Raw genomic sequence first — 50,890 nt, 5'->3', positions numbered from 1 at the left:
TGGGCGGATGCACCGATCCATCGGTCGATGGTTCGTGTGACGAGATCGACACCTGCGAGACCGAGGGTGGCGCGGGAGACGGAGACGGGGATGGAGACGGCGACGGGGATGGCGACGGCGACGGCGAAGATCCCGGTCCCATCGAACCCAAGGAGGTCTTCAATGAACGCCGCGCTTGGGTCTTGGAGACGCTCGCCAATCCCGAGGGCTGGGCCACGCTCCTGGGCGCGCTATACGTCGATCCCGACGACCCGGTCGCGCTCGAGCAGGCGGTCGATACGGTGTGTCTGGGCAACGATCAATCGGTGCCGTCGGGGACCTACGCCCTGGGCCTGTACTGGGAGCACTTCTCCGAGGCCCAGCGACAGGAGATGAAAGACTGCATGAAGTCGTGGCACGAGATCAACGGCCACGGCACCGAGAACCACGCGTTGATGAAGAATTTCGCGGGCTTCTTGTTCACCCAGTGGTTCCCCGAGGAGGACGATTGGTTGACCAACCAGGGGCCGCTGGTATCGGGGGACGAGCTGCACGAGTCGATCAAGGCCAACTTGCTGCAGGTGATGTCGAGCCTCTACGACAAGGGCTACACCGAGAATCTCTCGACGACCTACGACATGCTGCACCTGTTCCCGTTGCTGGGGCTGTATGCCTTCGCCGACGACGACGAGATCGTGCGGGCGGCCGAGGCGGCGCTGCTCTTTCACTATGCCAACCTCGCCATGAACACCTTTCATGGCATCACCCTGCCGCCCTACAATCGATCAAATTACCAGCAGGTCAACGCCAACTATCACGGGGTGCAGCCCAACGTTCAATTCATGAACTGGATGTACTGGCCCGAGGGCACCAACATCACCGACGATGTCGAGACCTGGCGCTCGCACAGCCACAACTCGACCGTGGTCTACAACGCCTCGATCGAGTGGTGTCCGCCCGATGTGATCCGCAAGGTCGCAACAGGCAACACCACCAGCTACACCGGGCACGGCTCGTTCGCGCGCTTCGGTGCGTGGGGTGACGGGCCGTCCCACGACAACATGCGTACGGTCTATCGGACCGGGGACTACGCCGTGGGCACGGGCTTTCTCCGCTACCAGCCCGGCGGTTTCTACGTCAACTTCAAGAACTTCATGCTCGCCTACGCGAGCAGCGATACCTACAATTATATCGAGAGTTCACACAATTACTGGGGCAGCGCGCTGAGCGAGGCCGCGGCCTGGCGCGGTGCCTCGAACTCGCCGTTTCACGAGATCGCCCACCATGAAAACACGGTGATCAGCCTGTTCAACATCCCCGAGCTCGACCCGTGGGAGGGCCTGGGCTCCTGGGCGGACCAGCGACTCCAGGCGCCGATCCAGCGGGCCGACACCCGCTATCCCAAATCGGTGGACGAGGTCGTCGAGAGCGAGGGATGGATCTTCATGCGTGAGGGCGAGGTCTACGTCGGGATTCGTCCGCTGCGTGACTATGTCATCGACACGGAGACGACCGACGAGCTGGCCGAGTTCAACATGATCCGCTCGGAGGGGGCGACCAACGCGATCGTCTACGAGCTGGGCACGGTGGCGCAGCACGGCAGCTTCGAGGGCTTTCAGGCCCAGTTGCAGTCGAACCCGCTCGAGATCGACTGGGAGGCTCTGAGCGTGAGCTACACCGATTCGGACGGCGACGTGCTGCGGGCGACGTGGGTCGCGCCGGACTACGTCTATGACTCAGACGTGGTCGCCGTGGTCCGACCCGAGATCGAGATCAACGACGTGATCCAACCCGAGTTCGATCCCGAGCTGTGGCCAGTGCTCGAGGGCCCCTACGTGAGCCTGGTGGATCGGGTGCTCACGGTCCACCAGGGCGGACGCACCCTGACCGTCGACTGGTCGGGCGAGATGCCCGTGGTCACCGAAGAAGACTGAGCGGACCGTTCGAAATCGCGTTGGTGGGGGGCGCGGGTCCAGGCTCCTTCATGGCGTGCCGCGGGCATCTTCTACTGCACGGTGGATGTCGAGTGCCCGGTCGGGAGCGTGTACCTCGATGGGTGTCGGCGCCCGCGCGAGCCGATCGACCCCGCGTCCTCATCGGGACCTTCGATCGGGGTCGCCGACGAGGCCGGCGGTCACCTGCTCACCCTGACGCCGCAGCTCGAGCTCGAGCGCACTGCAAAGCTCTGCTCGCTTGCGGATCGTCCCCAGAACCAACGGGGTCAGACGCCGAACCAGGCCGAGGCCGCGCGATCGAGGGTCCAGTACACGCCCAGGCCGCCGAGCGCGACGCATACCGGCACCCTCCAGCCTGGCCACCGCACGGCCAGGCGCCGCACGGCCACCCAAGCGAGGCCGAGCACGGCGACCACCGCCAGCTGGCCGAGCTCGACGCCGATATTGAACGAGGCCAGGGCCAGGGCTCGAGCTGTGTCGGGGATCCCGATCTCGAGCAGCGCCCCCGCGAAGCCGAACCCATGCAGCAACCCGAACCCGAACGCGATCGCCCACGGCCAGCGCCGCGACCATGACGGCGGCGCGTCGCTCCGTGCGTCGATAGCCTCGCGGGCGACGAGCACGATCGAGAGCGCGATGACGATCTCCACCGCGCGGCTCGGCAGCCGCACGAGCTCGAGGACGCTCGCCGCGAGCGTGAGCGAGTGGGCAACGGTGAACGCGGTGATCGTCCAGATCAGCCGCCGCTCGAAGCCAACGAGGAGCAGCAGCCCCACCACGAAGGCGAGGTGATCCCAGCCGCCGACGATGTGCTCGACACCGAGGACCACGTACGCTCGCGCGACTCGCCACGGCCCGCCGACCACCCCCGGATCGAGGATCATCGCCGGACGCTGCCGGGACAGCACCGCCGTCTGGGTCCGCGTCGGCGACCAGCGGATCTCCACGACCACGTCCGCGTCCGCGCGCGCGAGCCCGGCGATCGTGAGCTCCCCCGTCAGGCCTGGGTCGTCGCATGCGAGCCGCTGGCCCGTGAGCTCGCAGTGCTCGGGAAACACCGGGCGAACGCCATCGTCAAACTGGCCGCCGACCGGTGCTCGCCAGCGGACCTCGTAGCTGCCGCTCGCCGTCTGCTCGATCACCAGCAGGGCAGGGTGCGGCTCGTGGGCCCAAGCCCGGTGCGGCCACACGAGCAGCAAGCACGCCAGCGCGCAGCCCAGCGCCAGCCAGACCCGAGCGGAGCGGCCGTTCATCGCTCGATCACCAGCTCCCAGCCGTCGACGAGCGCGTCGACGCGCGCGCGGACGTGCTCGCGTCGCCGCGAGCGGTGCCAGTCCTCGAGCACGCGCTCGCGGATGCCAGCGAGCCTCGGCTCCCGTCCGGGTCGCAGGGCCAGGGTCTTGACCACGTGGGTGCCGTGATCGGAGCGCCGCACGATCCACCGACCGGTGCTCGGCGTCGAGAACAGCTCGGCGGCGAAGCCCTCGCCGAAGCTCTGGGCCACGCGAGCACGCGGGCGCCGGCGAAACCGACTCCCGTCCGGGAACGGCCGCCCGAGCGCCGCTGGATCTTCGCCAGCCTCGAGCCGCGCGAGAATCTCGTCGGCGGACTCGGCCTCGCTGAGCCACACGTGCACGAAGTCCGCGGCCCCCGGCTCGGCGAAGCGAGCTCGGTTGGCCGCGAAGTAGTCCTCGAGCTGGCCAGGCCGAGGCTCGCTCGGCCTGAAGTCGTCGAGCGCCAGCTGCATCTTGTCGACGATCCGCTGGCGAACGATCGGATCGTCGCGCTCGAGTCCCAGGGCCAGCCCCTCGCGAACCAGCACCTCGGTGCTCACCCAGCGCTGCTCGGCCGCGGCGATCTCCGTTGGCGTTGGCGCGCGCCCCAGCGCCGCATGCAGCTCGTCGAGCAGCCGCGAGTGAGTCTCACGATCGAGCCGCACCTGTCGCGCGGCCGGCTCGTCGCGGGGCAGCGCGCGATCGATGCCAAACACCACCGCCCCGAGCACCACGAACGCGAGCAAGGGTTCGCGCCAGAGCGGCCGACGCTGGACCGGCCCGGTCAACAGTCGGGCAGCTCGAAGGAGTCGAGGATCTCGCCGTCGAGGGTCACGACCTCGCCGTAGGCGGTGCAGCCCTCGATTCGAAGCGACAGGTAGCCATGCTGCTCGTCGTTGACCTCGGCCGTCCACCAGTCGCCGTCGGCCGGGCGCAGACCGGCGCCGCCGTTGCCGACCACGAAGTAGTAGATGCCGCCCTCTTCCTTGGTCGACGGCCCATTCCCCTCGAGCGGAACGGTCCGCTCGTAGTGGTGGTCATGCCCGGCGAGCACGATGTCGACGCCCCACTCCTCGAGGATCGGAACCAGCCCGTCGCGGACCAGAAAGTTGGGATCGCGCTCGGACGAGGTGTAGGGCGGGTGATGAAAGAACGCGACGGTCCAGGGCTTGTCGTTCTGGGCAAGATCCTCGCGCAGCCAGTCCAGCATCGTGATGTCGCTGGTTTGATCGAGGGCGACGGCGGTGATCAGCGGCAGGTCGTTGGTCTCGAGCGAGATGAAGTGGACCTCGCCGTAGTCGAAGCTGTAGTAGCGCTCGGCGTGGGCGGGATCGAGGGTGACCTCGGGCATGTAGTAGAGGTCGAGGTAGGGCTGCCCGTTGTCGGTCTTGTACTCGTGGTTGCCCATCGTCGGCCAGGTCGGCGTCTTGTGCAGGAGCTCGGTGTAGACGTCGAACACTCGCTCCTTGAACTCCGGGAAGGTCCCGTCGCCGTAGGCCATGTCGCCGAGGTGCAAGAACACGTCGAAGTCGCGCTCGAGCATGCGATCGCGGACCGCGAGCTGCTCGGCGCTGGCGTTGCCCGAGTCGCCGAGCGCCACGATCCGGACCGCGCGGTCATCGGTCCATGCGGTCTCGAACCAGAGCCCGGTCGCGACCGGGTCGCCGTCCTCGTGGATCTCGTAGCAATACTGAGTCCCCGGCTGCAGGCCGTCGGCGGTCGCGTCGTACGCGGTGTAGTCGACCTCCTCGCCCGTGTAGTCGACCTCGAACACGCGTGGGGTCGCGGCGAACTCCATCCACGGGCCGTCCTTGCTCTCGGCCACGTGCAGCGTGGCCACGCCCCCGGTCTCGCTCGCCCAGGCCACTCGGGTGCTGCTTGGGGCGACCGATTGCAGGTAGGGCGCGCGGCGCAGGCCGGCGTAGCTCGGTGTTCCACAGTCGATCCGCTCTGGGATCCCGTCGCCGTCGCCGTCGCCGTCACCGTCGCCGTCACCGTCGCCGTCACCGTCGCCGGTCGTGCTCGTATCGCTTGGGGAGGTCGTGCTGTCGGTCGAGCTCGAGCCCGAGCCCGAGTCCGAGTCCGACCCGCTGGCCTCGTCGGCCGCGTTGTCGGAGCATGAGATCAGCGTGGCTGCGCAGATCACAACAACCATTGAATAGCTCGACGCCGAGTGCATGCCGGCGGTAGCTATCACGACCGCTTCGGGCGTGGGTGACGAGGGCGTTACACCACGGACAAGTGCTCGCCGCTCATCGGATCATTGTCGTGAGGGGTGCTTGGTCGTCTAGACCGTGGGATCGATGGCGATCCCCAGCCCATCCGCGATGCGGTTGTAGTAGTTGAACAGCGCGACGACCTGCGCGACATCATGGATCGCCGTGTCGCTGAGCCCGGCCGCGCGCAGGGCCAGCACGTCGGCCTCCCGCATGGCGCCGGGGTCTTTCGTCAGCTTGGTCGCGTACTCGAGGATCGCACCCTCGACGTCACGCAGCTCGGCGGTGCGCCAGTCGGTCTTGATCGCGGCCACCCACTCGTCGGGGTCCTGGCCAGCGCAGATCTCGGAGTCCATCTCGACCTCAGCACGGAGGTCGTCGCCGTGGCTCCACGTTCAGTACTCGCACGCGTTCTGGCGCGACACGGCGGTAGCAAGCATCTCGCGTTGGGCACGGGTGAGCGGGCTGCGCTCGCCGAACATGACCTCGCGGTACAGCTGCGTCGAGATCCGCAGGACCTCCGGCCGCAGCGACTGGATCCGGATCACGTTGTAGACCTTACCCGCGCGATCGAGGGCGGCCTTGTACAGCTTGGCGAGCAAGCCGGTGGCCTGCTCGGGGGCGATGGTCTCGATCCAACCATGACGGGTGCGCGGGGGCATGCGCCATCCCAGCCCGTGGCCGCGCACATGTCAACTGAGCGACGCGGGCCGCAGCCGCGTCACCCGCCGAAGTTTTCTTTGATCGGCGGGGGCAACTCTTCGTCGGCGGGGGCGGGCAGCGGCGCGGCTTGGTTGTCCCCGCCCGGAGCCGCGCTGGTCTCGGGAGTCGACGGCGCGCCGTCCTTGCTGGCCTCGCTCGGGTCAGCGGGTGCAGGCTCGGCCTTCTTGCTGTCGTCCTCCTTGTCGTCGGCGGTCTTGGCCGGGGGGTCGTCTGTCTTGCTCTCGGGCTTGTCCTGGTTGCAGGCGGCGGTGGCGAGGGCAGCGGTGAGCAACAAGAAGCGCGAGCGATCGATCGGCATTGGCACAGCCTAGCAGGCCTGCCCGCGGTCGTCAGTGTTGGATGAGTTCGGGCCGCAACTTCGCTACGCTGAGACCCGGCGAGCGCGCCACGGATCGGAGTCGCTACCCAACATGTTCGAGCTGCGTTCACTCAGCGAAGCCGATCTCGAGGGCATCCACGCGGCGACGCTCGATGCCTTCGCCGTGTATCCGATCCCGATGCAACCCTCGCTCGCGGCGCTGCAGCTGATGCTGCATCGGCGGGGCGTGGTCTGGCCGCTGTCGCTCGGGGCGTTCAAAGGCGCCGAGCTGGTCGGCTACACGCTGAGCGCTCGCTCGGGGAGGTCGGCCTACGACCTGATGACCGGGGTCCGGCGCGCGGCCCAGGGCGGCGGGCTCGTCGGCGCGCTGTTCGGGGCTCTGTGGCCGCGGCTACGCGCCGAGGGGATCGAGCGAATGACGCTCGAGGTGATCGACACCAACGACAGGGCGGTTCGGGCCTACGCGCGGCTCGGGTTCGTCCGGGCTCGCCGGCTGATCTGCCTGAAGTGGCCGGAGCCGAAGGTCACGGTGACCCGGGCGGTGCCCGCGGGTCTGGAGCTCGTCGAGACCGCGACGCTCGACTGGCCGACGTGGTCCGCTTGGTGGGACTTCCAGCCGGCCTGGCCGGGCGGGATCGAGACGGTCGAGCGCAGCGAGCCGCGCGTGGTCCTCGAGGCTCGGATCGGCGACCAGGTCCGCGGCGTGGCGATCGCGTGCGGGAGCGATGTCTTGCAGATCGCAATCGCGCCGGACCAGCGCCGCCGCGGGATCGCCAGCGCGCTCCTCCACGAGCTCCAGCGGCGCAGCGCCGATCCGCTGCGGGTGCTCAACGTCGATGCGCGAGCCATCGCGGCGCTCGCCTGTCTGCGTCACTGCGGCGCGCGACCGTTGATCGATCAGTGGGAGATGATCCGCGAGCTCACCTGACAGGTCGCGGACGGCGGTCGCGCGGGCCGTGCACGGGGACCTCGATACCGGTCGGCTGGGCGGGCGCGAGCGCCATGTGCAGGTTCATCGTGGGCGCCAGCACGCTGTCGCGGCCGAGCGCGTAGCTCTGCTCGCGGACAACTAGCCGATACGCTGCGTCGAGGGCCAGCGCGCGCTCGGGCGAGGGGAGCAGCAGCGGTGAGACGTCCTCGGCGAGCGCGTTGATCGCCTGCATTCGCGGCTCGCCGTGCTCATCGAAGAACCGAGCGAGGAGCTCCTGGTTGGCGCGAAAGTCATCGCCCGCCTCGTTCTCGATCAGGTAGGTCGCGTACTCGCCGAGGTCGTCGGCGCGGGTGTGGTCGCCGACGCGGTGGCCATTGTCGGTCGCGGTGTGGGTCCAGCCGCGCGCGGGCGCGTCGGGGCCGAGCTTGCGACCAAACGAGTAGATGCCGTCGTCCGTGGCGCCGACGCCCGAGTGGCAGCCCACGCAGAACATGGTCTCTTCGACGGTCTGGGGGCGAAGCTCGCCGCCCGCGTCCTCGATGAAGCCCTGCATCACCCAACCGATCCCAGTGCTGGCGCCACGCTCGAGGTCGGCGAACACGTCGCGGACGCGGGCGGGAAAGTCGATCCGCTGCTTCGCGTCTTCGGCTGCGGCCGCGTCGAGCTCGGAGTAGCTCAGCCACCGGCGCTTGCGGGCGTAGCGGAGCTCCTTCATGCGCGGCGCCATCACGACGCGGCGCTCGGGCCCGGCGACGTCGAGGTAGCGGACGCTGTGCAGAAATTCGGTGCCGACCGGGAACAGACCCGCGGCGAGCTCGAGCTCGCCCCGCTCCTGGGCGAGACCAGCCTCGCCGACCCAGCGCATGGTCTGGCCGCGTAGCGGCGCCCACTGGAAGTGAACAATTGTTGCGATGCCGAGGCTGCCGTCTCCGTCTAGATCGACACCGAGGTCTCGCTCGATGCTCGGCTCGATCGCCACGTCCGCCCGGGTGATCAGGGCCTCGAGGATCGCGAGGTTGAGCTCGTAGACGGCGAGGCTGTCCACGCCCGCGGCGTCACGGCGAAACGCTTTCGGCAGGCGGATCAGCGCGTCACCGATCGAGCCCCCGTTGGTCGGGAAGAACGCGCCCGGCAGCGGCCGAAACGCGTACGCGCGCCAGCCAGTGAGCGCCCCGTCGGGCCCATGATCGAACCCGCGCGCGTCGAACTCGAACCACGCGTCGGGCACGTACCCACTCCAGCTGCCGTCGTCGTCTTGATCCCAGCCGGGCGGCAGCTCGCTCAACCGCGCGGCGAGCAGCAGCTGATCGCCCTCTCGGTAATTCGATCGCCGGACATACGCCAGCAGCTCGGGCTCGTCGATCGCAGCCAGCTCCGCGCGGCGGTCGACTCGCAGGTTGGTCCAGGGATTGTTCAGCGCGGGATCGGGCAGATCATAGGCCGTTTGCACCGATCCGTCGCCGATGAAATTGGGCCGCCAGCCGTCGTGGTGACACACAAAACAAGGGTTGTGCACGCCGCCGCGCTCGTCGATCGTGTTCGCGTAGCACTGCGGCGGAATGTAGGCGCTGACGTTGACAGGCTGGAGATTGCTTAGCTCCGGTGCGGGCCTCTGCGCCGGCTGATCGGGAACGCTCGCCTTGGCGGGACCGGGGTCGGATGAGGCGACCTGACAGCCCATGAGCAGCAACCCCAGCAGGGACACAGCGGGTAGACTCGCGAGACGGAACATAGCGTGGGCGAACCTCTATAGTAACTGTTGATCAAAAAAACGCGGGCGACCTGGTCGACGAGGTCGCCCGCGCGGAGCCGTTAAGTCAGTCCATGGCGGGGAATGGGCCGAGGTAGCCGTCGTACGCGGCCGCGTCGGCGGGATCCATCAATTTATCCTGATCGGACTCACCATAGGGATGCTGGATGACGCTCTTGAGGTACGCGAAGCCGTTGATGTTCGGGTACCAATAGGGCGACGTGGTCTCGGCTCCGTAGGGCGTCGTCTGGACCCGGGTCAGCTTGCCGGTCTTCATCTCGTACGCCCAGATCATGTCATTTTGGTGACTGCTCGTGTCCTCGCCGATGATCAACGTGTCGTAGCCGCGAACATAGGTGACGTTGTCGGGGCTGGCGATGCTGTTGACGCTGCAGGTGTTGCCCGCGAACGGGCTGCCGTTCGGGTAGCTGATCTCTTGTCCGACCACGAGCGGGCGCCAGTTCGAGGCGACCCACTGGGAGTCGTAGAGCATCGAGGGCGCGAGATCCAGCGCATAGACAGCGCCGCAGCGGTTGCTCTGGACCCGGATGTCGTTGGGGCCACCGACATCGTAGCGGGTGTTGGGGGCGCCGTTCTTGGCGTTGTCCTCCATGCCGTTCTCGATCGCGGACATCGCAATGAACATCGTGTGATTGTCGGGGTCGACCGCGATGCCCTCTTCTTTGCGCAGCTCCACGGTCGCGCCCAGCATCGCGGCATAGCGACGGCTCTCGAGCCGGGAGGCGGCGAGCTCCATGCCGGGCTGCAGGGCCAGGCACTCGATCCCGGGGTCGCCCGCGTTGATCGAGGTGAAGCCGTCGGGGCACTCACCTGTCGGCTGATCGTTGATGTCGAGCACCGGATCGGCGCTGGCGAACACGTCGCTGAATTCCGTGCCCGCGTCGATCAGAGCGCTGACCTCGGCGTTGGAGGCGTGACCCAGTGGGATCCACTCGATGTCCGCCGACCCAGCCCCACTCGCGCTGGTCTGGTACCACTTCATCGCGTAGAGGTTGCCGGCGCTCAGATCCCCCGCGTTGTCGGCGACGAACATGTACAGCCCGACGTTGGTCCCGTCGTCGGTGATGTAGACGGTGCGCTCATCGGGCATCACGTAGGCCAGCTCGATCGCGGATCGGCCCATGCTGTAGTGCTTGGTGACCGCGTATGAGGCGTCCTCGTTGACGACGACCTCGATCGGATAGCCGTGGTGATACGGGTGGAAGCCGGCAGCCCTCACCTCGTCGAGGGTCAGGTCGATCAGGTCGTCGTTGTTGGCGTCGCTGTAGATGTCCAGCTTCCAGTAGCGGAGCATCGGGATCGCGTAGCCGCCCAGTTCCTCGACGAGCTGGGCCGCCTCGAACTCGCGGGCGTCGGGCGGGTATTCTTCGCCGCCCAGGTGAGTGTTCCACGGTGTCACGCTGCCGGCGCAGGGCACCCACAAGCCGTGGACGTCAGAGAAGTCGATCGCGGCGGTCGAGACGGGGGTGAGCGCTCCGGTGCTCTGATCTTGCGAGAGCTCCGACAGGTACATGCCGCCAGGTCGGGACTCGAATTGCATGACGGAGTAGATCTTGTCGCCGATCGGGAGCAGCGAGCTGAAGTCCGCGTCCGACGAGACAAACTCCGAGGCGTCCTCATTGAGGACCGGATCGCCGTCCTTGTCGACGATCAAGCCAAACGTCCCACCGCCGCCTGGCTGCTCGCCGCTGCGCAGCACGGTGTGAAAGCCGATCTCGTGAATCGTGTGGTCGATCTCGGCGCGGGGCGAGGCCAGCACCGCTCGCTTGGCCTCGTCGGTGGCGGGGAACTCCACGGGCGTGAAGATCAAGCTGCGGGCGTTCTGGCCAGGGTCGCCGGGATCGCCTGGATCACCGGGATCACCAGGGTCGCCTGGATCGCCGGGGTCGCCGGGGTCGCCGGGGTCGCCGGGATCGCCAGGGTCGCCGGGCTGACCGGGGCCACCCGTCTCGCTGGTGTCCCCAGTATCTGCGGTTGTGGTGTCGTCGCCGCAACCAGCTGCGCTGGAGAGGACGAGCACGAGACCGAGCAGGCTGGGGTGGGAGAGCGTCGTGAGTTCGAACGGTTTGCGCATGGATGGAAGGTGGCCACGAGGGCTCCTCCAGCATGGCGACCCAGGGTTTCAGTCGGGTCACATCTGTCGTGTTGGCGCGCTACGAGTCCCGAACATTGGCGAGACGGCGATGCGACAGGGACGTGACCTGCCCGTGAGCGGAGCGTCGCAGAGCTCACGGGTCTTGCTGCGAGGCGGCGGCGATCGACCGCTGAACCGCTCAGATCGGCTTGTCGCCCGCGATCGTGATCCGCTGCATGATCCGGACGGCCGGCCAGAAGTCGTTGACGGGCCGGTGCATGGTCGCGCGATTGTCCCAGAACGCGATGGTCCCCGGGCGCCAGCGGACCCGGCAGGTGTGCTCGGGGATCTCGAGGTGGTCGTACAGATACGCCAGCACGGCGGCGCTCTCCCGCTCGCCGACGCCGACCAGGTGGGTCGTGAACAGGCGATTCACAAACAGCTGCTTAGCGCCGCTGACCGGGTGTGTGCGGATCACGGGATGGCGGCGCGGGGGATTGTCGCGGACGGCGTGGGCGAGCCGCTCGGGCCCGCCCGGCTCGGCCAAGCTCTGGCGAAATCCATGCGCGAACGAGTGGTAGGCCTCGAGCCCCTCGAGGTAGCGCTGCATGCGATCGGACAAGCTTTGGTAGGCGGCACCCAGGCTCGCGAACAGCGTGTCGCCGCCAGCCGGTGGGATCGTGATCGCCCGCAGGATCGAACCGAGCGGCGGCCGCTCCATGAAGGTCATGTCGGTGTGCCAGGTGTCGATCTTCGGCGGCTTGGCCTCGTTGTTCTCGAGGATGTTCACGACCGGGAACCCGGGCACGGTCGGGTATGCCGGGTGAGCGACCGGATCGCCAAACCGCAGCGCGAGCGCGAGGTGATGGGCCGGGTCGATGTGCTGGTCGCGGAAGATCAGGACCTGATGCTCGGCCAGCGCGGCGTGCAGCGCGTCCGACAGCGCGTCGGTGATCGGTTGGGTGAGGTCGACGCCGAGGACCTCGGCGCCGATCGTGGCGGTGACGGGCTGCAGCTGCAACATCGGGTACCGGAGGGTGGCGGAGTCTACGACGATCTGCGCCCGCGCCGATCGGTCTGATCGCTGGAGCCGCTCGCAACATCATGGAACACGCCTGAAACGCTGGCCGCCAGATCCCGATCAGAACCAGGTTTGCGGGCGAACCTGGCCCTGGCACGCCGATTGCTCCGCACCGGTCGTTGGACGGGACACGAACACCCTCACGCGTCAGGCCGGAGCTGTCGTGAACTACGGCTTCGTCATTGACAACACTCGCTGTATCGGCTGCCACGCGTGCAGCACCGCGTGCAAGAGTGAGAACGAGGTCCCGCTCGGGGTCGATCGCACGTGGGTCAAGTACGTCGAGCATGGGGCGTATCCCGACGTCACGCGGACCTTTCAGGTGACCCGCTGTAACCATTGCGAGAACCCGCCGTGCGTGCGCATCTGCCCGGTCACGGCCATGTACCAGCGCGACGACGGGATCGTGGAGTTCGACAAGGACGTGTGCATCGGCTGCAAGGCGTGCATGCAGGCGTGTCCGTACGACGCGATCCACATCGACCCCGACACCCACACCGCGGCCAAGTGTCACTTCTGCGCGCACCGGATCGACGTCGGGCTCGAGCCGGCGTGCGCGGTGGTGTGTCCGACCGAGGCGATCGTCGCCGGGGATCTCGATGATCCCATGAGCAAGATCGCCAAGCTGGTCGCCACCAGCCGGGTCAGCGTGCGCAAGCCGGAGCAGGGGACGGCCCCGAAGGTGCTGTACATCGATGGCGACGCGGTCGCCCTGCACCCCACGGTGTTCGCTGCCAAGCCCCAGCAGCTGATGTTCGCTGACGTGGTCACCGAGCAGGGCACAGCGGCCAATGCAGCCCCGCCGAAGCGGGCGATCAGCGTCGCGGCCTCGGGCGCGACGATCCGGGTCCCGGCCGCGCAGGGCGTTCCAGGTGGCTCCCCGGTTGGCGGCACCCGGGCCGAGCAGATGATCCAGCTGGCCTACAACGCGCAGCACGAGGTCCCCTGGCACTGGCCGGTCCCCGCGTACCTGGTCACCAAGGGGATCGGCGCGGGCATCTTCGGGTTCTTGGCGCTCGGCTGGGGGCTCGGCTGGTTTGGCTTCGACCAGGCGGCGATCGTGTGGGGCGGGCTGCTGGCGATCCTGGCCACGCTCGCGACCACGGGTCTGCTGGTCATGGATCTCGAGCGGCCCGAGCGGTTCTTGTCGATCTTGCTGCGCCCGCAGTGGCGCAGCTGGCTGACCCGCGGGGCCTTCTTGCTGGTCGGTTTCTCCATGATCTCGGGGCTGTGGTGGGCTGGCGAGGCGGCGGCGTCGCTCACCGATGGTGCGTTCGTGCTGCCCTCGCCCGCGCGGGCCGTGCTGGGTTGGCTGACGCTGCCGCTGGCGATCGGCGCGGCGATCTATACGGCGTTCTTGTTCGCCCAGGCCGAGGGCCGCGATCTGTGGCAGAGCCCGCTGTTGCCCACGCACCTGCTCGTGCAAGCGGCGATGATGGGCACGGGCGCGCTGCTCGGGCTGTCGGCGGTGGTCGAGCTCCAGCCTGATCTGGTCGCGGCCGCGCGGCTCGGGTTTGGGGTCAGCCTCGTGGTCGATCTGTTCGTGATCTCCTTCGGTGAGCTGGGGGTCCCGCACGCGAGCGAGCTCGCCGCCCGAGCCGCCCACGAGATCCGCCACGGTCGTCACGCACGCCGGTTTTGGTGGGGCGCGATCGTGCTCGGGCACGTGGTCCCGCTCGCGCTGTTGTTGGTCCCCGCTGGCGCGGTCGGACCCGCGCTCGCGCCGATCCTCGGGTTGCTGGCGGCTGTCAGCGCGACTGCCGGCCTCTACGCGTACGAGTACGTGTTTGTGATGGCGCCCCAGGAGCTGCCCAACTCATGAGCACCCTCGCGGCCAAGATCGCCAAGCTGGTCACGGCGGTGCTGCGGCCAGACTACGCCAAGCACGACGAGCCCGTGATCGGCGAGGGCCAGACCAACGCGGCCGGGCAAGCGCTGCCCAGCTACGGCGCGGCCGAGCGCGAGCCGATTCGCCTGGACAACATGATCGATGTGGAGCACGGCGACGGTCGCATGAGCCGCTACCCGCCGCCCGAGCACTGGGAAGACTGGGTCGAGTGGGACGCCAAGGCCTGGCCGCGCAAGCTCCCGCGCCGCTACGCGCTGATCCCCACGATCTGCTTCAACTGCGAGAGCGCCTGCGGGCTGCTGGCCTACGTCGACAAGACGACCTTCGAGATCCGCAAGTTCGAGGGCAACCCCGTCCACCCCGGCAGCCGCGGTCGCAACTGCGCCAAGGGCCCCGCGACCCACAATCAGATCTACGACCCCGAGCGGATCTTGTACCCGCTAAAGCGCGTCGGCGAGCGCGGTCAGGGCAAGTGGAAGCGGGTCAGCTGGGACGAGGCGCTGGCCGACATCGCCGCGCGCATGCGGGCCAGTCGGACCAAGCGGCGCGACGGGATCATGTATCACGTGGGCCGCCCTGGCGAAGATCACTACGCCAATCGCTGCATCTCGGCGTGGGGGGTGGATGGGCACAATAGCCACACCAACATCTGCTCGTCGGGCGCGCGGGCGGGCTACACCTTCTGGACCGGATCCGATCGACCGAGCCCCGACCACGCCAACGCGCGGGTGATCTTGCTGATCTCGAGCCACCTCGAGACCGGGCATTACTTCAACCCCCACGCCCAGCGCATCATCGAGGCCAAGCAAAACGGCGCGAAGATCATCACCTTCGATCCGCGGCTGTCGAACACGGCCGCGCGCAGCGACGTGTGGGTGCCGTGCTGGCCGGGGTCCGAGGCCACGATCCTGCTGGCGATCGCCAACCACCTGATCCGTCGGCGCAGCTACAACCGTGAGTTCGTGCGTCGGTGGGTCAACTGGGAGGAGTTCCTGGCCTCGGCGCCGGGTCTGCCCAACATGCCCGAGCTGCCGGTTGGGGCGGGCAGCTTCGAGGACTTCGAGCGCTGCCTCGACACGCTGTACGCCGAGTTCACGTTCGAGCGGGCGGCGGCCGAGTCACAGGTGCCGATCGATCGGCTGCGGGAGACCGCGCGCCTGGTCGAGGCCGCGGGCGATCGGCTGGCAGCCCACACCTGGCGCTCGGCGTCGATCGGCAACCTCGGCGGCTGGCAGGTCGCGCGGACCCTGATGTTCCTCAATGTGCTGACCGGCAGCGTGGGGACCCGCGGCGGCACGAGCATGAACTCGTGGAACAAGTTCGTGCCCAAGCCCTTCACGCAGCCGCCCGCGTTCGAGGCCTGGAACGAGCTGCACCTGCCCCACGAGTGGCCGCTGGCCTTCTACGAGATGAGCTTCTTGTTGCCGCACTTCTTGGCCGAGGGCCGCGGCGACATCGACGTGTATTTCACGCGGGTCTACAACCCGATGTGGATCAACCCCGACGGCTTCATGTGGCTCGAGGCCCTGCGCGACGTCGACAAGCTGAAGTTCCATGTCGCGCTCACGCCGACCTGGAACGAGTCGGCGTGGTTCGCCGACTACGTGCTGCCCATGGGCCACGCCAGCGAGCGCCACGACCTGATGAGCCAGGAGACCCACGCGGGCCAGTGGATCGGGTTTCGCCAGCCGGTTCGGCGGGTGGCGCTCGAGCGCGCCGGTCGGGAGATCGAGCACACCCACGAGGCCAACCCGGGCGAGGTCTGGGAAGAGGCGGAGTTTTGGGTCGAGCTGTCGTGGCAGATGGATCCCGACGGGTCACTGGGGATCCGGAAGTGGTTCGAGAGCCCCGTCGACCCCAGCCGGCCCGTGTCGCAGGCGGAGTACTGGGGCTTCGTGTTCGAGCACAGCGTGCCCGGGTTGCCCGCGGCCGCGCAGGCGGAGCAGCTCACGCCGCTCGAGTACATGCGCAAGTACGGCTGCTTCGAGGTCATGCGCGAGAACTATGTGCCCTACGAGGCCGAGCTCTCACCCGCGGCGCTCGCTGGCAGCGGGGTCGGGGCGGGTGGCCTGATCTCGCGCGATGGCGCGGCGATCGGCGTCCAGATCGACGGCGTCGCGCGGGTCGGCTTCACGACCCCCAGCCGCAAGCTCGAGTTCTTCAGCGCGACGCTGCGCGACTGGGGCTGGCCCGAGCGCGAGCACGTGTTGCCGTGGCCGCTCGAGAGCCACGTCTCGCCGGGCAACATCGATCGCAGCAAGGGCGAGATGCTGCTGCTACCCAACTTTCGGCTGCCCACGCTGATTCACACCCGCTCGGCCAACGCCAAGTGGCTCTACGAGATTAGCCACGCCAACCCGGTGTGGATGCACCCGAGCGACGCGGCGCGGATCGGCGTGGCGACCGGCGACCTGATCCGGGTCGAGACGGAGATCGGGTACTTCGTCGACAAGATCTACATGACCGAGGGGATCAAGCCGGGGATCATTGCGATGAGTCACCACCTGGGCCGCTGGCGACTGGCCGACGACGCGGGCGGCAACCCGGGCATGACCGCGCTCGCGCAGCTCGACGAGGACGGGCAGGGCGGACACACCCTCAACATTCTCGAGCACGGCAAGGCCTGGCACAGCTTTGATCCCGACACCAGCCGGATCTGGTGGAAGGACGTGGGCGTGCACCAGAACCTGACCCACGCGGTTCATCCCGATCCGATCAGCGGCGCGCACTGCTGGCTGCAAAAGGCGATCGGCGTCGGCAAGGCCCGGCCCGGCGACAAGCACGGGGACGTCTGCGTCGACACGCGAAAGTCGATGGAGATCTATCGCAAGTGGCATTCGCTGACTCGCTCGGCCGTCGATCACAGCCCCGATGGGAGCCGCCGACCGAGCTGGCTCAAGCGCCCGCTGCGGCCGGTCGACGCCTCGTACGCGCTGCCCAAGGAGCCGTTTGGGCGCTGAGCTCGAGCTGGGCGTCGAGCAGCTGGCGCGGGGGCGCAGCCGGCTCTACGCGCTGCTGGCTGGGTTGTTCGTGCGGGGCGTCGATGCGCGGTCGCTCGCGCAGCTCGAGTCCGTCGGCTGGATCGGGAGCGAGCCTGACACGCTCGACGAGCTCGCGGCGGCGCACCACGCTTGCTTCGGCCTCGGGGTGTTTCCCTACGCGGGGGTGTTCCTGGATCCGGCCGCGCAGGCGGGCGCGTGCGCGGACACGGTCCGCGGCTACTACGAGCAGGCCGGCTTCACGCCGCGGCTCGACGAGCTGAGCGCGGATCACCTGGGCATCGAGCTGGCGTTCTTGTCGTTCGTGACCGGCGCCCAGGCCGAGGCCCACGCCGACGGCCGACCCGAGCTGATCGCCCGCTGTGATCAGATCCTCGCCGGGTTCCTCGACGCGTGCGTGCTCGCGTACCTGCCCGCGTTCGTGTGCGCCTGTGACGATCTTCCGGCGAGCGGCGGCGGGTGTTCGCTGTGGCCCAAGCTCGCGCGCGAGGCCCTCGAGCTGGTCGCCGAGCATCGCAGCCAGCTCCCCGGCGCGCTGACCCCCGTCGCGCTTGCAGCCCCGGACGCGCACCTGCACGACCAGACCACCGGCCTGCGCCAGCTCGCGCAACACCTCCTGACGCCCGCGAAGGTCGGCGTGTTCTTCAGCCGCGCCGACATCGGCGCGCTCGGCCGTCGCCACGCGGTCCCGCGGGGCTTCGGCCCACGCGAGCTGATGCTCGACAACCTGCTGCGCAGCGCCGCCGAATATGGTGCGTTCACGGGTCTGCTCGAGTCACTGGACGCGCTGTTGCTGCGGCGCGACCATGCCCTGGCTCGGATCGCGGACCGCTGCGGGATCGAGCCCGCGATTCAGCCCTGGCGCGCCGCGATCGTCGCCGCCAGGATGTTGATCACCCAGCTGCACGACGCCAGCGCAGCCACCTCACCCATCGCCCGTACAGACAGGTCAACCATGGAGATCGAAGCCTTTTATGATGACGCCACCAGCACCTTGACCTACGTGGTGTTCGATCCCGAGTCGCGCGACGCGATCGTCATTGATCCAGTGCTCGACTACGATCCGGCGAGCTCTGAAATCTCGCATGTCTCGGTCGATCGCGTGAGCGTGTTCTTGCGCAAGCGCGAGCTCGAGCTGCGGCTGATCCTCGAGACCCACGCGCACGCCGATCACCTGTCGGGCTCGCAGGTGCTCAAGCGCCGGTTTCCGGCTGCCCAGACCGGGATTGGCGCCAAGATCACCGTGGTCCAGGCGATCTTCAAGGACGTGTTCGATCTTCCCGCCGACTTTCCAACTGACGGCCGACAGTTCGATCGACTGCTGCACGACGGTGAGGTCGTCGAGGCCGGCACGCTGCGGTTTCAGGTCATCGCCACGCCCGGCCACACGCCTGGCTGTGTCAGCTATCTATTCGAGGACGCCCTGTTCACGGGCGACGCCATGTTCATGCCCGACATGGGCACGGGCCGCTGCGACTTCCCGGCCGGGAGCGCCGAGGATCTCTACGACTCGATCACCAAGCGCATCTACACCTTGCCAGACGAGACTCGGATCTTCGTTGGCCACGATTATCAGCCGGGTGGTCGCGCGCTCGCCTATCAGACCACCGTGGCCGAGCAAAAGGCCACCAACAAGCAGCTGCCAGCCGACCGATCGCGCGAAGCGTTCGTCGAATTCCGGACCAAGCGCGACGCGACCCTGAGCGCGCCCAAGCTGCTGTTTCAGAGCGTGCAGGTCAACGTCGACGCGGGGGCGCTGCCCGATCCAGCCAGCAATCAGACCCGCTATCTCAAGATCCCGATCAACGCGTTTCGGCCCCAGCCCGAGGACCCGAGCGCGATCGTGGGCGAGACGGTCTGAGCGGGCAGTGAAAGTCGGACGCGGGCGACCCGTTGCCCCGCGTGTCACGCCCGCCGCGACGTCTGCAGATTCTTCCCTGCTCCGAGCCCTGGGCGGCCATGCCGGTCGTTCCGGGGGGCCGTCAGTGTGAGCGCTGCGAGCATCGAGTCACCGACACGCAAGCGCTCACCGAGGCCGAGCTCGAGCGGGTCCTCGATGCGAGCGAGACCGGCCGCGCGTGTGTCCGGATCGTGCGCGAGGGGGAGCGGCTGCGGCTCGCCACCGGCCTCGCCGCCAGCATCGTCGCCCTGGTTCTGGCCGGGTGCGCCACGCCCGGTTCGGATCCCTACGGCTCGGTGCTCGGACCCCAGCTCACGCTGATCGACGCCGGGGCACCCGGTCAGATCGGCGGTGTCATCCGTGACACCGCCGGGCAGCCGATCGAGGACGCGTTCGTGATCCTGCAGAGCGTGGCACTCGAGCGCGAGCGCGAGCTCATCACCGGTCCAACCGGCGTGTACCGCTTTGACGAGCTGCCGCCCGGCACCTACACGGTCCAGATCCTCGTGCGCAAGGCCAACGTCAGCAAGATCGTCGAGCTCGGGGCCGACCGCAGCGCCGGCTCCGTGGTCGCGTCCTCGGGCGCCCGGATCAACTTCGAGATCTCACCCGAAGCCATGAACGACAGGGTGCTCGTCGGTATGGTCGTCTGTGAGCCACGCATTCGCATGGACGCGTCGAGCACCTACAGCTCGAAGCTGGTGTGGATCGACTGAATTTCTGGGGGCACGGGTCGCGCGGGCGCGCAGAGATCAAGTATTCGTGACCGCGTGGCCCACGACAAACCCTGGAGCACGAACACCCCCGAGGGGCACCTCGACTACATCGTGATCGGCTCGGGCATGGGCGGCATGTGCTGCGCCGCGCTGCTGGCCAAGCTTGGCAAGCGCGTGCTGGTGCTCGAGCAGCACTACGAACCGGGCGGCTACACGCACACCTTCAAGCGCAAGGGCTGGCGCTGGGACGTCGGCGTGCACGCGGTCGGCGAGGTCACCACGCGCTCGATGCCGGGGCGCCTGCTCGCGCACCTGACCGATGATCGGCTGAAGTGGGCCAGCCTGGGTGGGGTCTACGACGAATTTTACTGGCCCGACGACTTCCGCATCGACTTCCCCGACACGCCCGAGCAGTTCAAGGCCAACCTGCTGGCCGCGTTCCCCGACGAGGGGGAGGCGATCGACAAGTGGTTCGCGCTCGCGCGCGAGGTCGCGGGCAGCATGCGGGGCTACTACCTGAGCCGGACCCTGCCGCCGGGGATCGGGCGCGGGGCCGAGGCCGTGTTCGCGCGCACCGCCAAGAAGTGGTTCGAGCGTCACACCGCCGACGTGGTCGCCGAGCTGACCCGCAACGAACGACTGCGCGCGATCCTGGTCTCACAGTGGGGCTACTACGGGTCCACGCCGCGCCGCTCGTCGTTTGCGATGCAGGCGCTGGTCACCCGCCACTTCCAGTGGGGCGCGTACTACCCCGTGGGTGGCTCCGATCAGATCGCGCGCTGTCTGCTGCAGACCGTGGCCGACGCGGGCGGCTGGACCAAGATCCGCGCCGACGTCGAGCAGATCCTGGTCGCGGACGGCGTCGCTCAGGGCGTGCGCCTGCGCGGCCGCGACGGGGCGCCGGGTGAGGTCATTCGTGCCGACCGCATCGTCAGCGCCGCCGGGGTGTGGTCGACCGTCGAGCGATTGTTGCCGGCCGAGTACGCCAAGCACAGCTGGGCGCGCTCGGTCGCTCGCCTGGATCCTGCGCCGCCGCACGTGTGCCTGTATCTCGGGTTCGAGGGGGACATCCGCAAGGCTGGCGCGGGCGCGGCCAACAAGTGGTTCTACGAGACCTGGGACACCGAGGTCAGCGGCTGGGACGTGGCGCCCGGCAAGCCGGTCCCGCGCGCGCCCGTGCTGTACTGCTCGTTCCCCTCGCTCAAGGATCCCGCCCACGAGCCGGGCCCGAACCAGCGCCACACGGGCGAGGTCGTGACCTTCGTGCCGTGGGAGTCGTTCGAGCGCTGGCAAGGGTCGCGCTGGCAGCGGCGTGACGCCGACTACGACGCGTTCAAGCGAGCGCTGCACGACGCGATCTTGGCCCAGTACCTCGAGTACATGCCCGAGCTCGCGCCGATGATCGCCCACGCCGAGCTCTCGACGCCGCTGACCACCGATCACTTCGTGCGGCCCTACGCAGGATCGATCTACGGCCTGGAGCCGACCCCGAACCGATATCGCAACCCGTGGCTGCGGGCGCGCTCGCCGATCAAGGGCTTGTTCTTCGCGGGCAGCGAGGTGTCCACCGTCGGGGTGGTCGGCGGCATGATGGGCGGTGTGCTGGCGGCGCTGTCGGCCGAGCCGGTCGCGGGCGGGCGCTTGATGATCGAGGTCGAGCGCCGCTGACAGGGCCGCTGCAGCGAGCGGGTGCGTGTCCACCGACAACTCTGGTAGACAGAGGCATGCGTAGGTCGAGCTGTCTCACCGGCCCCGGTCTGTTCCTCTTGCTCGCGTGCACCCCCGCGACCGGCGGGATCGGCAGCGGTGACGGCTCCGGCTCGGACACGAGCGAGGCCGCGACCGGGACCGGGACCGAGAGCGACTGCATCGGCCAGTCTGGGTGCGCGTGCACGCCCGGTGGTGGCTGCGACCCCGGCTTGGCCTGTGTGGAGGACATGTGCGAGCCCGAGGCTGGCGACGGCGACGGCGACGGCGATCCAGCGGGAGACGGCGACGGTGAGGGCGACGGAGACGGTGACCCGGGCTGCTCCCACCTCGGGTGCATGTGTGACGGCTCGCTCGCCAGCTGTGATCCTGGGCTGGCCTGCGAGGACGGCGTGTGTGCGCCGAGCTCCTGCGGCAACGGCACGCCCGACGATGGCGAGGTGTGTGACGACGGCAACAACGTCGGCGGCGACGGCTGCGAGACCGACTGCACGCTCACGACCGTCGCGGTGGTCGCGAGCGGCCAGCACACCTGCGCGCTGATCGAGGGCGGCAGCGTGCGCTGCTGGGGCTTGGGCGGGTCCGGCCAGCTCGGCTACGGGACCACCGAGGACATCGGCGACGACGAGACCCCTGCCAGCGCTGGCGACGTCCCGCTGCCCGGCAGCGCGCTCTCGATCGACCTGGGCGACCTGCACAGCTGTGCCCTGTTCGGTGACAACTCGATGGGCTGCTGGGGCGGGGCCTCTCTCGGTCAGCTCGGCAACAGCTCGAACGTCGACCTTGGCAATGACGAGACGCTCGAGCTGCTCGACGCGATCATGCTCGGCGGCACGGCCACGCAGTTCTCGGCCGGGGGCGCTCACACCTGCGCGCGGCTCGACAGCGGCGACGTGCGCTGCTGGGGCGACAACGGCAACGGCCAGCTCGGGATCGGAAACACCACGCGGATCGGCGATGACGAGCACGCCAGCGCCGCGCCCCTGGTCGGGCTAGGCCCCAGCGATGTCGCGCTCGTGGCCACCGGCTATCGCCACAGCTGCGCGGTCACGGTCGCCGACGATCTGTTCTGTTGGGGCCTCAACGGCAAGGGGCAGCTGGGCCTGAGCACCAACGCGAGCATCGGCGACAACGAGCCGGCCAACGACTCCGGGCCGGTCGACGTGCGCCCGATGTCGCTGCCCAACAACGCGACGATCGCCCAGCTCGCGCTGGGTAAAGAACACAGCTGCGCGCTGTTCTCGTCGGGCGACGTGCTGTGCTGGGGCCACGCGAACCACGGCCAGCTCGGCCAAGGCAACAAGACAAACTGGGGCGACCAGGGCAACGAGCCACCCTCCGCGCTGACGCCGATCAGCCTCGGTGGGCCAGCCAAGGCGATCAGCGCGGGCGACGAATTCAGCTGCGCGTTGCTCGAGGACGGCACGGTCCGCTGCTGGGGCAGCAACGACATCGGTCAGCTTGGGCTCGGACACAAGGACGACATCGGGGACAACGCGAACGAGCTGCCCAGCAGCGTGGACCCGATCGATCTCGGCGAGCTCACGGCGATCTCGATCTCGTCGGGGATCGATCATACATGCGCGGTGCTCGAGGACTACTCGGTCGTGTGTTGGGGCAGTGGCGCCAGCGGCCGGCTGGGCTACGCCAACGCCAACGACATCGGTGACGACGAGACACCGGCCAGCGTTGGGGCGATCTCGCTGTTTTGAGTCAAAGGTCGCGGCGATCACTGACAACGAGCAGTCCGTTGACCAGTGACTCGCGCACGAACCGGGCCACGCTGGCGGCGACCTGCTCGGGCGTGGCCCGGCAGACCTGCGCGTAGTGTTCGACGGCCTCGGTCAGGGTGTCGGTCTGGGCGAGGATCTCGATCAGCGCCGCCGCGGCTTCGCTGAGCTCGCGGTCGCTCGCGTGGCCGCCCTCGAACCGGACCCGCAGGCGATCGTCGCCGAGCCCCGCGAGCGAGCGCTCGTGCACGAACAGCGCGTGGGGGCTGGGCCGCACACGCAGCTGAAGGAGCTCGGCGTCGGGGTGCGCGGCGGCGTCGAGCGCTTGGCGCAGCTCGGTGAGCGCGGACGCGTCGTGGAGCCGCGCGCCGTCGGTGTCGACGCGGGCCGAGAAGCACGGGGCCTTTGCGCTGGGCGGCCGCTCGACCAGGACCAGCACGTGGCGCGTTCGCTCGATCCCCAGCTCGCGCAGGTGATCGCGGTAGGCGATCGCGGCGGCGGCGTAGTCGGGGCCCAGCTGCGAGTGCGAGGTCGAGGCGTAGCCCAGCGCTTGCTGATCCGCGCCGAGCCCCGCCGCGGCCACGGCGACGATGCGCAGGGCCGGATCGTTGACGGCCGTGGTCAGGCGATCGATCAGCGCGTCGTCGTCGGCGGTGTCGAACAGCGCGAGCGCGCGGCCGCGGTCGGACAGGAGCGGCGGCAGCTCGGACAGCATGCGCAGCGCGAGCTCGTCGCCGCGCCGACCACCGTGCAGGTAGGTGGTCGTGGTGACCGAGGGTGGCTGGGTCACGAAGGGCGGCTGCGAGACGACCAAGTCGAAGCGGTGGCCGGCCACGGGGGCGGTGAGATCGCCCGCTTCGAAGCGGGCGTTGGTGATGCCGTTGAGCTTGGCGTTGAATTGGGCGTACGCGACCGCGCGTGGATCCAGATCGACGCCGACGACCTCGCTCGCGCCAGCGCGGGCGGCCGCCAGCGCGAGCGAGCCTGCGCCGCAGCCGATGTCGAGCACGCGGGGGCTGTCGGTGATCTCGATCGCCCGCCACAGCTCGAAGGTCGTCGCGCCCGGGCCCATGACCGGGTCGAAGCGCGCGTCGACCTCGTCGGAGGCGAGCAGCAACCCGGCGAAGGGCATCAGGCGCAGGCTGGCGCGGAGCTGGTCGTGGCTGGGCTGCAGCGCGTTGGCAGAGCACAGCGCGTCGGTCAGGTCGTCGCCGAGAGCTTCGCGGACGCGCGGCGTGGGGACGCAGTCGCGGTAGGCGAACAGCCGGGCCCAGACCGCGGCGGGATCGGACTGGGCGCGCAGCCACGCGTGGACGAGCGGGAGTCGGACGGCGTCGAATTGCTTGGGGGCGATCGCTTCCGCGCGGGCGATCAGCGAGGCGTCGAAGCCCGCGGTCATGCTCGCGTGGATGCGGGCGGACAGCTCGGTCGGGAGCGCGAGCAGGGCGGCGGGGTCGGGGCGGGGATCGGACACGACGTGCTTGGCTACCACGCCGGGGACGTTGATGCATCGAGCCCCTGCCGCAGGGCGCCCGCGTACCACTGGTCGAACGCGTACACGCACCGCTCCGTCTGGTGATACGGCCCCGGCACGCACCCCACCGAGGCCAGCCCCAGCTGCACGCGCTCACACACCGCCCAGTCCTGATGATTCGTCACATCCCAAAACTCGATCATCCCGGTCACATCATCATCGAACCCAGGCCGCGCCAGCGTGCTCGGCGGAACCAACCACTGGCAGACAATCCGCGATCGAGTCGGCGACACCGGCCAGAGCTCATGCGTCAGCAGGTACTGCGGGTGCAAGGCCAGCGTCAGATTCGGATAGACCTGCAGGTATCTGACCAGGCGCAGATCCTCACCCGTGAGCCCACGGATCGGCGGCAAGGCAGTATTGCCCGACATCGAGAGGGTCGTGAATCCATCCCGCAGTCGCATCGGCCCGCCGTTGAAGCACACCCCAGCCGTGAACGAGCCAGTCTCGAAGTCGCTGATTCGGTGCAATTGCGGGTGCAGTAGCTGGCAGTGGTAGCACTCCCCATAGTTCTCGGCGATCACCTTCCAGTTGGCCTCGATCGTATACTCGTGACGAACGGCCCGGCGCAGCGATCCGACCCGGTAGCGGGCGAGGCTGGGCAGATCAGCGAGGGCGTGCGCGAGCGAGGCCGCGCCAGGATCCAGGTTGATGAACACGAAGCCGTCACGCGTCTCCAGCCCCGGCGAGCGCAGCGGGTAGTCCTCAGGCGCGAACGTGGGACCAGCACGTGGCGCGTGCAGCAAGCGACCGTCGAGGGCGTAGCTCCATTTGTGATAGGGACAATTAATCGCACCGCGCAGCCGTCCGCATGGCGCGTCGATCAAGCGCGCCCCTCGGTGACGGCAGACATTGAAGAACGCCCGCAGCTGCCCGGCTTCATCGCGAACCACCAGGAGCTGCTCGTCGCCGAGCCTGCGTGTCAGGTAGCTGCGTGGCTGGGGCAGATCCTCCTCACGAGCAATACACAGCCACATCCGCCCAAACAACGCCCCCAGCTCCAGCGCAAAGATCTCCGGCGACGTATAGAGGTACGGCGGCAGGGTTTGAGCCTGCTCGAAGGGGGCCTGAATCGCGGCGAGCCCGGCGGCGAGCTCGCCGTCACGCTGGGACCGAAGGAGGCTCATGCTCACGATCGATCATAGCGCTGTCGAACGTCGGGGGGAGTCGACCTCGGCGCTTGGATGCAAGTGGGCGCGGGCTTACCATCGGGCCATGCCTCGGCTTGTCACATCGCTGTCCCTCGCTTGCTTGCTCTCGCTCACCGCCTGCTCGGACAACGGCAGCGGCGACGGAAACCCGACGACGCTCGACCCGACCAGCAGCGGCGACGGCGATCCCAGCGAGACCGACAGCGAGAGCAGTGACTCGAGCGGCGACGGAGACGGCGACCCTGGCGACGGAGACGGCGATGGCGACGGTGACGGCGACGGCGATGGAGACGGTGATGGCGACGGAGACGGCGACCCCGGACCGGTCTGCGGCGACGGCAACGTCGACCCCGGTGAAGAGTGCGACGTCGGCAACGAGACCATGTTCTGCGACGCCGACTGCACCTACGCCGTGTGCGGTGACGGCTACCACAACATGCTGTCGGAGCAGTGCGACGACGGAAACATGGAGAACACCGACGGCTGCGTGGGCCCGTGCTTGATCGCCAGCTGCGGCGACACGTTCGTGCAAGCGGGCGTCGAGGACTGCGACGACGGTGACATGGACGACACCGACGACTGCACGAGCGAGTGCGTGTTGGCGACCTGCGGCGACGGCATCGTGCACGCGCAGGACGAGGAGTGCGACGACGCCAACATGATCGACACCGACGCGTGCACGGCCCAGTGCACGGCGTCGTTCTGCGGTGACGGTGTGCTGTGGGAGGGCATGGAGACCTGCGACGACGGCAACCTGATCAACACCGACGCGTGCCCGACCAGCTGTCAGCCCGCGGTCTGTGGCGACGGCTTCGTGCAGCAGGGCGTGGAGGAGTGCGACGACGGCAACATGATCGACGATGACTTCTGCGCGAACGACTGCACGGGCTTGGGCTACGCCCCCTGCTTCGAGTCGGACGTGGGCGTGCTCAACGGTGATCCGTGGGTGGTGTGCTCGATCGATCAGAACGGAGCCTGGGTATCTGCGAGTACCTCGGGGACCTACCAGGCCGACCAGATCTGTAATTTCCTGGGGTTCAACACGCTCTCCGAGTGGGGCGGGACCTGTGGCAACGTGTGTGGCTTTTGCGAGAACGACACCACTTGCGAGAACACTGGCGACATGAACTTCAACGGCGGCGGCGACACCAACTGGCCGCAGCTGGCGTTCACGGTCCACTGGCTGTGCACGAACGAGTAGCGCGGCTCAGACCAGCGCCTGAAGCAGCTGCGCAAACCCGAGCAGCCACGCGTCCCAACCATCGGCGTGCAGGGTGTGCGGCTCGGTCCCCCGCCCGGCGTCGATCCACACCCGCGGTCGGGCGTGATCCAGGCTCAGGGCGTGCTCGCGGTACTCGGCCGCACTGCCGGGCTCATCGGGCTCGGAGGCCACGAACTCGGCCCCGAGCAGCCACACCAGATCGCTGCCGCCGATCTGCGTGGCCTGCTGCGCGTGGGCTCGGGCCGCGTCGGCGTCTTCGACCTCGATCAGCGTGACCACCCCCGACTCGATGTACTCGCGCAGGATCAAGCGGGCGAGCTCGAGCTCGGGGCGAAGCGGCTGCGAGGTCGACCCGCCCGCGCGGCTCGGCACGCCGATCGTCATGATCCGCAGAACGAGCTCGGCCTCGTCGAGCCACGCGCACAGCTTGCGCACGCCCGCGATCACCCCGCCGAGCGCGACGACGATCCGCTGAAAGGGCACGTCGGCGTCCTTGATCCGGGCGTCGTCGAGCTCGGGCGCGAGCGCGAAGCAGATCGTCCGGCGCTCGCGGGTGTGCACGCTCTCGTCGCGGGTGTACTTGAGCAGCTCCCCGGCCGCCCAGCGAACGTCGAACAGATCGACGTGGCCAGCGGCGCGCTCGTCGGGGGGGTTCATGTAGATCAGCTCGGAGCTGACCAGGCTCTCGATCCCGCCGATGGTTGCGATCGATGCGTAGCCGCCGATCGGGTAGGCGGACTCGTCCTCGACCTTGGTGGGGGTTCGGCCCCGGCTCGCGTCGCTGCGGCGCACTCGAACGGGCAAGCTGCGCTCGATCGCCTGGGCCGAGTCGGCGATCTGAGCCATGGCCAGGCGCAGCGAGGGGCTGTGCAGGGCCTCCAGGTTCTCGAGGGTGTAGAGCTCGACGTCGCCGATCAGCGCGCCACACTGGCGAGCGCCCCTGGCCAGGCCCGCGTAGACTTGGCCGAGCTCACGCCGCAGCGGAGCGAACTGCGGATCGCTGAGCGCCTCGGCGCCGAGCTCGAGCAGCTCGACGCCGTGGCGGTGCAGGACCCGGCGCACGGCCGAAGGGCCAGGCGAGTCGAGCTCGAGCTCGCCCGGACGCTGGGCCTGCCGAATCCGGCCGAGGACCTGCTCGACGAACACGGCGGTCGCGGTTGGGCGCACGCTGGGCTCGAGCCGCAGCAGCGCGTCGCGGGCGTGCTCGAGCCGGTAGTCGGCCGACAGCCGGCCGAGCACGTGCTCTTCGTAGGCGTCGAGGGCGGCGCGCAGCTCGGGATCGGCGAGCACGACCGATGCGGCGATGTCGAAGGGGTCCCGGGCGAGCAGGCGCCCGAGGTCAGCGACGACCCCGAGCGGTGGCAGCAACGCGAGCAGCTCGAGCGTGGACTCGAGCCACGGCCGCACACGGTTGAGCAGCTCGGCGCCCGGCGGGACCCCACGCTGGAGCGAGAGCCCGGCGGCGGCCCACTGATCGACGTTGTCTCGCGCCTCGCTCACGCGGGGGGACGATAGCAGGGGAGCGACGCCCGCTCACGGCGTGATCGCAGAAGCGCTGCGGGGCCCGCGGTGGCCACGCTACACTCGCCAGCGTATGTCTCACGCGATCCGACAAAGAAGCGAGGCTGCGCCCCTGGTCCTGCTGGCCTGGCTGACTGCCCTCACCACCGGCTGCGCTGGCGAGGACGCGCTCGACCCGTGCAGCTACCAGGTCTGCAGCATCGACGATCCTGCCTGCATCGAGCGCGTGGCCGAGGCCGTGGCCTGCAAGCTCGACGCCGCCGAGGTCGTGGTGCCCAAGGTTCGGATGCTGACGGCGGCCGAGGTCGTCGCCGAGATCGAGGCCGGCCTCGAGACACCCACGCCCGAGCAGGTTCGCGACATCACCGACTATTTCCTGGGCGAGGCGCTGCTCGGCTTGATGCCAGCAGACTATGAGTACACACCGCCGCAGGCGCATATCGCCGACTGGGCGATCGCCTATTACTCGGTCACCAACAAGGAGATCGTGGTGATCACCGACAACCTCGACGGCGATCCCGAGCAGGCCTACCTCGTGATGGTTCACGAGATGATCCATGTCTATCAAGACGAAGGTCGCAACCTCGAGGCGCTGCTCGATGCCCACGCGACCACCTACGATCGGTTTCTCGGGCTCCGCGCGGCGATCGAGGGTGAGGCCAGCTTCTATGACTCGCTCGCCGAGATCGAGCTCGCCGGACTCGCGAGCAGTGAGATCGACTGGGCGGGCTACTACGCGCGCTGGCAGGGCAACGTGCTCGAGCTTGCGGCCGCGACCGAGCAGCCCAGCCTGGACGCGGTGGCGCTGTTCCCCTATTCGTTTGGCAGCGCGTTCATGTTCGCGGCCGACCAAGACGCGGGCCGCGGGGGCGTCGAGGCGGTGTTCGGGCAGCCACCCGACTCGGTCCGCCAGGTCCAGGCCGGCCACGATCGCTGGCCCGATCAGGCTCGAAACCGTGATGACCTGCTCGACACCCACGCCGCACCCAAACTCCCGGATCGCTACGAGTTCCTGGGCGGCGGGCATGAGAGCGCGTGGCTGCTCAACACCATGTTGCAGCGCACGACCGGCGCGGCGGCGCTGTGGTCAGCGGTGGTGGCCGACGTCTCTGCAGATTACCTCAGTGTGTTTCGCGACGCGGACACCCAGGCGCTGGTCGCGGTGTGGCGAATCCAGACCGACGCCGCTCCGAATCTCACGAATGTCTTGCTGGGCCCGAGCTCGTGGTGGGTGGCGGCGCAAAGTGGCGAGCCGGCCTCGCACGTGGTCACGCAGGTCGACGGTGACGTCGTGCTCGTGGCGATCAGCGACGCTGGCGACGCCAACCTGGTGATCGCGGAGATCGAGGCCTGGCAGTCGCCAGGCGAGCTGGCGGCTGGCGCCCCGGACAGCGTCGATGTTCGGCTTCGCCGTCGTGGCGGGCGCGATATCCTGGAGTTGGTTCCGTAGGTTAGCGGGCTTGAGCCCGCGCCAACGGCCACACGAGTCGCCAGAGCTTCGGCCCCCAAGACCGCACGGTCCTGCCCGAGACCGCCCGGTCCTGAACGCGGCGAACCCTCTCGGCTCGACGCTGGCTCGCGCCCACGAGGGCCCGCGACGATGCCGAGGCAGCAGAGGTTGCGCGCCGCGGACTCGTTGGCCATTGGATCAATGGACACGAGATTCGCCGTCGTGCCAGCAATCATACGATTGCGCCGATTCGAGAACTTCGCGAGTGAAATGTGTCCATCATGCATTGGCGCTCGCCACAATCGACCGACCTGGTGCATCGCGAATGTGTGGCACCGCCGTTGCACGACGCGATGCCATGCCTGCTCGACAAGTCGTCGTCATCACTGGTGCATCTGCGGGGATCGGTCGCGCGCTCGCGCGTCGATTCGCCAAAGACGGCGCGAAAATAGGGTTGCTCGCACGCGGGGGTCACAAGTTGACCGCAGCCGTGGCCGAGGTGGAGAAGCTGGGCGGACAAGCCCTGGCGATCGAGGTCGACATGGCCGATCCCGAGGCGGTCGAGGCGGCCGCCGAACAGATCGAGCAAGATCTCGGCCCAATCGACATCTGGATCAACAACGCGGCCGTGGCGATGTTCGGTCGGATCATGGACGTGAGCCCCGAAGAGCTGCGGCGCGTGTCCGATGTGACCTATCACGGCGCGGCCTGGGGGACGATGGCTGCGCTCACCCGCATGCGCAGGCGTGGGACCGGGACGATCGTCCAGGTCGGCTCGGGGGCGGCGTATATCGCGATCCCCATGCTGACCAGCTACTCGGCGGCCAAGCACGCCCTGCGAGCCTTCACCAACGGTCTGCGGGTCGAGCTGATCAACGAGGGCGTCGACATCCACCTGACGATGGTGCATCCGTCCGCGATCAACACCCCATTTTATACCTGGGCACGAAACCTGATGCCCAACCAGCCCCGGCCGATTCCACCGGTCTACCAGCCGGAGATCGCCGCCGACATCATCTATTGGGCCGCCTACGCCCGGCGCCGGGACGTGTACCTGGGCTGGACGACGATCTACGGGATGCTCACGGAGCGGCTGATCCCGGGGTTGGGCGATCTGTTCCTCGCTCGGTTCATGGTCGATGCCCAACAGACCTCGGAGCCGGCGTCGCCCGAGGATCCCGACAACCTGTTCGAGCCGGTCGAGATGGACCTGGGTGTTCGCGGGCAGTTTGACGACATCTCGCAGACCCGGGCCCCCCTCGTGAAGCTGGTCGCGCGCTTGTCCGGGGTCCGGACGGCGATGGTGCTCGGGGCCCAGCGGGCGCTCAATCGGCGCTTCGGTCGGCGCCGCTGAGTCGTCGGCGAGCCGTCGAGCGCGAGTCAGTCGAGCCCGAGCAGCTTGGGGACCTTGTCCTCGAGCAGCGCGAGCTCTTCGCGGGTCTCACCGAGGTAGGCCAACAACGTGAGATCCTCGCGCTCGACCTTGCCGCCGTGCAGCAACCACGCGCGGGCGCGCAGCAGCTTGTAGAGCTTGACGACCTTGCGATCGCTGACGAACACGCCGTCCTCGCGGGCCAGGGTCTTGAGCAGGCGATGCAGCTCGCGGAGCAGCTCGTCGGAGAAGTACCGGTGGCGATCACGCTGGGCCGAGCCGTCGGGTAGCAGCTCGCGGCGGGACATCTGCATGGTCAGGTAGCGGTGGGCCTTGAGCAGATCGAGCAAGCTGGCGTGGCCCTCGACCCAGGGCTTGAGGTTGAGGTCGCGCTGGGTCTGCGCGTCGAGCCCCGCGTCGATCAGCTCGAAGAAGTGGTCGTCCTGGACCGGGTGCGCGACGATCTTGAGGCAGAATCGATCTTTGAGGGCGGCGAGCTCGGCGTGCTCGGGGATCTCGTTGGTCGCGGCGATCAGGACCTTGAGGGCGACGGGGACCGGCAGGCCGTCCTGATAAAATTTTCGCTCATTGATGATCGTGAGCAGTGAATTCAGGATCGCCGAGTTCGACTTGAAGATCTCGTCGAGGAACACCATGCGCGCGCTCGGCAGCTTGCCCTGCGCGCGGCGGATGTAGCGGCCCTCTCGCAGCAGGTTGATGTCGATCGGACCCATCACCTCCGAGGGCTCGGTGAACCGGGTGAGCATGTACTCGAAGTAGTCCTCGCTCGGGATCCCGAGCGCGTCGCGAAACTTGGTCACCAGGTCCGACTTGGCCGTGCCGGGGACCCCGACCAGCAACAGCGGCTCCTGGGCGATCGCGCACACGGTCATGAGATCGACGATCTCCTGGCGCTCGACGAAGTAGTTCGACAGCGCCATGCGGAACCGGTTGAGCCGCTCGCGCAGCTGGTGGGCTTCGCCGGCGAGGGTCTCATAGTCGAGCTGCTCGACGCTCTCGACCTCCGCGTTCACGAGTTGATCACTGGTCACCGGGGCGGACATGCGAGGCGGGGATCATAACGGCCGCGCTAGCGGGCCGATAGGTCCTTGTGGATGCGGCGATGCAGCAGGTGCTCGTCAGTCTCGACCCAGCGCCGCGCCCACTCGCTGAGCGCGAGATCTTCGCTGGCGAGCGAGAGCACGACCGCCTCCATCAGCTGGATCACCGACAGGCAAAAGTGGGACGTGGTGCTCAGGCTGTCGCTGGTCGAGGCCAGCCGCTGCATCAGCGCGCGTGAGCCCGCGATCGCCTGGCCGGGGGTGCTGCGGCTGAGCGCGACGGCGATCTCGCGCAGCAAGGTCTGCAGGACCTGCAGCTTGGGCGGGGGCGCGGCGAGCTCGGGCAGCAGCGCGTAGGCGGCCGTGAACGCGCCCTGGACCCGCCCCGGCTGGCCGAGCGCGGCGAAACCGGCGGCGATGTGCAGCTGCGCGACGACCCCCGGCACATCGCTGTTGTCGCCGACGCGCTCCTCGAGCCTGCTGAGCCGGGCGCTGAGCTGGGCCTCGTGATTGCTGCGGCGCAAGACTGGCGCGCAGCGGGTCAACAGCTCGGCGTACTCGGCCGGGCGTTGCTCGGTCAGCTCGGCGTCGCTGACCGCGAGGGTGGCCAGGGCCTCGTCGATCAGCGCGGGGCGATCGTAGTAGCCAGCCAGCAACAAGACGTTGCGCAGCAGCCTGGGTCGGGCCTCGAGCGGGGCGGCGCTGACGAACGGCAGCGCCGCTTGCAGCCGCGGGACCGCGAGCGGCTCGGGCAGGGCCTCGAGGTACTCGAGCAGCTCGGTGAGCGACCGGGCGACCCGCTCGGGCGCCTGGGTGCTCATGGCCGCGAGCATGCGATCGAACAGCGCGGCGAGATCCTCGGGCCGGGTCAGCAGCGCGAGCCCGGCGAAGGGCTCGTCGTCCTTGCGGTTCCACTTGTCGAACGCGTCGACGCCCTCGCGTGGATCGAGCACGCGCGAGAGCTGCAGCAGGCGGTCGTACTTGAACCGATCGATGTTGCTGAGCCGCTCGCGGGCGGCGATCGGTCCGCCGGGCTCGGCCGACAGCGGGGCCCCGGGCGGCAGGCCCTCGAGCGCGTGATGGATGCGGGCGGCGTAGCTCGCGTGCGCGGCGATGTGGATGGCGTCGCCGCGCTCGGGCGCGATGCTGTCGCCGAGCAGCGCGACCCCAGCGTCGAGCTCGTCTCGGGCGTCCTGCGGCCGGCCGACCCGCGCCAGACCCCACGCGAGGACCAGGCGCACGTAGGCGTCGGTCCGGGCCTCGGGGTAGGTCGACTCGATCGTCGAGCGCTGGCGCTTGGTCGTGAGGTACTCGTCGCGCGCGCGCAGCAGCTCGTCGGCGAGCCGGCCCAGATCGCTGGCGTCCCCGTCGGTCCCGTGGGTGCGCACGAAGTTGGGGATGTTGCGGGCGAGCCCGACCCCCTCGCGCAGCGAGCTCATGATCAGATCGCGGGTCTGAAACAGCGCGAGGCGATCGTCGCCGGCCAGCCGGGCGAGCCCGCTGCGGGCCAGCCACAGCGTGCGGAGATCCAAGAGCGCGCCGTGGGTGGCGAAGAAGCGCTGCAGTCGGGCGAGCAGCTCGGGGCCGAGCGGGGGAGCGACCTGCGGGTCCGAGCCGAGGGTCGCCGCGGCCCGGGCTCGCTCGGCTGGGGTCGCGCGGACGTAGAGCTCGGCGTAGACGACCTCGGCCGCGAGCGCGCGGACCATCTGCTCGTCGAGATCGGCGTCGACGACATCGACGATCCCGAGCATGTGACCGCCGTCGGGGTAGCCCAGCATCGCGCACTCGCTGGTGACCCAGCGGTGGGCGAGCGCGAGCTGACTGGGGCCGGTCGCGGCGGCGCCCAGCCACAGCGCCCGCGCCCAGCACAGCCCGGCCTCGCGCGAGCGGTGCAGGGCGGCCTGCAGGTTGCCGAGGTCCGCCCACATGCTGATCCGCGCGGGGTCGTCGAGCGGGGTGTCGAGCTCGCAGAACGCGGCCTCGAGCGCCGACAGCTGGGCCTCGATCTCGGTCCGGGGCAGGTCGATCGGGCGCAGCTCGGGGACGGCCTCGAGCGGCTGGACGGGGCCGCTGTCGTCGAGCTGGACCGACACGGGCGCGGCGAAGTCGGTGTCGTCGAACTCGACCTCGCGCCGCCCCCGATCACGCTTGGGCTTGGGTTCGCGCTTGGGTTTGGGGGCCGCGCCGTCCTCCCACTCGACGCCGATCGACACGAAGCCGTCGAGGTCGAACGCGGCGCTGCGGATCCACGGCACCAGCGCTTGCTCGTCGGCGCCGACGAGGTAGTCGACCCACTCGGTCAACGGCGCGAACGCGGACTCGTCGAGGCTCTCGCGCGAGAAGGCCTGACCGCGGCGGCCCTCGCGACCTTGGGCGGCCAGCCACACGACCCGCTGGCTGTGGCTGGAGGTGGCGTCGTCGCTCAGCAGCTCGCGCAGCCGGCTGGGTCGCAGCGGGGGATCGATCATCGCCCCGACCGGCAGGTAGAGATCGGGGATCTGAGCGGCTGGCACATAGGCTTCGGCGTCGAGCTCGAGCGCGGGCGGGCCCTTGGCGCTGCGGCGAGCGCGAAGCACCACGCAGGTGTCGGTGCCCGTGCCGATCACCGCGAACCGAAGCCGCGCGACGACCTCGTCGGGGACCGTGCACACCAGCTGTTCGATCTGCTCGAGCGCGCGCTCGCGCAACACCCAGAGATCCGGGGGCCGCTTGCTCGGGGCCCGGACCAGTCGCAGCTCGACCGGCAGCCGCTGGGCGGGCATGGTCGCCCGCCAGCTGGTCAGCGTGGGCAGGGTGACGTCGCTGACCGCCTGCAGATCCAGCCACGGTCCATCGGGCGCGCGCAGCCACGTCGCCGCGGGCTCGCGGGGGATCAACACCAGCCCGCCAGCCTCGAGCTCCAGCCGGGCCGCCTGCGGGTGGCGGGCGCCGAGCTCGACCCACACGCGCCCGCCGGGTCGCGCAGGCAGGAACGCGCGCAGCGGATCGTCGCGATCGAGCGCTCGCAGCAGCGCGTAGTAGGGCGGATCCGGCACCCGGCACAGGTTGTGGCGGCGGCCGTGCTCGTCCTCGAAGAACGCCAGCCGCTGATCCTCGCTGCCGAGCCGCAGCAGCTCGCCGCTGAGCTGCAAGAAGCCGTGATCCCCCTCGCTGATGAACAGCACCTCGCCGAGCGGGAGCTGCGGCTCTGGGGCCGGCTCCGGGTCGAGCAGCTCGGCCCAGCAGCTCAGGGTTTGGCCGTCGCGGAGCCGCCGACGCGTAAACACGACCCCGGCGTCGCGCAGGCGCTTGCGCTCGGCCCGACCGATCTCGACGCTCGGCGCGAGCAGCAAGCGGTGGTCTTCGTCGAGCTCGAATTGAACCGGCGCGGCCTGGACCACCGCGGGGACCAGGCCCGAGTCCAGCGCCACACGCAGCGCGTCGTGATCTTCGATCACCAGGGTCGACATATGCCGCTCAGGAGCCCTGCTCGATCGACTCGCGCTCGTCGGCCTGCTCGTCCTCGACCTGCGACTCGGGGACGTGGGCCTCACGCTCGCGCTTGACGATGACCTTGCCGAGATCTTCGGCCTTGACCACGCCGCCCTCGACGAGCTCGTTGATCAGCCGCCGATGCTCGTCTTCGTGCTCGATCGGGAGCATGTCCGAGTCGGACTCGTACTCGATGATCAGGTTCTTCTTGCCCGTCTCCGGGTCGATCAGCAGGCGGATGTTGAGCTCGGCCATGGGCGGGGCGGGCAGCATAGCAAGCGTTGGGCGTGCGGTGCGGACCCCGGGTGGAGCGAGCTGCGCGCTCGCGTGAGGGGACAAACGGAGTTTGATCCGGGAGGGGCACCGGCGGCCGCGCGTGCTTGCTCCGCCCGCGCTCATGCGCCACACCAGAGCCGTGGTCCCTAGTATCCGTGCCATCCAGATCGAGCACAGCCTGCGGGCGCTCGAGCTCGTGGCCGTCGGCGAGCACGAGCGCGCGCTCGACCGGATGCGACCCGAGTCGCTCGCCCGGATCCGCGAGGCCAGGCGCTTCGAGTGGCTGCCCGTCGCGCTCGATGTCGAGCTGACCGAGGCGGTCGCCGACGAGTTCGGGCCCGCGGTCGCGGCCGCGCGGTCTCGCCAGAGCCTCGGGCACTCGACCCGCACGACCTTGCTGCGGCCGTTCATCGACGGGGTGATCAAGCTGTTTGGCCTGGATCCCTCGAGCATGTTTCGGCAGGTGCCGCTGGGCTGGAACGCGATCTATCGGAACGCCGGGCGGATGCGCTACGAGGTCAGCGCGGGCTCGGACCGGGCGTTGATCTACGAGGAGGTGCCGGTCGTGATCCTTGGTAGTCGCGTGTACCTCGACGCGATCGCGGCCGCGCTGCATAGCTTGTTTGATCTGTGCAAGGTCGACGGGGAGATCGAGGTCGCGGAGATCGACCCGAGCCGCGCTCGGGTCGAGCTGCGCGTGACTTGGGGGTGAGGTTGGTTCTGGGAGACTCGTGACCGTCGAGCGCATGGAGCCGCCTTCGAGCGCCGCTTGGAGGTTGACTCGCGTATGCTCGGGCTGATGATCTCCAAGCTTCGCCCGCTCGCACTGGCTACTTACTTGACGATCGGCTGCACCGCCGACGACGACGCGCCCGCGCCCGACGAGGCCGCACAGGCCGAGGTCACGCCGTCGCCCAGCCCGCGAGTTGGGCCGACGACCGCCGATCCGCGCCTCGCTGCCGCGGTCGAGCTCAGCCGGGCGGTCCCGGCCAGCGCTGGGGCGATCGTCCATGTTCGCGCGCCCGCCGGCCTGTTCGCGGTGCTGACTGGGTTCGAGTGGCTGGGTCCGCAGGAGGCGGCCGAAGCTCGTGCGCTCGCCGAGGAGGTCGACGCCTACCTGCGTGAGCGCCTCGGCGTCGAGCTCACCGAAGCTCGCTCGATCACCCTGTACTACACGGATAAACCCGAAGGCTTCGGCATGATCGTCGAGGGGGTCGAGGGCGAGCTGCGCGGGACCGAGCAGGCCCGCCACGGCGACGCGGTCCTGCGCCTGGTCGCTGGCTCCGACATCGTCGCCGCGATCCATGGCACCACGCTGCTGCTCGGTCCGGTCGACTCGGTCACGGCGATGCTCGACGGTCTCGACGGTAAGCAGCCCGCGCTGGCCGACGCGAGCGAGGGCCTCGCCAAGCTCGTGGCCGAGCGCAGCCCGGGCGCGTTCTTGTTGATCGCCGCCGAGGCCAGTCGGATGCCGGCCGAGGTCGCCCAGCCGGCCGCGACCTACGGGATCGAGCGGGCCTACGTGGGCGTGACGGCCGAGTCGATCGAGGCGATCGCCGTGGGCACGCCCGAGGGCATGAAAGCCGCCGCTGCGCTGGTCAGCGGGGCTCTGGCGCAGGCCCAGAGTGAGGTCGAGCGGGCCAAGCTCGAGGCCCTGGAGGGCGAGGATTTGTTGGTCGGAGTCGGGGCGATCATTGGCGTCCACACCACCCGAAGGTTCGCCGTCGCGCTCGCGCCCAGCATCGAGGGCGATCGCATGACCATCTCGATGCCGATCCCGCTTGGCAGCCCCAGCACCTTGATCCCACTCCTGGGCGTGGCGGCGGCGGTCGCCGTGCCAGCCCTGCAAAAATACATGACTCGGGCCAAGACCAGCGAGGTCAAGCTGAACCTCGCCAGGCTCCACGACGCGACCTCGGCCTACTTCCAGGCCGAGCATGTCGACGCTGCCGACTTTTTGAGTGACGACGCCAATGTGGCCATTCATGCATGTCCGAACAATGGCGATCCCGAGGGGGAAGCTGGGATCACGCCGCCGCTCTCGGTCAAATGCAGCGAGGGCCCCGACGCCAAGTGTCTCCCCAGCGCCCAACCTGGCCCGCCCGGTACCTACGACTCGGCGCTGTGGACCGACAACCCGGTGTGGAGCGGACTGGACTTTGCTCAGGACGAGGGCCACGCATTTCACTACAACTTCATCTGGGCCAACGAGACGAGCGGCTACGGCAACTGTCAGTTCACAATTCAGGCGTTCGCCGATCTCGACGATGACGGCATCTACTCGACCTACGAGCGCTACGGCGCCGGGGACGTCACGGGCGTCGCGGCGGCGGCCGGTCTGTTTATCGACAATGAGCTCGAGTAGGTTGGCCTCGGCTCAGCGCGGGCCGAGCAAGCCATACTTCTTGAGCTTGTCGATGAGCGACGCCCGACTGAGCCCCAGCGCGCGCGCGGTCGCGGACTGATTGCCACCTTGCTCCGCCAGCGCGCGCGCGACCACGCCGCGCTCGAACGCCTCGACTTGCTCGCGCAGGCTCAACCCCTCGGTGCTCGCGCTGTCGTCCGCGCCCGTGCTGGTGTCCCCGCCAGCGCCGATGCGATCGCTGTAATCGGCCAATCCCAATGGACCGCTGACGGCCAGCGCAGCGAGCCGGGCGATGGCGTTCTCGAGCTGACGCACGTTGCCTGGCCACGGCTCGGCGATCAGCGCGTCGCGTAGCTCGGGCTCGAGCTCGAGCGGCCCCAGACCAAACTTCTCGCCGTAGCGTCGGGCGAATTCGACGGCCAGCGCCGGGATGTCTTTCCTGCGCTCGCGCAGCGGCGGCACGACCAGCTCGACCACGGCCAGCCGATAGTACAGGTCCTCACGAAATCGCCCGGCCTTGGCGTCAGCGGCGAGGTCTCGATTGGTGGTCGCGACGATCCGCACGTCGACCCGCTCGAGCCCGCCACCAACCGGCTGAATCTCCCCATCTTGCAGCGCGCGCAGCAGCGTGGCCTGAATGTTGAGCGGCATCTCGCCGATCTCATCGAGGATCAGCGTGCCGCCCTCGGCCTGCGCAAAGAACCCGCGCTTGGCCGCGGTCGCGCCCGTGAACGCCCCTTTGACGTGGCCAAACAGCTCCGACTCGGCGAGCTCGGCCGGGATCGCGGCGCAGTTGAAGCGCACCATCGGTCGCGCGACGCGGGCCGAGTGAGCGTGGATCAGCTGGCCGATCAGCTCCTTGCCCGTGCCGGTCTCGCCGCGAACCAGCACCGTCACGTCGCGCGTGGCGATCCGCTCGACGGCCGAGAGCAACCGGCGCATCTGCGGGCTGTGAGCGATCACGGGCCGACCGATCACGCGCTCGACCGCGCTGCGTCGACTCGCGACCCGCAGGCGCCGAGCCTCGAGCGCGCGCTCGATCGTCACGGTCAGCTCGTCGATATCGAAGGGCTTGGACAGGTAGTCGTAGGCGCCAGCCTTGAGCGCCTGCACGGCCACGCGCTCGGAGCCGTGCGCCGTCAACAGGACGACCGGCAGCGAGGGGTCCCGCGCGGTGATCTCGGCCAGCAGCGCGAGCCCATCCATCGCTGGCATGTGAAGATCGCTGAGCACCACCTCGGCGTCGTCGAACAGCTCGAGCGCCTCGACGCCCGAGCCAGCCGCGAGCACCCGATGGCCGCGATCGCTGAACAGCTCGGTCAGCGTGAACCGGACGGCGGGCTCGTCATCCACGACGAGGATGGTGCCGGGATCGATCATTCGGGGAGCTCCTTGGGGTCGCGCAGTGAGGTCGAGGTCGTCAGGACTTGGCGACGCTCGGTGGTCGGGGCGACGATTGGCATATTTGGCACGCACGGCAGCCAGATTGTCAGGCGGGTGCCACGGCCCGGCTCGCTCGCGACGTGCAGGTGACCGCCGTGCTGCGCGACGACCCCGACGACCAGGACGACGCCCAGCCCGGTGCCGTCGGGGCGGGTCGTGAAGAACGAGGTCCCCAGTCGCTCGAGGTGCTCGGGCTGAATGCCACGCCCAGTGTCGAGGATCTCGATGCGCCCACCCTCGCCGTCGATGTTGGTCGTGACATGGACGCCGCCGCCTGGCGGCGTCGCCTCGATCGCGTTGGCCAGCGCGTTGAGCAGGGCTTCCTTGAGCCGCCGCGGGTCGCCGACCAGCGCGACCGGCCGCGTCTCGAGGCTGATCCTGACCTTGGCCTGCTCCGCACGCCCGGCGATCACCACCACCACTTGCTCGACGAGCGCGGCGAGGTCGACAGGCTCGGGCTCGAGATCCTCGAGCGGCCGCGAGAACGACAGGTACTCGCGCAGGATCACCTCCATCCGCGAGATCTCACTCTCGACCACGTCCAGCCGCTGCTGCGTGCGCGCCTCGTGGGCCCCCCGCGCGACCAGCTGGACCAGGCCCTTGATCGCCGCGAGTGGGTTCTTGAGCTCGTGCGCGACCTTGCCACCGACCGCCTGGAGCCGGCGATTCTGGGCCTCGGCCTCGGCGACCCGCTCGTCGTGCAGGGCCACGATCGCGTCGGTCGCCCGCTCCTGAATATGCGCGCTGATCCGCATGAACTCGCCGACGATCACCATCGCGGTGAGCAGCGCCAGCACCACCAACGCCGCGTAGGGCCAGCCTGCGATCACTGGCCCCGTCACCCACGTCGGGAGCAGACCGACGATCACCACGAGCGTCAGCATCCACGCGCCCAGCCAGTACTTGTATTCGGCGGCGCCCAAGAAGATCACCGGTTGGACGATCATCACGCCCAGGGCCGGCAGCATCGGACTGTAGAGCCCACCCGTCAGCGCCAGGCGCACGGCCATCTGGGTCTGAAACACCAGGCTGAAGCGCGTGAACTCGCCGGCCGACGGCGGCAAGTGGGACCGGCGCAGGATCGAGACGAGCAACGACAGCCCGAACATCCCGGCGAGCACCAGGATCCGCCAGGGCTCGACCCCACCGAGCCACAGCAACATCCACTCGAGCACGGAGCTGCTCACGCCAACCGTCAGGTACACGCGAAGCCGCGCGGTCCGACGCTTGTACAGCTCCTCCCGGCCCATCCGCGCGCGCACGTCTGCGAACGGCATGCCAGGGGAAACATGGCTCGAGTCGCGGGACGCAGGTCCGGTCGCGGCGTCTGTCGTGTCGTTCACGCCGCCGCACTGTATCGCCAGCCGACAGTCAGCTGCATGGTTTGCCTGACAGTCTGAACCGCGCAGCGGGTGCCGACCTGGTCTTTGGCCTCTGGTGGCGGCTATTCGACCGATCTCGGCCGTCACATGTCCTGGCACCGGACTTGCTCAGGCCGGGCTGCAACGAGCCATGTCTGACCTGTCATCGCGCACTCACCTCAGCTCTCTCGCCTTGATCACGGCCCTCGCGCTGGTCCCCGTCGCTTGCACGGACAGTCGCGCCGCGCCATCGCCGGTCGCGGAGGACGAGCCCGAGGCCACCGTCCCCAGCTCCTCGCTGATCGTCGTCGAGAACGCCGAGGTCGGGCAGTGGCTGGTCACGACCGGCAGCTTGCTGGCCCATGATCGCGCGGAGGTCGTGCCGGATGTGTCGGGCAAGGTCATCGAGGTGCTCGTCGAGCGCGGCGCCCACGTCGACGAGGGCGATCCACTGTTCCGACTCGATGTTCGCAACGCCAAGCTCAACGTGCGCGAGGCCAAGGCCAACCTCGCGGGACTCGAGGCCGCGCAGGCCCTGGCCGAGACGACCTGCGCGCGCTCGGCCTCGCTGTTCTCCCACGGCGCCGTGCCCAGCTCCGAGGTCCAGCGCGACCAGGCGGCGTGTCGCCAGGCCGAGGAGAACGTGCGCGGGGCCAAGGTCCGGGCCCAGGCTGCGAGCAAGTCGGTGTCCGATGGGATCGTCCGCGCGCCCTTCTCCGGGGTCGTCGCCATCCGCTCAATCTCGCTGGGCGAGTGGGCCAGCGTCGGCGCGAGCATGTTGACGCTGGTCGAGGACGGCCCGCTGCGCGCCGAGCTCGAGCTCAGCGAGGCGGCCTCGATCCACGTCCAGATCGGCACCCAGGTCGAGCTCAGCGCGCTCGCGTTGCCCGACGACTCGGTCCACGCCGTGGTGACCCGGATCGCCCCCGACCTCGACCCGCGCTCGCGCTCGCGGGTCGCCGAGGTCGAGCTGCCCGAGCACCCGTCGCTGGTGCCTGGCATGTTCGTGCGCGCGAAGGTCATCACCGGGACGCGCAGCATGCCGGCTGTCCCGCGCGCGGCCCTGCTGGCTCGAGGCTCGACCTGGCGGGCGTTCGTGGCCGTCGACGGCCAGGTCGAAGAGCGCGTGGTCCAGCTCGGCCCCGAGCTCGACGACGATCGCGTGACGATCGTGCGCGGGCTCGAGGCCGGCGACTCAATCGTCGGATCCGAGCTCGCGCAGCTCCACGACGGCCAGCTGATTCACTGATTGTTTCTCACTCGAAGGTCCGCTCATGCAATGGCTCGCTAGTCTCTCTGTTCGGCGAATGGTGCTCGCCGCCGTGATCAACCTGGTCATCGTCGTGGTTGGCATCGTCAGCTACCTCGGGCTCGGGGTCGACAAATTCCCCGAGATCGACTTTCCGGCGGTGACGATCACGACCGTGTATCCGGGCGCGTCTCCGACCGCGGTCGAGAGCGACGTCAGCGAGGAGATCGAGAGCGCGGTCAACTCGGTCGCCGGCCTCGACACTCTGACCTCGACCAGCAGCGAGGGCGTCTCGGTCGTGGTCGCGAGCTTCTCGCTCGACACCAACATCGACGTCGCCGCCCAAGATGTGCGCGATCGCGTCGAGCAGGTCCTCAACAACCTCCCGACCGGCGTCGAGCCGCCGCAGGTCCAGAAGATCGATCCCTCGGCCGCGCCGATCTTGATGCTCTCGGTCCGCGCCGACATGCCGATCCAGGATCTCACGCGGATCGCCGACGACACGGTCAAGCGGCGACTCGAGACGATCGCGGGCATCGGCCAGGTCCAGCTCATTGGTGGACGCGAGCGGCGGATCAGCGTCGACCTCGACCCCGTTCGCATGCGCGCGGCCCAGGTCGGCGCGAATGAGGTCCGCGCCGCGATCCAGCGAGCCAACGCCGACACCCCGGGCGGCAAGCTCGAGCTTGGACCCCACGCCGAGACCCTGCGCGTGGTCGGGCGGGCGACCAGCGCCGAGCAGCTGTCGGCGATCGTGGTCCGCCAGCTCGGCGATCGCCCCGTGCTGCTGCGCGACGTCGCGGACGTCTACCAGGGGATCGAGGACGCCGAGTCAGCCGGGTTTCGCGACGGCGAGTCGACGATCGTGCTCGCGCTGCGCAAGCAGTCCGGGGGCAACACCGTCGAGGCCGTGGACACCGCCCGCGAGGCGATCGATGAGCTCACCGCCGAGCTCCCCGCGGGCGTCTCGCTCGAGGTCGTCCGCGACAACTCCGAGTCGATCCGCACCAGCATTCACTCGGTGCTCGAGCACCTGGTCATCGGCGGCTTGCTGGCCGCGCTGGTCGTGCTGATCTTTCTCGGCGATCTTCGCTCGACGATCATTGCGGCGATCTCGATCCCGATCTCCGTGATCGGCACCTTCGTCTTGATGTCGTGGATGGGCTTCACGCTCAACATGATGACGCTGCTCGCGCTCGCGCTGTCGGTCGGAATTGTCATCGACGACGCGATCGTGGTGCTCGAGAACATTCACCGCTTCATCCACGAGAAGGGCATGAAGCCGTTCCCCGCGGCGATCGCCGCGACCAAGGAGATCGGCCCCGCGGTGCTAGCGACGAGCCTCTCGCTCATGGCCGTGTTCCTGCCTGTCGCGTTCATGAGCGGGATCATCGGCCGGTTCCTGCTCAGCTTTGGCATGACCATGGCGTTCGCGATCGGCGTCTCGGTGATCGTGAGCTTCACGATCGTCCCCATGCTCTCGGCGCGGCTGCTGCCACCGGTCAGCGACGAGCCGCACGAGAGTCGGTTTCAGCGGGTCGTCAATGCCTTGTACCGCCCAGTCGAGGCCGCCTACATGGCGCTGCTGCGGGTCGCCATGCGTCGGCGCTGGCTGGTCGTGCTCGCCTGCATCGCCGCGCTCGCGGCCATCCCCCCGCTCGGCAAGGCCGCCGGGTTTGGGTTCATGCCGATCAACGACGACGCTCAATTCGAGCTCTACATCAAGGCGCCCAGCGACTCGACCCTCGACGCGACCTCGCTGGTCGCGGAGCGGCTCGCTCGCAAGACCCGCGAGCTGTCGGGCGTCGCCTACACACTCACGACGATCGGTGACAACAGTCAAAAGCAGGACAACGTCGCGCGTGTGTACGTGCGCCTGGTCGATCCCGAGCAGCGCGAAGCCAGCCAGGATCAAATGATGAACCTCGCGCGCCAGCAGTTCGAGGCCGGGGTGCCCGAGGGCGTGAGCGTCTCGGTGCAGCCCGTCAGCGACTTTGGCGGCGGGCAGACCCAGGGGGTTCAGTTCGCGCTGTCGGGTCCCGACCTCGATCAGCTCGAGCTCTACGCCGAGCGTGCCGTCGCCGAGCTCGCCGAACTCCCCGGGGTCGTCGACGCCCAGGCGGCGATCGATCCGCCGATCCCCGAGACGGTGCTGCGACCGGATCTCGATCGCGCCGCCGCGCTGGGCGTGTCACCCGGCGATATCTCGACCAGCTTGAGCCTGCTGATCGGCGGCGCGGATGTGTCGAAGTACCTCGACGCGGGTGATCAATACGATGTGTTCGTGCGGGCCGCGGACCACGTCCGCCTCGATCAGGACCTGCTCTCGCTGCTCACGGTCCCCTCGCAGACGCTCGGGCAGGTCCCGCTGAGCGATGTCGTGAAGGTCGAGCACGGGCTTGGACCGGCGACGATCAATCGGCTGTCGCGCGAGCGACAGATCACCGTGGGTGGCAACCTCGCCCCGGGCGCGGATCAAGGCTCGATCGTGGCCGCGTTCGAGCAGATCATCGCCGATCTTGACATGCCGCCTGGCTACCAGGCCATCCCGCTCGGTCAGACCAAGGAGCTGGCCAAGATGGGCCAGGCGTTCGCGCTCGCGTTCGCGCTCGCGTTCGTGTTCATGTACCTGGTGCTGGCGGCCCAGTTCGACTCGTGGCTGCACCCCTTGACGATCCTGCTGGCGCTGCCGCTGACGATCCCGTTCGCGTTCGCCTCGGTCGCGTTGTTTGGTCAGCAGCTCAACCTGTTCTCGATCCTGGGCCTGCTCGTGCTGTTTGGCGTGGTCAAGAAGAACGCGATCTTGCAGATCGATCAGGCCAACCACCTGCGCGAGCAGGGGATGGAGCGGCTCGAGGCGATCTTGCTCGCCAACAAGCAGCGGCTGCGGCCGATCCTGATGACCACAATTGCGTTCGTCGCCGGGATGATGCCGATGGTGCTGTCGCAGGGGATCGGCTCGGGGCTGTCGCGGGCGATGGCGACGATCGTCGTCGGCGGCCAGTCGCTGTCGCTGGTGTTGACGCTGGTCGCGATCCCGGTGCTCTATTCGTTGTTCGATGACGCGAGCGACAAGGTCGGGCGGCTGCTGGTTCGCTTGCGGGGCGCCGCGGTCGACCGTGGCCAAGCGCAGGTCGTGGCTCCCATCGCGCTCGCGTTGATCTGCGTGCTGACCCCCGGGCTCGCCCTCGCGAGCCCACCGGCGCCGCAGCTCGATGGCCCGGCTCCCGCACAGACGCGGACCAACGTCCAGCCACAGCCTGGCTTCACCGACGAGCCCTACACGCTCCCGTTCGAGGCCGAGCCGCTGCAGCTCAGCGACGTGCTGACCACCGCCGTCGCCCACAACCTCGACTTTCGGGCTTCCGTGGTCGCGGTGCAGATCAGCGAGGCGGACATCCTCGCGTCGCTCGGCGCCTTCGATGTCACGTTGACGGCGGGGTTCGGGGTCGATGTTCAGCGCGCGGTGCCGCGTGGGTCGGCGTTCGTGTTCAACACGGGCAGCCGAGACTTCAAGGGCTACGTCGGGGTCGCCCGGCCGCTCGAGACCGGCGGACGGATCGCGCTGCGCCTGGACGTGAGCCGCAAGCTGACCGATCAGCCGATCAGCTTCCTCGACACCTCGCTCGGCTCGACCACGCTGTCGCAGTACCTCGTCAAGCCGACGCTGACCTTCAGCCACCCGCTGCTGAAAGGCGCAGGGGTGCGGGCCAACAAGGCCCGGATTCACCAGGCCAAGCTGGCCAGGTCCAGCGCCGAAGCAGCGCAGATCACCCAGGCCCAGGCCCTCGTCAACGAGCTGGTCTTGGCCTACTGGGACGCGCTTTATGCCGAGCGCGACCTGGCCAACAAGCATCGCTCCGTCGAGCTGGCCAAGCGACAGCTGGCCGACACCGAGGTCAAGGTCCGCGCTGGCAAGCTCGCCGCCAACGATGCCATGGCGATCGAGCAGAGCGTCGCGCAGCGCGAGACCGAGGTGCTGCTCGCCGAGAACCAGCTGCTCGACACGAGCTTGCGGCTGCGCGCGCTGATGGGCCAGCCCTACGCGCCGGGTCAGACCCTGGGCATTGTCCCGACCACCGCGCCGACCGCCTTCGTCCCCGAGCCGGTCGACACCGACGCCGCGATCGCGGCCGCGCTGTCCAATGATCCACGCGTCCATCAGCTCGAGCTGGCGCTCGCCAGCCGCCGGATCGACGAATTCGTCGCGGCCCGCGATCGCCTGCCTCAGCTCGACTTCACCGGCAGCTTCTCGCCCCAGGGTCGCAGCGTCGACACCAGCCCCAACCCCATGGCCGGCACCCCCGGCATCGACGGGAGCTGGGGCGAGGCGTTTCAGAACTTCGTCCCCGAGGACGTCGGCGCCGACGGCCTGTTCGCGGAGTACACGGTCACTGGGGCGCTCGACCTGAGCTGGTCGATCCAAAACCGCACCGCCAAGGGCAACCACCAGCGCACCCTCGCGCAGCTCGAGCAGGCCGAGATCGACGTCGAGCAGCTGCGGCTGACCACGGCGACCTCTGTGGTCCGGACCGTCAACCAGCTGCGCAGCGCCGCCAAGCGGCTCGAGCTGGCTGAGCTCTCGATCGCGCTGGCCGAGCAAAACCTCGAGACCGAGCGGGTCCGGTTCGAGGCCGGGCACTCGACCAACTACGACGTGCTGTTTCGGATCGATGATCTAGCGGCCGCGCAGACCGGGCTGCTGGACGCGCACATCGACTACCTGGCCGCCAAGCTCGAGCTTCAGCGGATGACCGGTGAGATCCTGCCCGCGTATGGCTTGGATCTTCCGAGCGCAGCGCCGACGGCATCGAAGCCGTCCAGGTCCCGCCGAGCGCAGCGCGAGTGATGGGCGCTGAAGACTCAGACGCAGCTCAACCTCGTGCCACTCGCTCGATCGCTTCGTCCAGGAAGTAGTTCAGCTCGTCAGCCTCGTCTGCGTGGAGGATCTCGTAGGCATGCCCGGCGCTGCGGGCGTGATACAGCTGCTCACGCAGGTTCTCGTCCTTGGTCAGCGCAGAGGCGAACGCCGCGAGGATCTGCAGGTGCCGATTGCGGTTGCTCTCGGGCGCAGCCAGCAACAACACGGCGTGGACGGACCGGCCGTCGCCCGCGTCGAGATCCAGCCCTTCGGTGCTGAGCCCGAGCACGCCCGACACGTCCTCACCCGCGGGGATCAGCGCGTGCGGGATCATCAGTCCCAGCCCCAGACACGTGGAGGCCTCGTCCTCGCGCTCGATCACGGCGTCCACGAACTCGGCCTTGGGCACGAGCATGGGCGTGGTCGCGTAGAGGCGATCGGCGAGGGCCTGGATCAGCTCGCGCTTGCTGCCGCGCATGTTCAGGACGATCCGCTGCTCCTCCAGGAAGTCGAGCAGACGCGGGCGGTCCTGACCGATCTCGCCCGCCCGCGCGAGTGAGAATCGGGTCGCGCTCGGGCCGACCAACTGGTTGATCGCCAACGTCGCAAGGCCGATCGTGACGACGGTCTCGGCGACGCCAGCGAGGCGCGGCGCGGCCTGGACGAAGAACAACAGCCCGGCCGCGACGCCGCCGTGGGGCAGGAGCGCGAGCCCGAGGTGGTTGCGGACCCTGGGGGGCACCCGCGCGGCGCTCATGGCCGCGAACGCGCTGGTCGACTTGCCGATCAACCGCGCGCAAAAATACAGGGCGACGAGCCCGGCCATTGGCACGACCAAGCTGAAGTCCAGGCGCAGACCCACCAGGGTGTAGAAGCCGGCGAACAAGACTCCACCGAATGGCTGCAGGTAGGCCTCGGCCGCGCGCGTGGTGTCGTGCTGGAGGTTGGAGAGCGCGAGCCCGGCGAAGGTGCACGCGAGGATCCCCGAGACGTCGCACACCTCGGCCAGACCCCAGGCACCGAGGATCAGCGCGACCATGGTCGGGCCCACGAAGGCGGGTCCGATCACCCGGCGGGTCAAGCCGACGGCCAGCAGCGCGCAGCCCAGGCCGATCGCGAGTGAGCCGCCAAACTCCACGCCCAAGGTCATCAGCGCGCTGTCCCACCCGTCGATGCCCTCGCGCAGCAGCGACGACACCAACACGAAGCCACCGACCGCGACCATGTCGATCAGCCCGATCGCGGCGATCAGGGTGCCGGACAGCAGCCCGCGCGCTCGGACCTCGCGCACGACGATCACCGTGGTCCCGGGCGCGCCCGCGATTGCGATCACGGCCAGCAACATCGACGCGCGCAGGTCGACCCCACCCACGAAGTACATGGCCAAGAACACGATCGTCGGGGTGATCAGCGCCTCGCCAATGAGCAGGAACGAGAGTCGGCGCTCGGCGTTGCGGAGGCTGTGAAAATGCAAGGTCGCGCCGACGGTGAACGCGATGAAGCCCAGCACGAAGTCGGTGAACGGGGCGAAGCGCAGCAGCGTGGGCCCCTCGAGTCCAGGCAGCGCGAGCGCCCGCACGATGATCCCAGTGCCGATCCAGCCGGTGACCTTGGGCAGCTTGAAGCGCGCGACCAGCTCGCCGCCGAGAATTCCCGCGATCAGGATCGTGGCGAGATTGAGGTGAGGATCAGAGAAGTCCATCGAAGCGGCGGCACAGTAGCGCGCCGAGTGTCAGCGTGTGTCCATGCGCACGCCGGGTCCTCGTAAAGCGCCGATCAGGTTGGAGTCGCGTCGTCAGGAGCGAGGCCGAAGCTGTATCCGGCATACTCCTACTTGGTATGTTTTCCCGCGAATTCGGCACTTCTGAGCGTACCTGGACCACGGTTCCGCGCGTCCTCTCCACGTTCACCACGTTTTTGCCAACCGCCCGCTGGCCCCCGGATTCGCCATGTCCGCGGGGCGCAACGTGCGGGTTCGATCACTGCTCGTCGGCGGGGTCTAGCAGACCCGCGCGCCTGAGAAGGAAGTCATCCACACCTTCGCCGTAAAGATGACGGATGATTGATCTCGTCGACCTGTGGGCGGCGGCCGCTGCCGATCTGGTGAAGGTGCTGGGGGACTCAGCGCTGCTCCAGTGCAACGCCGTTGCAACCCAAACGGCCCGCGGTCCCGCGTAGGTCGATGACTCGTCTTGCGCCGCGGGTTGCGAGCGCGTCGCTGCCGCGAGACGATGGCGGCGGCGGCATGAGTGACGTCGACTACTACGCGGTCCTCGGAGTAGGCCCGGAGGCGGAGCGCGACGAGATCGAGGACGCCTACCAGCGAGAGCTGCTGCGGGCCGAACCAGGCCGAGCCTGGGTGCTCGAGAAGGCCCGCGCGGTGCTGATCGATCCCGCCGCCCGGGCGGACTACGACGCTCGCGTTGTCGGGTCGGCGTTGATCGAAGAGACCGTGACCGCGATCTTGGAAGCCCATCTCTACCCCGGGCGGAAGCGCGCCGCTCCCTTCGGGCGCAGCGAAAGTTGATCGTCGCGACCCGGCCCGACGCCCGAACGCCCTCGAGCTAGCGCCGCGCGAGTCGGGGCAGCGTTGGCACGCCCCCGACTCGGTGCGAAGCCGTGGGTACGAAGCCGCGCGTGCGTGTCCGTCGACGGTGATTCCGTCACGGTTTCTTCGTTGTGATTTCTCATGTTCGATCTTCGCGAAGGATGATCATTTTGCTCGTCCCAGCGACAGACCCTGATAGCGTTGGCTTCCGTAGCGTCGTCTCCCTTCGGAGAACCGGCCGCCCGGCCGGCTCACCAAAAGCCACATTACCGGCCCGAACCACAATCATGTCCAATTACACCGTTTCCGGCCGGGTGGCCGGCGACGACGGTGCGCCCGTCGTCAATGCCACCATCACGATTCACGAGGTCACCAGCCTCACTGGCGATTCGCCACAAAAGGGCCCGTCGGCCAGCACCGATACCAACGGCATCTACACAATCTCGTGGGCGGAGACGGCCGCGCCCACAGGGCTTTGGGACGTATTCGTTCGCGCCCAATTCGAGGCGGATATTGTCGACTCCGGGCTGATCAGTGACCTCGAGGCGACCACGATCGTGGATCTCGTGCTCAACACGGACATGTACCAGGGCCGCACCGAGTGGGACCAACTCGAGTCCAAGGTCGCGCCGCTGCTGGGCAACACCGAAGCCAAGGATGTCCCGGTGGATCGGCTCGAGTGGCTCGCGCGGCGGGCCGACGTGCCCTCCACACACCTCGCGGCCTACGTGCAAGCGCACCGGCTCGCGGACGACCGCATGATCAAGCCGCAGAGCTTCTA

Annotated in this window: 35 protein-coding genes and 1 pseudogene; 18 read left to right on the top strand and 18 right to left on the bottom strand. The window is 68.7% G+C overall.

From position 1 onward, the window contains the following. A partial coding sequence (locus ENSA7_RS23180) for a hypothetical protein (RefSeq protein ID WP_181234024.1) occupies positions 1–1,913 on the top strand: 1,913 nt, incomplete at its 5' end. A 287-nt stretch (positions 1,914–2,200) separates the two neighbouring features. Here the strand turns inward: ENSA7_RS23180 and ENSA7_RS23175 are convergent. From ENSA7_RS23175 to ENSA7_RS23150, 6 genes are all read right to left on the bottom strand, one after another. Continuing rightward, positions 2,201–3,187: a HupE/UreJ family protein gene (locus tag ENSA7_RS23175; protein WP_106091511.1), complete on the bottom strand. Its 987-nt coding sequence runs from the start codon at positions 3,185–3,187 to the stop codon at positions 2,201–2,203. After that, entirely contained in the window at positions 3,184–3,996 is an 813-nt protein-coding gene (locus tag ENSA7_RS23170; RefSeq protein WP_106091510.1) for a peptidylprolyl isomerase, read from the bottom strand. Before ENSA7_RS23170 ends, ENSA7_RS23175 begins: the two co-directional genes overlap by 4 nt. Next, on the bottom strand, positions 3,993–5,387 hold the full coding sequence (locus ENSA7_RS23165) for a purple acid phosphatase family protein (RefSeq protein ID WP_146158034.1): 1,395 nt from the start codon (positions 5,385–5,387) through the stop codon (positions 3,993–3,995). The genes ENSA7_RS23170 and ENSA7_RS23165 overlap by 4 nt, the downstream gene beginning before the upstream one ends. A gap of 108 nt (positions 5,388–5,495) precedes the next feature. Next, positions 5,496–5,780, bottom strand: coding sequence for a carboxymuconolactone decarboxylase family protein (locus tag ENSA7_RS23160; RefSeq protein WP_219908041.1), 285 nt, complete (start codon positions 5,778–5,780; stop codon positions 5,496–5,498). 39 nt (positions 5,781–5,819) lie between these two features. Continuing rightward, positions 5,820–6,086: a carboxymuconolactone decarboxylase family protein gene (locus ENSA7_RS23155; RefSeq protein WP_106091508.1), complete on the bottom strand. Its 267-nt coding sequence runs from the start codon at positions 6,084–6,086 to the stop codon at positions 5,820–5,822. Between the two features lie 59 nt (positions 6,087–6,145). After that, complete coding sequence (locus tag ENSA7_RS23150) at positions 6,146–6,445, bottom strand: hypothetical protein (RefSeq protein ID WP_106091507.1); 300 nt, start codon at positions 6,443–6,445, stop codon at positions 6,146–6,148. A 112-nt stretch (positions 6,446–6,557) separates the two neighbouring features. Between ENSA7_RS23150 and ENSA7_RS23145 the strand changes: the two genes are divergently transcribed. Further along, positions 6,558–7,394, top strand: a complete 837-nt coding sequence (locus ENSA7_RS23145; protein ID WP_106091506.1) for a GNAT family N-acetyltransferase — start codon at positions 6,558–6,560, stop codon at positions 7,392–7,394. Here the strand turns inward: ENSA7_RS23145 and ENSA7_RS23140 are convergent. The 3 genes from ENSA7_RS23140 to ENSA7_RS23130 all read right to left on the bottom strand — a co-directional run bounded on the left by ENSA7_RS23140 (position 7,387) and on the right by ENSA7_RS23130 (position 12,266). Beyond that, complete coding sequence (locus tag ENSA7_RS23140) at positions 7,387–9,102, bottom strand: Aq_1262 family (lipo)protein (RefSeq protein ID WP_106091505.1); 1,716 nt, start codon at positions 9,100–9,102, stop codon at positions 7,387–7,389. The genes ENSA7_RS23145 and ENSA7_RS23140 overlap by 8 nt on opposite strands. A gap of 112 nt (positions 9,103–9,214) precedes the next feature. Further along, positions 9,215–11,242, bottom strand: a complete 2,028-nt coding sequence (locus ENSA7_RS23135; protein WP_106091504.1) for a PhoX family protein — start codon at positions 11,240–11,242, stop codon at positions 9,215–9,217. A gap of 199 nt (positions 11,243–11,441) precedes the next feature. Next, complete coding sequence (locus ENSA7_RS23130; protein ID WP_106091503.1) at positions 11,442–12,266, bottom strand: TauD/TfdA dioxygenase family protein; 825 nt, start codon at positions 12,264–12,266, stop codon at positions 11,442–11,444. Between the two features lie 220 nt (positions 12,267–12,486). Here ENSA7_RS23130 and nrfD point away from each other — a divergent pair, with 220 nt between their 5' ends. The 7 genes and pseudogenes from nrfD to ENSA7_RS23100 all read left to right on the top strand — a co-directional run bounded on the left by nrfD (position 12,487) and on the right by ENSA7_RS23100 (position 23,206). Continuing rightward, positions 12,487–14,145: an NrfD/PsrC family molybdoenzyme membrane anchor subunit gene (gene nrfD, locus ENSA7_RS23125; RefSeq protein ID WP_106091502.1), complete on the top strand. Its 1,659-nt coding sequence runs from the start codon at positions 12,487–12,489 to the stop codon at positions 14,143–14,145. 161 nt (positions 14,146–14,306) lie between these two features. Next, positions 14,307–17,132 (top strand): molybdopterin-dependent oxidoreductase, encoded by a 2,826-nt coding sequence (locus tag ENSA7_RS23120; protein ID WP_106091514.1) that lies wholly within the window; start codon positions 14,307–14,309, stop codon positions 17,130–17,132. Next, positions 17,044–17,583 (top strand): annotated as a pseudogene (locus ENSA7_RS46345) (molecular chaperone TorD family protein); the annotation flags it as partial. The gene ENSA7_RS23120 and the pseudogene ENSA7_RS46345, both read left to right, overlap by 89 nt. Positions 17,584–18,126: 543 nt before the next feature. Beyond that, the gene (locus ENSA7_RS46340; RefSeq protein ID WP_443655659.1) at positions 18,127–19,032 is read left to right on the top strand and encodes an MBL fold metallo-hydrolase; all 906 of its coding nucleotides are present in this window, start codon (positions 18,127–18,129) and stop codon (positions 19,030–19,032) included. Between the two features lie 98 nt (positions 19,033–19,130). After that, on the top strand, positions 19,131–19,787 hold the full coding sequence (locus tag ENSA7_RS23110) for a carboxypeptidase-like regulatory domain-containing protein (protein WP_106091500.1): 657 nt from the start codon (positions 19,131–19,133) through the stop codon (positions 19,785–19,787). 54 nt (positions 19,788–19,841) lie between these two features. Continuing rightward, complete coding sequence (locus ENSA7_RS23105) at positions 19,842–21,455, top strand: phytoene desaturase family protein (RefSeq protein ID WP_106091499.1); 1,614 nt, start codon at positions 19,842–19,844, stop codon at positions 21,453–21,455. Between the two features lie 56 nt (positions 21,456–21,511). Next, entirely contained in the window at positions 21,512–23,206 is a 1,695-nt protein-coding gene (locus ENSA7_RS23100) for an RCC1 domain-containing protein (RefSeq protein ID WP_106091498.1), read from the top strand. Position 23,207: 1 nt separating this feature from the next. Here the strand turns inward: ENSA7_RS23100 and ENSA7_RS23095 are convergent, their stop codons facing one another. Both ENSA7_RS23095 and ENSA7_RS23090 read right to left on the bottom strand, forming a co-directional pair. Further along, positions 23,208–24,698 (bottom strand): methyltransferase domain-containing protein, encoded by a 1,491-nt coding sequence (locus ENSA7_RS23095; protein ID WP_146158032.1) that lies wholly within the window; start codon positions 24,696–24,698, stop codon positions 23,208–23,210. Positions 24,699–24,709: 11 nt separating this feature from the next. Next, positions 24,710–25,885, bottom strand: a complete 1,176-nt coding sequence (locus tag ENSA7_RS23090; protein WP_106091496.1) for an aromatic ring-hydroxylating oxygenase subunit alpha — start codon at positions 25,883–25,885, stop codon at positions 24,710–24,712. 88 nt (positions 25,886–25,973) lie between these two features. Between ENSA7_RS23090 and ENSA7_RS23080 the strand changes: the two genes are divergently transcribed. Further along, positions 25,974–27,110 (top strand): DUF4215 domain-containing protein, encoded by a 1,137-nt coding sequence (locus tag ENSA7_RS23080; RefSeq protein WP_181234023.1) that lies wholly within the window; start codon positions 25,974–25,976, stop codon positions 27,108–27,110. Positions 27,111–27,116: 6 nt separating this feature from the next. On the opposite strand, the gene ENSA7_RS23075 is transcribed toward ENSA7_RS23080, so the two are convergent. Next, complete coding sequence (locus ENSA7_RS23075) at positions 27,117–28,631, bottom strand: hypothetical protein (protein WP_106091494.1); 1,515 nt, start codon at positions 28,629–28,631, stop codon at positions 27,117–27,119. Between the two features lie 94 nt (positions 28,632–28,725). Between ENSA7_RS23075 and ENSA7_RS23070 the strand changes: the two genes are divergently transcribed. Both ENSA7_RS23070 and ENSA7_RS23065 read left to right on the top strand, forming a co-directional pair. Next, positions 28,726–30,102: a hypothetical protein gene (locus ENSA7_RS23070; RefSeq protein ID WP_106091493.1), complete on the top strand. Its 1,377-nt coding sequence runs from the start codon at positions 28,726–28,728 to the stop codon at positions 30,100–30,102. Continuing rightward, positions 30,050–31,456, top strand: a complete 1,407-nt coding sequence (locus tag ENSA7_RS23065) for an SDR family oxidoreductase (RefSeq protein WP_106091492.1) — start codon at positions 30,050–30,052, stop codon at positions 31,454–31,456. The genes ENSA7_RS23070 and ENSA7_RS23065 overlap by 53 nt, the downstream gene beginning before the upstream one ends. Before the next feature lie 26 nt (positions 31,457–31,482). Here ENSA7_RS23065 and ENSA7_RS23060 read toward each other — a convergent pair whose 3' ends face one another. From ENSA7_RS23060 to ENSA7_RS23050, 3 genes are read right to left on the bottom strand one after another with little or no spacing between them, the layout of a single operon-like run. Beyond that, complete coding sequence (locus tag ENSA7_RS23060) at positions 31,483–32,538, bottom strand: AAA family ATPase (protein WP_106091491.1); 1,056 nt, start codon at positions 32,536–32,538, stop codon at positions 31,483–31,485. Between the two features lie 26 nt (positions 32,539–32,564). Continuing rightward, positions 32,565–35,984, bottom strand: coding sequence for a DUF8586 domain-containing protein (locus tag ENSA7_RS23055; protein WP_106091490.1), 3,420 nt, complete (start codon positions 35,982–35,984; stop codon positions 32,565–32,567). 7 nt (positions 35,985–35,991) lie between these two features. Further along, positions 35,992–36,261, bottom strand: a complete 270-nt coding sequence (locus ENSA7_RS23050; RefSeq protein ID WP_106091513.1) for a hypothetical protein — start codon at positions 36,259–36,261, stop codon at positions 35,992–35,994. A 142-nt stretch (positions 36,262–36,403) separates the two neighbouring features. Here ENSA7_RS23050 and ENSA7_RS42455 point away from each other — a divergent pair, with 142 nt between their 5' ends. Then, a complete protein-coding gene (locus ENSA7_RS42455; protein WP_146158031.1) occupies positions 36,404–36,994 on the top strand; it encodes a hypothetical protein in 591 nt (196 codons plus the stop codon). An 87-nt stretch (positions 36,995–37,081) separates the two neighbouring features. Then, complete coding sequence (locus ENSA7_RS23040) at positions 37,082–38,647, top strand: hypothetical protein (RefSeq protein ID WP_146158030.1); 1,566 nt, start codon at positions 37,082–37,084, stop codon at positions 38,645–38,647. Between the two features lie 12 nt (positions 38,648–38,659). On the opposite strand, the gene ENSA7_RS23035 is transcribed toward ENSA7_RS23040, so the two are convergent. Together ENSA7_RS23035 and ENSA7_RS45430 are read right to left on the bottom strand one after the other, a co-directional pair. After that, a complete protein-coding gene (locus tag ENSA7_RS23035) occupies positions 38,660–40,027 on the bottom strand; it encodes a sigma-54-dependent transcriptional regulator (RefSeq protein ID WP_106091488.1) in 1,368 nt (455 codons plus the stop codon). Next, positions 40,024–41,433: a sensor histidine kinase gene (locus ENSA7_RS45430; protein WP_244923883.1), complete on the bottom strand. Its 1,410-nt coding sequence runs from the start codon at positions 41,431–41,433 to the stop codon at positions 40,024–40,026. The genes ENSA7_RS23035 and ENSA7_RS45430 overlap by 4 nt, the downstream gene beginning before the upstream one ends. A gap of 211 nt (positions 41,434–41,644) precedes the next feature. Between ENSA7_RS45430 and ENSA7_RS23025 the strand changes: the two genes are divergently transcribed. Together ENSA7_RS23025 and ENSA7_RS23020 are read left to right on the top strand one after the other, a co-directional pair. Further along, complete coding sequence (locus ENSA7_RS23025) at positions 41,645–42,700, top strand: efflux RND transporter periplasmic adaptor subunit (protein ID WP_181234021.1); 1,056 nt, start codon at positions 41,645–41,647, stop codon at positions 42,698–42,700. A gap of 25 nt (positions 42,701–42,725) precedes the next feature. Further along, positions 42,726–47,549, top strand: coding sequence for an efflux RND transporter permease subunit (locus ENSA7_RS23020; RefSeq protein ID WP_106091486.1), 4,824 nt, complete (start codon positions 42,726–42,728; stop codon positions 47,547–47,549). 25 nt (positions 47,550–47,574) lie between these two features. Here the strand turns inward: ENSA7_RS23020 and ENSA7_RS23015 are convergent, their stop codons facing one another. Beyond that, the gene (locus ENSA7_RS23015; RefSeq protein WP_106091485.1) at positions 47,575–49,263 is read right to left on the bottom strand and encodes a cation:proton antiporter domain-containing protein; all 1,689 of its coding nucleotides are present in this window, start codon (positions 49,261–49,263) and stop codon (positions 47,575–47,577) included. Positions 49,264–49,743: 480 nt separating this feature from the next. On the opposite strand from ENSA7_RS23015, the gene ENSA7_RS23010 reads away from it, so the two are divergent. After that, entirely contained in the window at positions 49,744–50,088 is a 345-nt protein-coding gene (locus tag ENSA7_RS23010) for a hypothetical protein (protein WP_146158029.1), read from the top strand. Positions 50,089–50,396: 308 nt separating this feature from the next. Then, on the top strand, positions 50,397–50,890 hold a 494-nt coding region (locus ENSA7_RS23005; RefSeq protein ID WP_146158028.1), incomplete at its 3' end, for a carboxypeptidase-like regulatory domain-containing protein.

Origin of the sequence: Enhygromyxa salina (genome assembly GCF_002994635.1) — a bacterium.
Taxonomy (GTDB): Bacteria; Myxococcota_A; Polyangia; order Nannocystales; family Nannocystaceae; genus Plesiocystis; species Plesiocystis salina_B.
Note: the sequence above shows the minus strand (reverse complement) of the source record. Positions and strands in the feature narration are given on the sequence as shown.

Excerpts from the sequence above, each read along its gene's own strand:
- ENSA7_RS23175 (WP_106091511.1), bottom strand. The coding sequence starts at position 3,187 with ATGAACGGCCGCTCCGCTCGGGTCTGGCTGGCGCTGGGCTGCGCGCTG.
- ENSA7_RS23165 (WP_146158034.1), bottom strand. The coding sequence starts at position 5,387 with ATGCACTCGGCGTCGAGCTATTCAATGGTTGTTGTGATCTGCGCAGCC.
- ENSA7_RS23160 (WP_219908041.1), bottom strand. The coding sequence starts at position 5,780 with ATGGACTCCGAGATCTGCGCTGGCCAGGACCCCGACGAGTGGGTGGCC.
- ENSA7_RS23155 (WP_106091508.1), bottom strand. The coding sequence starts at position 6,086 with ATGCCCCCGCGCACCCGTCATGGTTGGATCGAGACCATCGCCCCCGAG.
- ENSA7_RS23150 (WP_106091507.1), bottom strand. The coding sequence starts at position 6,445 with ATGCCGATCGATCGCTCGCGCTTCTTGTTGCTCACCGCTGCCCTCGCC.
- ENSA7_RS23145 (WP_106091506.1), top strand. The coding sequence starts at position 6,558 with ATGTTCGAGCTGCGTTCACTCAGCGAAGCCGATCTCGAGGGCATCCAC.
- ENSA7_RS23135 (WP_106091504.1), bottom strand. The coding sequence starts at position 11,242 with ATGCGCAAACCGTTCGAACTCACGACGCTCTCCCACCCCAGCCTGCTC.
- ENSA7_RS23130 (WP_106091503.1), bottom strand. The coding sequence starts at position 12,266 with ATGTTGCAGCTGCAGCCCGTCACCGCCACGATCGGCGCCGAGGTCCTC.
- ENSA7_RS23120 (WP_106091514.1), top strand. The coding sequence starts at position 14,307 with ATGATCGATGTGGAGCACGGCGACGGTCGCATGAGCCGCTACCCGCCG.
- ENSA7_RS46340 (WP_443655659.1), top strand. The coding sequence starts at position 18,127 with ATGGAGATCGAAGCCTTTTATGATGACGCCACCAGCACCTTGACCTAC.
- ENSA7_RS23110 (WP_106091500.1), top strand. The coding sequence starts at position 19,131 with ATGCCGGTCGTTCCGGGGGGCCGTCAGTGTGAGCGCTGCGAGCATCGA.
- ENSA7_RS23100 (WP_106091498.1), top strand. The coding sequence starts at position 21,512 with ATGCGTAGGTCGAGCTGTCTCACCGGCCCCGGTCTGTTCCTCTTGCTC.
- ENSA7_RS23090 (WP_106091496.1), bottom strand. The coding sequence starts at position 25,885 with ATGAGCCTCCTTCGGTCCCAGCGTGACGGCGAGCTCGCCGCCGGGCTC.
- ENSA7_RS23080 (WP_181234023.1), top strand. The coding sequence starts at position 25,974 with ATGCCTCGGCTTGTCACATCGCTGTCCCTCGCTTGCTTGCTCTCGCTC.
- ENSA7_RS23070 (WP_106091493.1), top strand. The coding sequence starts at position 28,726 with ATGTCTCACGCGATCCGACAAAGAAGCGAGGCTGCGCCCCTGGTCCTG.
- ENSA7_RS23065 (WP_106091492.1), top strand. The coding sequence starts at position 30,050 with ATGTTCGGCTTCGCCGTCGTGGCGGGCGCGATATCCTGGAGTTGGTTC.
- ENSA7_RS23060 (WP_106091491.1), bottom strand. The coding sequence starts at position 32,538 with ATGTCCGCCCCGGTGACCAGTGATCAACTCGTGAACGCGGAGGTCGAG.
- ENSA7_RS23055 (WP_106091490.1), bottom strand. The coding sequence starts at position 35,984 with ATGTCGACCCTGGTGATCGAAGATCACGACGCGCTGCGTGTGGCGCTG.
- ENSA7_RS23050 (WP_106091513.1), bottom strand. The coding sequence starts at position 36,261 with ATGGCCGAGCTCAACATCCGCCTGCTGATCGACCCGGAGACGGGCAAG.
- ENSA7_RS42455 (WP_146158031.1), top strand. The coding sequence starts at position 36,404 with ATGCGCCACACCAGAGCCGTGGTCCCTAGTATCCGTGCCATCCAGATC.
- ENSA7_RS23040 (WP_146158030.1), top strand. The coding sequence starts at position 37,082 with ATGATCTCCAAGCTTCGCCCGCTCGCACTGGCTACTTACTTGACGATC.
- ENSA7_RS23035 (WP_106091488.1), bottom strand. The coding sequence starts at position 40,027 with ATGATCGATCCCGGCACCATCCTCGTCGTGGATGACGAGCCCGCCGTC.
- ENSA7_RS23020 (WP_106091486.1), top strand. The coding sequence starts at position 42,726 with ATGCAATGGCTCGCTAGTCTCTCTGTTCGGCGAATGGTGCTCGCCGCC.
- ENSA7_RS23015 (WP_106091485.1), bottom strand. The coding sequence starts at position 49,263 with ATGGACTTCTCTGATCCTCACCTCAATCTCGCCACGATCCTGATCGCG.
- ENSA7_RS23010 (WP_146158029.1), top strand. The coding sequence starts at position 49,744 with ATGACTCGTCTTGCGCCGCGGGTTGCGAGCGCGTCGCTGCCGCGAGAC.